Origin of the sequence: Actinoplanes sp. NPDC049681 (assembly GCF_044465265.1) — a bacterium.
Taxonomy (GTDB): Bacteria; Actinomycetota; Actinomycetes; order Mycobacteriales; family Micromonosporaceae; genus Actinoplanes.
Map to the genome: position 1 here is coordinate 57,122 of NZ_JBITLP010000011.1, position 56,699 is coordinate 113,820.

Consider the following 56,699-nt stretch of genomic DNA (forward strand, 5'->3'; position numbering starts at 1 on the left):
TGGGGTTGACGTCCCGGGGCACCCGGGGCGGGTCGTCGGGGACGATGTCGCTGGGAATGTTGCGGAAGACGGGGTGGTCGGCGAAGTCGGACTGCCACGTGTGCGGCACCCGTGCCGACGGCCACGCCGACGCGTCGAAGCCGGCCTGGTGGAAGGCGGCGGGGACGTCGTCGGGCCGGTCGAAGATCTTCAGCCGCCACTCGCCGTCGAGCGAGCGGACGTATGGGCTCGGCCCGCCCTTCGCCGCCTCGGGAAGCGACGCGTACGGCTTCAGGTCGGCATGCGGCGGCTCCTGTCCCTCGCCGGTCAGCTCGGGATCCTCGAGGTAGCGGTACACGTCCTCGACCGTCTGCGGTCCGTCCGGCGCGGCGCTGGCGGGTGTGGGGACCGCCAGGGCGGCGGCGAGCACGAGAGCGGCGGTGACGAGACGGCGCACGGGCACTCCCCGGACTCGACGACATCGGCCGATATCGATACTTTCCCGCCCCGGACGGCCTGTCAATGAAGGGCGCTGATCGCCTCCGCCGCGGCCAGCATCCGGTCGCCGACGGGCTGGAGGCCGATGCCGACGGCGAGCAGGCCGGTCGAGACGCGCTCGGCGACACCCCATTCCCAGATCGCGGTCGCGTCGAGGCCGGTGCGGGCGGCGAGCAGGCGGGCCCGGTCCCACGGGTCGCCCGCCATGAGCTCCTCGGGGTCCTCGCGCATGAGCACGCCCAGGTCGTACTCGGGCTCGGCGAGCAGGCCGTCCGGGTCGACCAGCCGCCAGCCGTCGCCGGCGCGCAGGGCGTTCCACTGGTGGACGTCGCCGTGGACCAGGACCGCCCGGGCGTCGTCGTGGGCCTCGATCCGGCGCTCGGCGCAGGCGACGGCGTGGGCGACCGTACGCTCCCCGCACGGCCGCCCGAGCTCGGCCCAGCGCTGCCGAATGTGCCGGATCAGCCATCGGCCCTTGTCGGCGCCGGTCGGCAGCCCCGCTCCGGCCGCCGGGCGCCACACCCGCCGGGCGAGATCGGTGAGGACCTCCAGCCGCTGCGGGAAGGGAAGCTCCACGTCCGCCATGGACGGTCCGAGGCGTTCGAGCAGCAGCGCACCGCGGGACTCGTCGGCGCGCAACAGCCGTACGCACCCGTCGCCTCCGGCGAGCCGCAGCACCGCGATCTCGTTCGCCGCGTGGTCGCCCGCGCGGGGCACCAGCAGCTTGAGGACCGCCTCCGTGCCGTCTGCCAGGGTCGCCGGTGTTACGTACGCCTCGGTCGCGTCCTCGTACGCGGGCCCGGTCCCGAATCCCCATTCGGCGCCGAGGGAGGCGACCAGTGACGGCAGCGCGGCCAGCCAGTCGTCCGCCTGGGCGGCCCGGGCCTTCGCGGTCACCACGGCGGGTACGTGCACGGCCGCGATCCTGACACAGGTGACCATCGCCGGCCAGGTAATTGCGTTGAGCGGTCCGGGCGCCGGACGCAGGATGGTGGCACCGCCTTCCCTTCTGCCAGAGGACCATCGATGCGCCTGCTCCGCGACTTATGGGCTGTTTCGCCCCGTCGCACCGCCTTCATCGCCGTCCTCATCGTGCTGGGCGCGGCCGGGCAGGCCGGCGCACTCGGCCTCGCCGGCGCGGTGCTGGTCGACCGGTCCGTGCCCGTGTTCGGCGTGCTCGCCGCCGCCCTCGTGGTGGCGGTGCTGAGCGACGTCGTCGTCGGCCTCGCCGCCGCGCGCCTGACCGCCGACTGGGCCGCCGCCGTGCGCCGCGGGCTGTGCAAGGTCGCCTTAGGCCAGGACGTCCCGACGCTGGAGAACACCCCGGTCGGCGAGCTGCTCGACCGCATCGACAGCGACGTCTACCAGGTCGGTTCCGAACTGCGCGGCAGCGGCGTACGGCTGGCCCAGTCGCTGGCCGTCGCGGGCCTGTCGATCGTCACGGCGTTCTTCGCGTGGTGGCCGGCCGGCATCGGCATGGTGCTGGTGTCGATCCTGCTCGTGGCCGTCATGACGAAACCGATCCAGCGCATCTCGCCGGCCCGGATCAGCGAGGAGGAGGCCTGGTCGGACCTCGCCGCCGTGATGGAGGAGGCGGTCCACGGCCAGGATGACGTACGCACCAGCCTCGCCGCCCCGTACGTGCGCCGCCTCTACGCCCAGCGGGCCCGGGAGGTGCTGATGCGCGGGCGCCGGGTGTGGCGGATGTCGTCGCGGATCACCATGGGCGCCGGCGCGATCACCCGTACGCTGATCGCGGTCCTGGTCGTCGGGGGTGCGTGGGCCCTGACCGCCGGGCACATCGACGGCGCCCGGCTGACCGCCGTGTGGTTGCTGGCACTGGGCTTCGGCGGCACCCTCGAGCACGTCACCCGCATGGTGCCCGAGCTGCAGAACGCGCTCGGCGCGTGGAACAGGGTGCAGCTGCTGCGCGCCGTGCCGCAGGAACCGACCGGTGGTCTTCCGCCGGCCGACGGCGACCTCACGGTCCGCCACCTGACGTTCCGCTACGGCGAGGCCGACTCCGCACGCCCGCCCGCGCTGCGCGACGTGAACCTCACGTTCCGCCGGGGGCGGTCGTACGCGCTGATCGGCCGTACCGGCTCGGGCAAGTCGACGCTGGCGAAGGTGCTGACCCGCGCGGTGGACGTACCGCCGGGCACGGTGTCCCTCGCCGGCACCGACATCAACGATCTCGACGTCGAGGACCTGCGCCGGTGGACGGCGATCGTGCCGCAGCGCACGGAGATCCTGGCCGGCACCCTGGCCGAGAACATCGCCCTGTTCGACGAGGCGCTGCTGCCGCAGGCGGCGACGGCGCTCGCCGAGCTGGGCATCGACGCGTGGGCGGAGAGCCTTCCGGACGGCATCGACACCAAGCTCGGCGAGGGCGGCTACGTGCTCTCCGCCGGCCAGGAGCAGCTCGTCGCCTTCGCCCGGATCCTGGTGCGCGACCCGCACGTGGTGATCCTCGACGAGGCCACGGCACGGATGGACCCGGTCACCGAGGCGTGGGTGCAGCGGGCGACCGACCGGCTGCTGCAGGGCCGCATCGGCGTCATCGTGGCGCACCGGCTGTCGTCGGTGCGCCGCTGCGACGAGGTGGTCGTGCTGGCCGACGGCGAGGTGCTCGAGGCCGGCCCGCTCGCCGAGTCGCGCCGCTTCGCCGAGCTGCTGGCCACCTCGAACGTGGTGGCGCCGGCCCGCAGCGGCGGCGGGGTCGCGCTGCTCGAGCGGGAGCCGCAGGAGCCGGTCGCGACCGAGCTGGGCAACAACCTGCCGCTGGCCGACCCGCCGCCGCTGCCGGAACCCCCGCCGGCCCGCACCATGCGGGAGATCTTCCGGCTGACCACGAACGACGCCCGGTACGGCCTGGCCGCGGTCGCGCTGTTCGCCGTGCTCGTCCTGCTCGGCCTCGACGGCGCGATCCTGCCGCTGCTCTGGTCCCAGGTGGTCGACGGCATCGGCGATCCGCTGCGGCCGGCGACGGCGATCGCGGCGGCGCTGATCGTCGCCATTCCGACGCTGTATTACACCGGCGCCTGGTTCCCCGAATGGTGGGTACGCCAGATGCTGCGGATCAGCATGCGGCTGGTGCACGGGCAGATCGGTCCGCGCCGGATCAGCAAGCACACCCCGGCCGAGGTCGTGGCGCAGGGCGGCGACACGGAACGGGTCGTCATGCTCGCCGACAACCTCATCGACACCGGCGTCAGCCTCGTCATGATCCTCGCGATGACGCTGGCCTCGCGGTCGTGGGTGCCCGCGCTGTTCTTCGCCGGCACGATGGTCGTGTCCGGGTTGGCCGCCACGCTGTTCGGGCCGCGGCTGGAACGGGCGGCCCGGCGTACGGTCGCCGCCCGCGCCTCGTTCGCGACCGCCCTGGTCTCGTCGCTGTCCGCGGCCCGCACGGTCAAGCTGGCCGGCGCGACGGTGCCGGTGCTGAGCCACCTGGCGAAGCTCGACGCCGCCCGCAGTGAGCGGCAGCGCCACGAGATCGCGATCCAGGTCTGGGCGCGGTCCACGCCGTCGCTGCTCAGCGGCCTGCTGCCGATCGCGGCCTGGGCGATGTACCTGGCCGGGAACCTGTCGGCGGCGGCCACGCTGATCGCGGTGGCGGTGCTCGGGGCGGCCCGCTGGTTCGCGTGGACCACGGCCTCGCTCGTGTCCCACTTCCCGTCGGCGCGGGTGTGGACGCGGCGGACGGCGGCCATGGCGGGCGTGGCGGCGTACTCGTCCGCGGTGCCCGGTGTGGACATCGCGGCCGGCACGGCGGACGCCCCGCCGGCGGCCCCGCGCGACCCGCTGCGGCGGCTGGAGCTCGCGGGCTTCAGCGCCGTCCACGAGAACGGCACCGTCGGCGCCCAGGACGTCGACCTGACCGTCGAGCGGGGCGAGCTGGTCCTCGTCGTCGGCCCGGTCGGTGCGGGCAAGTCCTCGCTGCTGCGGGCGCTGGCCGGGATCGTGCACCACACCGGCACGCTGGCCTGGAACGGCCGGCCGGTCGACGAGCCGGAGACGTTCCTGCGCCCCAACCAGGTCGGGTACGTCGCCCAGCTGCCCCGGGTGCTGTCCGGAACGGTCGCGGACAACATCGCGCTCGGGCACCAGGTCGACGCCGCGGACGCGGTGACGACCGCCCAGCTCGAGCACGACCTGGCGGCGGCCGGCGGCGGGCTCCAGCTGCTGATCGGCCACAAGGGCACCCGCCTCTCGGGCGGTCAGCTCCAGCGGCTGGCCCTGGCCCGGGCGCTGGCGCCGCGCACCGAGCTGCTCGTCGCGGACGACGTGTCCTCGGCGCTGGACGTCACCACCGAGCTGGACCTGTGGCGGGCGCTGCGCGAGCACGGCGTGACGGTGGTCGGCTCGACGTCGAAGCGGGCGGCGCTGTCCCGCGCCGACCGGGTGGTCGTGCTCATCGGCGGCCGCGCGGTGGCGCAGGGCACCTGGCGCGAGCTCGAGGACAGGTACGGCCACCTCGCGGGCTGAAGGGTGTCAGGGACGGGGAGCGGTCCGGGTCCAGGACCGCTCCCCGCGCCGGCTGGTCGCGGCGACGCAGCGGGGGCAGATGTGCCGGATCTCGTCCTGCGGGGTGACCACGTCGGTGCGGCGGAAGTCGAAACGCACGTGCGGGAACCGCCGCAGCCGGGTCCGGCTGAGCGCCAGGCCGCACACCGTCTGATTCGTGCCGGGCTGCCACGCGTGCACCTCGCCGCCGGGCTGCAGCACCCCCGCGGGATCCGTCCATTCGCTGGACGCCGCCACCGCCGCCGTCACCGTCCGTGCCATACCGGGCCGCGTACCCCTGCCGCCCGGTTTCACACCGGCGCTCAGCGTCCGTCTGCAGCAGGCCGGTGAGCTTCTCCGAGCCGGTGTCGACCTCACGGTCCGGTGCCGAAGGTCGCCGGCGTGAGCCCGGACAGCTCACTCACCTGCACCAGCGCCAGGCGCCACGGGGCGGGTCAGCAGATCGGTCATGCGGTCCACTGTCGCGCCGCACCTGGTCAGCTCGCGGTGAGTCGTCTGTGGGTCGGCTGTACGCTGTCGAGTTCACCCGTGCGGGGCGTCGCCCGCGCGGACCGCCGCCGTTAGGTCTGCGGCAAGGCATTCGGCGAACGACGGGGTGGATCGATGACACGGTGGCTGGCGGCGACGGCCCTCCTGCTCGCACTCGGCGGGTGCAGCGACGACGGTACGGAGCCTGCCCCGGTGCCGGTGCCGGCGACCACGAGCAGCGCGACGCCGGCGACACGGGCCCTCGCGACCGAGAGCACCACGGCCGGCCCGGCCACGACCACGCGGCCCCGCGCGTCGAGGACGACCCCGGCTGCCCGGGAGGCAGCGGGCCCGGACGCCTTCGTCGCGACCGTCCGCGACAAGCTGCCCGAGATCGCCCTCGACCGCCGCGACGAGGAGATCTCCGCGATCGCCGACCGCGCCTGCGCCGACCTGGCGGACGGCGCCGACGCGGACACGATCGTGGCGCGCACCCGGAGCCTGGGCACCGCCGACGCCGAGGCGACGGACCAGGCAACGGCCCGCGAGCTGATCAAGCTCGCGATCGACACGGTCTGCCCCGACCAGGACCGCCGCGTCGACGAGTTCTGACCCCGCCCGGCTACGGTCCGAACGAGTTCACGACCACGGAGGTGGTGTCCACCGCCGGGTCACCGGACTGGTCGTGGGGCACCCCGACCGACACCGTTCCGCTGCACGTGTCGATGCCGTCGGAGACGGTGAAGGCGATCCGGTAGACCCGGCCGTCGCCCTGACCGCTGCGCTCGGCGCGCACCTGGACCTGGTCCCGCCGGCCGGAGATCCAGGCGGCGTCGGGGGCGGTGTCACCGTCGCCGGTGCCGTTGAGGGCTTCGTCCTGCGTGACGCCGGTGATGGTCAGCGTGGTGGCGTCGCCGTCGGGGTCGGTGGCGCCGCTGAGCGTCACCGTGACGAGCTTGTGGTTCGGCGGCCAGATCTCGCCCGGCGAGGCCTTCACCCCGGTGCAGACGGGCGGCCGGTTCTTCTTCTTGTTGGTGAACGAGACCTCGGTCGTGCCGGCGGCCACGCCGACCACCGCGGTGCCCCGGGCCGGGTCACGGCTCACCAGCGAACCGGAGCCGGTCACCTCGATGGCGGTCACCTCGTACGCGGCCGGGACCTGCTCGGTGACGGTCACGTTCCCCACCGGCAGGGTCAGCGGCAGGCTGCACGAGCCGGCCTTCGCCGTCGTCGTCGTGCTGCCGACGGCGAAGGTGAACTCCTGACCGGTGACGACGCCGGGCCCCGCGACCTTGCACACCTTGAGGGTGCCGGTGCTGGGCGGCTCGACCTTGTTGCTGAAGGTGACGATGGTCTGGTTGGCCACGGATCCCGGCACGACCTTGACCTTCGCGGTGCGCCCCGCCGTGTCCCGGGAGATCAGCCGGTCGGCGGGCGAGGCGGTGATGTCCGCGACGACGAAGCCGCTCCGGGCGACCTCGGTGACGACGACGTCCCCCGCGGCGACGGTGAGGGGCTGGCTGCATCCGCCCACGGGGACCGACGTGCTGCCGGTGAGGCCCGAGACGGTGAAGGCGAAGCTCCCGGTGACGCCGGAACCCGATGCGGTCTTGCAGATCTCGAGGACACCGGTCGGGTTGCCGGTGGCGTACGCGCTCGTTGCGGCGGTCAGTCCGGCGACGAAGACGGTCGTGGCGACGATCGTCCTGGCCAGCCGGCGTGATCGCGACATGGCTGTGGACATGGACGGCTCCCTCTTGAAGGGTGACGATGTAAGCCTCTGCACTGCCGCCTGACATCGATATCCATGATTCAATCAACGAGCGGTCGAGCACGGCAATCGCCCGTTCGGTCCCCGACCGCGGAGTGGCGTATGAGCCTGGAAAAAGTGATCTTCGGCTTCTTCGTGCTGCTGGCCGCGACGCTCAACTTCGGGTTCTTCATCGGCGACCTGTCCGACCCCTCGCTGCACAACGTGTACGAGCTGTTCGCCGCGGTCGTGGTCAGTCTCATCGCGACGGTGCTGAAGTTCGGCGACCGCACCCAGATCGGCGCGGTGCATCTGGCCACCAGCCTCGTCGCCGACCTGCAGCTGATCGCGGCCGCGCTGGTGTGGGCGTACGCGAGCGAGATCTCGTCGGCCGGCCTGGACGGGCAGGCGATGGCCAGCGTGGTGTCGCTGTCCGGGGGTGCCCTGCTGGCCAATCTCGTCTCGGTCGTGCTGCTGGTGATCGAGACCGTGTCGTTCCACCGGCGCTGACGGGGAGGCGTCATGGCGACTCGGGCACGGCAGGCGTGGCGTCACCGCTCCGCGGAGACGTCGTCGACGATCTTCTTGATCCTCCGCCGCATGCGGGCGCCACTGATCGTCCTGATCACGATCTTCGCCGTCAGCGTGCTCGGCCTCACGCTCATCCCCGGCCGGGACGCCGCCGGGCAGCCGACGCGGATGGGATTCTTCGACGCGTTCTACTTCATGAGCTACACGGCGACGACCATCGGGTACGGCGAGATCCCGCAACCGTTCACCGGCGCCCAGCGGCTGTGGGTCACGGCCACCATCTACCTGACCGTGGTCGGGTGGGCGTACGCGATCGGCTCGCTGCTCACCCTGCTGCAGGACCGTGCGTTCCGTCAGGCCCTCGCCCGGCAGCGCTTCACGCGTACGGTGAGCCGGCTGCGCGAGCCCTTCCTGCTCATCGTCGGGTACGGGCAGACCGGGCAGCTGCTCGGCCGGAAGCTGGACGCCATCGGGCGGCGGTTCGTCGTGCTGGACGTCTCCGGTGACCGCGTCGACGCGCTGGACGTGGACTCGTACCACGCCGACATCCCCGGGCTGGCCGTGGACGCCGGCGATCCGCGCGCGCTCGGCCTTGCCGGGCTCGAGCATCCGCAGTGCGAGGGGGTGCTGGCCCTGACGGACGACGACGAGGTCAACCTGGTGGTCACCATGACCGCCGCCCTGGTCCGGCCGGACCTCCCAGTCATCGCCAGGACCGTCTCGCCCGCGATCGACCGTCGCATGCGGGCCTTCGGTTCGCCCCGGGTCGTCAACCCGTTCGACCGCTTCGGCGACCATCTCGGGCTCGCCCTGCGCGCGCCGTCCTCGTACCGGCTGATGTCCTGGCTGGAGGACGGTCCCGGAGCCGACCTGCCCGCCCGCGGCCGTCCGCCGGTCGCGGGCCGGTGGGTGGTGTGCGGGTACGGCCGCTTCGGCCGCAAACTCACCGAGGACCTGCGCAGGGAGGGTCTCGACGTGCGGATCATCGACGTGCGGCCGGACGCCGGCCCGGAGGACGCGATCGTCGTGGGCGACGCGTCTGAGCCGGCCGTGCTGGCGCGCGCCGAGCTGGAGCAGGCGGTCGGCTTCGTCGCCGGCACGGACAACGACACCACGAACCTGTCCCTGATCGCGGCCGCCCGCCGGATCAACCCTTCGCTGTTCATCGCCTCACGCCAGAACCGGCCGGCCAGCGCACCGCTGTTCGCGGCGATGGACACCGACCGGCTCCTGGTGCCCACGGAGATGGTGGCCCGCGAGATCTACGCCCAGCTCAGCACCCCCCTCCTCTGGCGTTTCCTGCAGGACGTGCCCGCCCGCGGCGACGACTGGGCGGCAGGGATGATCACCCGGATCACCCGGCAGTGCGGCCGGTGCCTGGGCGACGTCTGGAAGGTCGCCCTGAGCCGGCGCGACGCACCGGCGCTCGAGCCGCACCTGAGAGCGGACGGCGCCACCGTCGGTGCTCTCCTGAGAAGTCCGCGCGACCGTGAGCAGCGCATCGCCGCCGTGCCGCTCCTGCTGCAGAGAGAGGCGGAGGCGATCCTCGGCCCGGGCGACGACGTCGCCCTGGTCCCCGGCGACCAGCTCCTGTTCGCCGGCCGCCCCTCGGCCCGCCGGGACCTGCTCGACACCGTGACGCACCACGCCGTCAGCGAGTACGTCCTGAGAGGCCGGTCGGTTCCTTCGGGCTGGCTGTGGCAACGGGTGACGGGTCGCGTGCCGCACGGCCGGTGAACCGCAGGGCCAGGACCAGCCCCAGGGCCACCAGGACCGCGGCGACGGCGAAGGTCACATGGGTGCCCCGGGCCACCTCGGCCGCCGGCGCGGTCGTCCCGCCTCCCCCGCCGGCCAGGGCGAAGACCGCACCCATCACGGAGGCCCCGGTCATGAGGCCGATGTTGCGGGACAGGTTGAGCGTTCCCGACACCACCCCGCGCTGCGGCGCCGCGACGTTCCGCATCACGGCGGTGTTGTTGGCCGCCTGGAACACCGCGTAGCCGGCCGTGACGACGACCAAGGGCAGGACGTAGCCGAGGACACCGGCGCGCGCCGGCATGACGGCCAGCACCGCGGCACCGCCGGTGATGCCGCCCAGCCCGGCGACGACCATGGTGCCGGCACCGAAGCGGTCGGCGGCCCGGCCCGCCGGTACGCCGGCGAGCGCCGACACGGCCGGCCCCGCGGACATCACCAGGCCGATCAGGGCCGGGCCGAGGTGCAGCGCACCGGACAGGTGGAAGGGGCCCACCACCAGGGTGGTCATCATGACGGTGGCGACCAGGGCGCTCGCGGTCAGGGCCGCGGCGAGTTCCGGGTCGCGCAGCAGCGGCAGCCGCAGCAGCGGGTACGGCACCCGGCTCTCGGCGGTCACGAACAGCGCGAGTGCGATCGCGGCGACGGCGAGCAGGGCGATCGTGGCGGTCCCGGACGATCGCCCACCGCTCGTCATGGCCAGTGCGTACGCGCCCAGCGTGATCGCCAGCAGGGCGGTGCCGATCAGGTCGAACCTCCGCCGGCTCGCGGGCTCCACCGGCGTCGACGTGGGCAGCGCCCGGTAGGTCAGCACAGTGGTCAGGGTTCCGAGCGGAACGACCGCGAGAAAGATCGCGCGCCAGCCGAAGCCGGCGACCAGCAGGCCGCCGAGGGACGGGCCCAGCGCCGTGCCCACCGCCGACATCGTGCCCAGCAGGCCCATGGCGCGGCCCGTACGCGCCGGAGGAACCGTCTCGCCGACGAGGGCCATGGTGAGCGCCATCATGCCCGCGGCGCCGGCGCCCTGGAGTACCCGGGCGGTGATCAGCAGGGCCAGGTCCGGGGCGAGGCCGCACAGCAGCGAGGCGGCGGTGAACAGCGCCGCGCTGCCGACCAGGAGGCGGCGGCGTCCGAGCAGGTCGCCGAGCCCGCCGGCGCCGACGATCAGCGTCGTCACGGCGAGGAGGTAGCCGATCACCACCCACTGCACCTGGGAGAAGGCGGCGCCGAGGGTGGCGGCCATCGCGGGAAGGCCGACGTTGGCGATGCTGGTGCCCAGCGACGGCAGGAGCATGGACAGAGACAGGGCGGTGAGCGCCCACCGCGGGGCCGGTCGTGAGGTCACGCATCGACGGTATGGCGCATCGGGACCGGGCGGAACGCGCAAAGATGTCAACGCACCTGTGCATCCAACGCCATGTCTCGTGCCATCATCGGCGGATGGCTCGCCCCGACCTCAACCTGCTCGTCACGCTGGACGTCCTGCTCGAGGAGGGCAGCGTCACCCGGGCCGGGAAGCGGCTGGCGCTGAGCCCCTCCGCGATGAGCCGCGCGCTCGCCCGGCTGCGGCGCGCCACCGGTGACCCGCTGCTGGTGCGCTCCGGCCGGGGACTGGTGCCCACGCCTCGCGCGGTGGAACTCCGCACCCGGGTGAGCGCCCTCGTGCGCGACGCGGAGCAGGTCCTCCGCCCGGCGGAGCGGCTCGACCTGGCGACATTGGCCCGCGGCTTCTCCGTACGCTGCAGCGACGGCTTCGTGGAGCGGTTCGGCCCCGAGCTGGTGGCCGCGGTCGGGTCGCAGGCACCCGGCGTACGGCTGCACTTTCTGCAGAAGACGAGGCCGGACCCGGAAGCGTTGCGCGACGGTGTCGACCTCGAGACCGGCGTCGCCGACGAGGCCCCACCCCCGGAGGTGCGCAGCCGGCCGTTGTTCACCGACCGGTTCGTCGGCGTCGTCCGCGAGGGGCACCCGCTGAGCACCGGCAAGGTCACGACGGCCCGGTACGCCTCCGCCCGCCACGTCCACGTCTCCCGGCGCGGCCTCGCCGAGGGCCTGGTCGACGAGGCGATCCGCCGGACGGGACGGCGCCGCGACATCGTGACGGTCGTCGACGGCTTCGGTGCCGCCGTGGCCCTCGCGCGGGCGGCCGACCTGGTGGCCACGGTCCCGGAGCGGCACACCGAGAACCTGCGGCAGGGCATGCGCTCCTTCGCACTGCCGTTCCCGGCGCCCGAGGTGACGGTGTCACTGCTGTGGCACCTGCGACTCGACGCCGACCCGGCCCACCGGTGGCTGCGCGACCGCATCGCGGGCGTCTGCCGAGACCCCGGCTGATCCTGGAATCGGCCGAAAGTCGCAGCGGATCCCCAGCAGGTCAGGACCGCGGTCCGATGTCCCGCACAGGCTTTCCGCGGATTCTGGAGTCACCCCAGAAAGATCCCCCCAGGAGGTAGCGATGTCGGCACGAGGAATGCTGAGCGTGGTCGGTACGGCCGTCGGCGGTCTCATCGGCTGGACCGGCGAGGCAGCGCCCGCCGCCGACCCGGCCGCGGTCCGGGACCTGTTCGCACAGCTCGGCATGGTCGTCGGCGAGGGCGACGAGGCGCTGGCCTCGGCCGTCCGCCGGTTCCAGGCCCGGGTCGGCCTCGACACCGACGGCGTGGCCGGACCCCGTACGGTGCACCTGCTCGCCCGCTACGCCAAGGAAGCCCGCGAGCTGCACCGCTTCGAGTACGCCGCCTGACCGCCGCTCACCGCCCGGCCAGCGCCCGCAGCGCCGCCAGGCCGGGCAGGAGGAAATACTCGCCGCCGCGGCAGGTCACGAGCGGTCGCGGGATCGGCACGTGGACCGGCGTCTCGCCCTCGACCAGGATCCGGGCTTGCGGCCCGCCGGGCGCGGTGAACACGTCCTGCTCACCGCCGCGGCCGAAGACGTTGCCGTCGGCCATCCACTCCCGCTGCACGAACTCGAACTGCCGGCGGAGGTCGCCGACCACCGCCAGGAACAACAACCCCCGCTCCCGGCCGTCGTCGGGCGCGCCCTCCGGTAGATACGGCCCGTACGGGATCCCCCGCCGCAGCATCATGTGCCGCCGCGACAGCTCCCGGCCGCCGGGAAGGGTGTCGAGCGGGTTGGCGCGGCGTACGTGCGCGGCCCGCGGGCACCGGTCCAGTGTTCCGCCGTCCCGCTTGCGCCCGACCAGGGCCGCCCCGGCGTCGCCCGCCCCGCCCGCGAAGTGGCCGGCGATCGCGCCCACGGTCTCGCGGAAGGAGCCGACGTCCTGCTCGAGCTTGCGGTAGACCAGGTAGCTGCCGTGGCGCGCGAGCTCCCCGGGCAGGTCCCGCCCGGCGATGTCGCCGTCCACGTCCCGCAGCTTGAGCACGAACTCCCCCGGCGGCAGCAGCTCCTCCGCCGGTCCCTGGTGGTACCCCTCGATCAGCGGGGTCGACAGGCCGTCGGCGAAACCGAAGTGCTCGATGAAGCTCCGGCGGTCGCCGCCCGCGGCCAGCAGGCGCTGCCCGTGATGCTCGCCGACGATCTCGATCCCGCCGGATCTCGTCACGCCCACCCGCAGTTCGCGGACGACCGCTTCGAGGATCTGCGGCGTGGTCGCCGAGACCATGAGCACGGCGTGCACCGTGCCGGGATCGGCGAAGCAGCCGTTCCACGGATCGGTGCCCCGCCCGGGTGAGAGCTCCGGCTCGCGCACGGCCATGCCGGCACGGAACTCCTCCGGGAAGCGGGCCAGTTCGTCGCGCGCCACGCCGAGGGCGGCCAGGCCGGCGTGGCTCAGGCCCAGGTGCAGCGCCCGGTTGGGCCGCTCCTGCCCGTCCGCCGCCGAGGTGATCCGCGGCGCCGTCGCACCCAGCCAGGCACGGGCGGCGCCGGCCACGGTGAACCGCAGGAACAGGTGCGTCGCCGCGAGGTGGTGGCCGTATCCGCGCAGCACCATGCCCTGGATGTCGCCCAGCGGCAGCGGGCTCTCCCCCGCGGCGCGGACCGGTGCGGCGGGCCGGCCGGAGGAGGTCAGCGGCGCGACGCGGCCCCCGTCGCCGGCGGCTGCCAGGGCGGCCAGCCGCCGGCGCAGGCGTACGGCGTCGCGGACCTCGGCGACCGTGGCGTCCGGCGCACCGGCGAAGGTGTAGTCGGCCGGCAGGCTGCGATCGGCGAAGAACCGGACGAAAGCCTCGGCACGCTCGCTGCCCGGATAACCCGTGCAGTGGTCCCAGACCGCATCCGCCTCCGGCCCTAGGGCGCGGATCCCCGCGAAGAACCGTTCCTGCGGCCCGTCCACCGTAGCGGTCAGCAACAGGTACGGGTGCGGGAAGTCGTCCGGCCGCGGCCCCCGCCCGCCGTGCACGAGGAGGTCGAGCAGCCGCGCCTTCCAGCCCCACACCGCCGGGCGACGCTGGGTGACGGGATGCTCCACGACCACCAGGCGGGCGAAGTGGACGCCCGGCACGTGGGCGAACGGCGTACCGGCCTCGCGGAGCGCCTTGCGCAGCTCCGGCGCCCGGCCGTCGGCGACCCGTGCCAGCACGGTCACCGAGCGGGTGCCGCGATCAGGCTGCCGCGTCATCGTCACCCTCCCAGGTGTAGAGGTCGCCCTGGACGTCGTGCAGGAACAGCGGCCACGCCGGATGCGCCGGGGCCGCGCCCGGGTCGAGGTCGCCGAAGCGGGCCCGGTAGGCGTCGCGCACCCGCAGCGCCGCCGTCACCTCGGTCACCGACGACTCCGGGTACGCCGCCCAGTAATGGTCGACCGGCAGGTCGTTGCGCCCGATGTACGCGCGGAACGGGGCCGGCGGCAGCGCGCCCGGGAAGCCGTACGACCAGCCCCAGATCAGGACCATCCGGCGCGGGATGACGATCGAGAAAGCGTCGATGTACTCGTCCCAGGAGCCGTTGAAGTCGCTGCGGAACAGCAGGTACGCGTACCGGGCCCGGCGCCGCTGGAACGGGAACGCGGTGATCACGGTCCAGTGCGCGAAGTGGATGAAGGACATCCGCCGCAGGTCGGCGCTCGGGCCGAGGAGCTTGCGCACGTACAGGATGAGGCGCAGCGGTCCGGCCCACAGGCGCGGCATCGGACTGAGCACGGTCAGCGCCGCGCCCCGGCCCGACCGGGCGGTGACGGTCATGAGTCCCCCGGAAGATCAAGACATCGGCGTCCGCCGATGGCTACGGGCAGCATCGCGCGGCGGCGCCCGGCATACACTCGGCCGATGATGCTCGGACGGACAGCCGAACGTGCATTCATCGACGCCCTTCTGACAGGAGCCCGTGCGGGCCGCAGCGACGCCCTCGTCCTCACGGGCGAGCCCGGTATCGGCAAGACCACCCTGGTCGGCTACGCGATCGAGCGGGCCGAGGGCATGCGGGTCCTGCACGCCCGCGGGTTCGAGGCGGAGTCGGAGATCCCGTTCGCCGGCCTCGCCGACCTGCTGCGCCCGGTGCTGTCCGAGCTGGACACCCTGCCCGGCCCGCAGGCCGCGGCGCTGCGCAGCGCGCTGGCGCTCGGGCCGCCCGTCGCCGGGGACCGGTTCTCGGTGTGCGCGGCCACCGTCGGCATCCTGGCCGCCGCGGCCGAGTCGGCGCCGCTGCTGGTCGTCGTCGACGATCTCCAGTGGCTGGACGCGTCGTCGCGGGAGGCCGTGCTCTTCGCCGGCCGCCGGCTGCAGGCCGACGGGATAGCCCTGCTGCTGGCCACCCGCAACCCCGCGGACGCGGCCGAGCTCCGCTCCGGGCACCTGGCCCTGAGCGGCCTCACCGTGGACGAGGTGGAGACCCTGGCGCGGGCGACGATCCCGGCACCGCCCGCGGGCGCCGCGGCCCGCCTGCACGCCGCCACGGCCGGCAACCCCCTCGGCGTGATCGAGCTCTGCCGCGAATGGACCGACCCGGTCGACGATCCCATCGGTGCGCCGATGGTGCCCAACGGCTCCCGGATCGAGCGGGCGCTGGCGTCCCGGCTGGCGCAGATGCCGGAGCCGACCCGCCGCGCCCTGGTGCTCGCCGCGGCCGCGGGCGGCGGCGACGTCGGCACGCTGCTGGCCGCGGCGCGGGCCTCCGGTCTGGGCCTGCGGGACTTCGCCCCTGCCGAGAAGGCCGACCTGATCTCGATCGACGAGCGCCGGATCGACTTCCGGCATCCGCTGCTGCGCTCGGTGGCCTACCACGGCGCCGCCATGGACGAGCGGTGCGCCGCGCACACCGCGCTCGCCGCCGCCTTCGCCGGGATCCCCGGCGACGCCGCCGCCGACGCCCGGGCCTGGCACCTCGCCGCGGCCACCCTGGAGCCCGACGACGAGGTGGCGGCGGAACTGGAGCAGGCCGCCCAGCGGGCCGACCGCCGCGCCGGGTACGTCGCCGCCGCCCGCGCATTCGCGCACGCCGCCCGGCTCAGCCGCGGGCCCGACCGGCCCCGGCGGCTGCTGCGCGCGGCGCGGTGCTGGCAGCTCGCCGGCCGCAACGACCAGGTGATGCCGCTGCTCGAGGAGGCGCTGCCGCTGACCACCGAACCGGGACGGCGGGCGCTGATCCAGCACATGAGCGCGTACGTACGGATGTGGCGAGGCCGTCCGGACGAGGCGCTGGAGTATCTGACGGCCAGCGCGGAGGCGGTGGAGCACGACGACCCCGGCCGCGCCGCCCTCATGTACGCCGACGCGGTCATCCCCTACTTCATGGTCGGGCGCCTGGACGAGCTGCAGGCGGCGGTCGGGCGCGCGCACCGGCTGGGCGTACGGGTCGGCGGCACGGCTCGGCTGGTCGCCGCGGTCGCGTACGCGGGCGGCCGGGCCCTGGCCGGCGATCGTGCCCGGGCCGTCCGGCTGCTCGAGGACTGCCATCCGGAGCTGCTGCGCGCCGACCCCCTCGTACGCGCCCAGGAGATCTGCCATGCGGCGCTGACGTGGATCTGGCTGGAGGGGTTCGACCGGGCGGGCGAGCTGGTGAACCGGGTGATCGACGCGGCGCGCCCGACCGGCGCCGTCGGGGTGCTGCCGCAGGCCCTCGGCATCCAGTCGGAGCTGAACTACCGGGCCGGAAGGTGGCACGACGCCCGCGTCAGCGCCGCGGAGAGCCTGCGGCTGGCGAGCGAGACCCGCTCCGCCAACCTGTACGGGCTCTTCTTCGCCGGCCGCCTCGACGCCGTGCAGGGCCGCGCGGACGACTGCCGCCGCCGGGCGGCCCGTACCGACGAGGTGGCGCAGCGGCTCGGCATCGACTGCATGGCCCTGTACACCGGCCACGAGCTGGGGTTGCTCGCCCTGAGCGAGGGCAACGCCGCCGAGGCCATCGAGCGCCTGGAGGCGGTCCGGGCGCTGCCGGTCGTACGCCAGATCCACGAGCCGGGCGTGGTGCAATGGGTCTTCGACCTGGCGGAGGAGTACGTCCGGGCCGGCCGTACCGGAGAAGCCCGGGACCTGCTGGACGGCCCGGAGGCCGCGGGCGACGGATCCTGGGCCCGGGCGGCGGCGCTGCGATGCCGGGCCCTGCTCGCGGAGCCCGACGACATGCGGGCCGCGTTCGAGGCGGCGCTGGCGGCCGAGGCGTGCGCGCTGATGCCGTTCGAGCGGGCCCGCACCCAGCTCTGCTTCGGCGAGCGGCTGCGCCGTGCCCGGCAGCGCGCCCAGGCCCGGGAGCAGCTGGAGGAGGCGCTCGGCGTCTTCGACCGGCTCGGCGCCCGGCCCTGGTCGGACCGGGCCCGCACGGAGCTGCGGGCCACCGGCACGACCGTCGCCCGCTCGGCCGCCACCCTGCCCGGCCTCACCCCGCAGGAGCTGCAGGTGGCGCTGGTCGTCGGCCGCGGCGCCACGAACCACGAGGCGGCGACCACGCTCTTCCTGAGCCAGAAGACGATCGAGTACCACCTCAGCAACATCTACCGGAAGACCAACATCCGCTCCCGCACGGAACTGGCCGGTCTCGCCGCGGCCGGGGTGGCCTAGATCAATGCCACGCGTACGGTCCCAGGCCGCTGTCCTCCAGCTCGGTCCGTAGCTTGCGCAGCGAACGCATGCGGGTCGGCCCGATGCTGCCGATCGGCATGTCGTGGTTGCGGGCGAACTCGGCGTAGCCCGGCGCGTTGGTGGCGCTGAGCGTGACCAGCAGCGTACGGGCCGGCGCCGGCAGCTTGTCCACGTGCCGCCAGAGCAGGTCGTTCATGCTGCGGTCCACGGCGGCCCGCTCCGGCTGCGGCTCCCGCTCGTCCGGCCGGTCCGGCTGCTGGTCCAGGCCGACGATCTCCCGCCGGCCCTGGCGCAGCAGCTGCAGGCACTCGCGGCGGGCGACGGTCGCGAGCCAGCCGGCGAGCCGTTCCGGTTCCCGCAGGTCGCCCAGGTGCTCGACCATCCGCAGCCAGGTGTTCTGCACGGCGTCCTCGGCGTCGGCCTCCGGCAGCCGGAAGGTCCGCACGGTCCACCACACCAGGGCCTCGAACCGCTCGATGAGCCGGCCGCACGCCGACCGGTCGCCGGCCTGCGCGGCGACGATCAGCTGCCGGATGTCCTCGGAGTCGTCGATCACCATCGTCGCGCCCTTCGCCAAGCCGTGTCACCGACCGGTCCGACGCTATTGATTCCGGCATCCCCTTCGGATCAGGGCGCGACCCTAATGCTGCGCGGCCCCACCCTGGGATGCGTACCCCGGGATGCTGCCGGCGATCCGATCACACCAGGGTGGGCCGGGCCACCGTAGGGTGTCCGTCCACACTGTTCGCGCACCACCCGGAGGGACAGTACGTGCGTATCGGCCTCAACCTGCCGCATTACGGCTCGCTCACCAGCCCGGAGGCGGTCACCGGCGTGAGCCGCGCGGCCGAAGCCCTGGGCTACGACAGCCTCTGGACGGGTGACCGCATTCTGGCCCCGCTGCGCCCCAGCGACCGCTACCCCGGCGGGGACGGCACCATGCCGGCGGAGATGGCGACCTACCTCGATCCGCTGACGGCCCTCACCTTCGCCGCGGCCGGCACCTCACGCATCCGGCTGGGCACCAGCACCCTGAACGCACCGTGGTACCCGCCGGTCCTGCTCGCCCGTACCCTCACCAGCCTCGACGTGCTGAGCAAGGGCCGGCTCGAGGTCGGCCTGGGCCTGGGCTGGCTGCGCGACGAGTACACCGCCACCGGGGTGCCGTGGCCGGGCCGGGGCGCCCGCCTCGACGAGACGCTGGACGTCCTGGAGGCGATCTGGGATGCGGAGGTCGTCGCGCACGAGGGACCGCGCTTCCGCGTACCGCCGAGCCGCATCATGCCCAAGCCCGTGCAGCGACCGCGGCCGCCGATCCTGCTGGCGGGCCTGACGCCGCAGGCGACGACCCGGATCGCGCGCCGCGCCGACGGCTGGCTCGCGGTCGGGTTGCCCCTGCCGTACCTGAGCGCACTCCGGCAGAAGATCACGACCGAGGCCGAGAGGTACGGCCGCGACCCGGCCGGCCTGCGGATGGTGCAGCGCCTCAACCCGCGGCTGACCGACTCCCCGGTCGACCCGGCACGGGTGCCGGCGACGGGCACGCTGCGGCAGATCGCCGAGTACGCCAAGGCCGCCGGAGCCGACGAGGTCTTCATCGACCTGACCCTCACGGTGACGACCGAGGATCAGATGCTCGACCTGGCCGGCCGCTTCCGCGACCTGGTGCGCGCCGGCTGACGCGCCCTAGCGGCGCGGCGGGCCGAACTGGTGGGCCTGGGCGCGGGAGGCCCGCAGCCGCATGATCCCGGCACCGGCCGAGACACCCGTGATCACGACCAGCGCGGCGATGACGATCTGGTGGCCGAGCTCGACCCGGTCGTCGGCCTGGGCGGCGGCCGGGCTCAGCCACGACTGGTGCTCGGCCGGGGGCGCCGCCGCGGCCGCCGGGCTCTGCGCGTCCAGGGGCACCGCCACCGCGCCGGGCTCCGCCGAACGGGACGCCTTCGGCGCCGGCTTCTTCGCCGGTGCCGCCGCCACGGCCGCTGCCTTCACGACCAGGTCGGAGCACGAGTAGTAGGTGTCCGGCGTGCTCGACGTCTGCCAGACCGTGTACAGCACGTGCCGCCCCGACCGGTCCTTGGGCAGCTTCACGCTCATCCGGTACGCGCCGCCGCGCAGCGGGGGGTCCTTGATCTCGGCGAGCGGCTCGCCGAGATCCGCCCAGGTCAGCGCCTTCGTGGGGGTGTAGCCCTTGCGGGTCAGGTAGAGGCGGAAGGAGCCCTGGTGCGGGATCGTTCCGGCGTACGAGACGTCGAGCGTGGTGCCGGCGGTGACCTTGGTGGAGGGCCAGTCCGTGCGCGGCAGGTCGAGGCCGCGGTATTCGGGCAGGCCGCCGCTGCACAGGTTGCCGTCGGGGATGAACTGGCGGTCCTTGCCGCCCACGTCCGGCACGCGGAGGTTGTCGAAGCTGCCGAACGGCCGGTTGTTCGCCGCCAGCGCCGCCCGGCAGGCCGTGACGCCCGTCCGCTCGCCGCCGGCCGCGCAGGCCGCCGTACGGCTGATCGGCGACGTCGGGGCACCGTGGGCGAGCGCGGGCACGGCCGGGAGCAGGGTCGCGGCCGCGGCTATCCCACCGGCGACGGCGAGCGCTGCAGGACGGCGTACGGACCTCATGTGACCTCCTCGGCGGCACACGTGCGGGCGGAGCGAGCCCACGACGGACAGTACGGAGATCAGCCGCGGATCGTTCACCACGACGGGTGGCGCTGCCCGAAAAGCCCCGCCGCTGTGGTTGCATGGCCTTGCACGCAATCGACACAGGAGGACACATGGAAAAGCCCGACGTCGGCCCCATCACCGGTGAGCCGCCGGCCGAGCTCGTCGTGGAGGACCTCGTCGTCGGCGACGGCGACGAGGCGAAGCCCGGCCACCAGGTCAGCGTCCACTACGTGGGCGTGGCGTTCTCCTCGGGCAAGGAGTTCGACGCCTCGTACAACCGCGGCCAGCCCTTCGAGTTCGGCCTCGGCGACGGTCAGGTCATCGGCGGCTGGGACCAGGGCGTGGCCGGCATGAAGGTGGGCGGCCGCCGCAAGCTGACCATCCCCCCGCACCTGGGCTACGGCGCGCGCGGCGCCGGCGGCGTGATCAAGCCGAACGAGACCCTCATCTTTGTGGTGGATCTGCTCGGCGTGCGCTGAGCCACGGCCGGCAGGCCGGGCGGGCCGGGACGGGGGTGCCCTGTCCCGGCCCGCTGCCGTCCGGGTCCCCCTCCGGGCGGGGGGTGTGCGGCGCGGGGTCGAACGGCTCGCCGATCGGGGTCATCGCGCCGCCTTCAGGTCCGCGCACCCGGTCTCGTCGGGCAGCAGCGGGCGCAGGGTCACGGTCCAGCCGTTGCCGCCGGACACCCACGGCGTCGTCGCGTGCGCGTCCTTCGCCGCCTTCAGCACGGCGTCGCGCTGCTCGCCGGTCACGGTGACGCAGCTGAGCTTCTGCGGCTCGGCCAGCGGCTCGCCGGGCAGCGCCGGGCCCGGCCACTGCACGGCCTGCGGCCGGCCCGGCAGATCGTCGCCGGGTTCCACGTACGGCCGCACGACGGCCGCCAGGATCTCGGGCCGGTACGGCTGGGCGCCCGGGCCGGAGGTGAGCTCGTCCGTCCGGTCGAGGAAGCCGGTGAGCTTCGTCCGGGCCTGCTTCTGGGCGGCGGTGAGCCGCGGGTCGTCGGGGCGCGCCTCGCGCAGTGCATTCGCCGAGGCGGTCTGCTCGCCCGCACCGGTGACGACCGTGACCTCGGTGGTCGTGGCGTCGGCCACGCCCGGCTGCCCGAAGTCGGTGCCGGGCCGTACTCCGGCGGCCACGGCCTGCCGCGTCAGCTCGGTCACCTGCTCCGGCGAGAGCATCCGCACCAGCACGTTGGGCAGCGCCGGGCCGGGGTAGATCGCCGTCGTCGGCCCGCTGAAGATCACCCGGCCGTCGGCGTACACGCTGAGCTCGGGCAGGCGCCCGGCGAGCGCGTCGGGTCCCACGAACCCCCCGGTGTGCTTCACCCGCAGGACGAGGCCGCCCGCGCCGCCGGTGGGCGGGCCGGACGACGGGGTGCCGGCGACGCCCTCACCGTCGGCGATCGGCTGGGCGCAGGCGCCGAGCAGGACCAGGGTGGCGGCGGCAGCGACCGCCCGCAGGCCGCGAAATGTCGTCATAACCCGTCCGACGTACCCCCCGCCGCTGCGGTTCCCACCCGGCGACGGAAAAATCGGTGGCCGGTCCCGCGTCCGGGGCCGGCCACCTTGCGGGCGGGGCGGAGGTTACTTGACCGAGCCCAGCGACAGCCCCTGGACAAGCTTGTCCTGGGCGGCGAAGCCGGCCACGAGCACCGGCAGCGACACCACGAAGGCCGCGGCGCACAACTGGGCGAGGAACAGCCCCTGACTGGTCACGAAGCTGGTCAGGAACACCGGGGCGGTCTCCGCGACGGTGGCGGTCAGGACCCGGGCGAACAGCAGCTCGTTCCAGCTGAAGATGAAGCAGATCAGCGCGGTCGCGGCGATGCCCGGCATGACCACCGGCGCGATCACCGAGCGCAGGGTCTTGGACAGCGACGCGCCGTCCATGGCGGCGGCCTCGAGCATCTCGACCGGCACCTCGGACAGGAACGAGCGCATCATCCAGACCGCGATCGGCAGGTTCATCGAGGTGTAGAAGACGATGAGCAGCCAGATGTTGTCGAGCAGGCCGGTCTTCTGGGCGAACAGGTAGAGCGGCAGCAGCCCGGCGACGACCGGGAGCATCTTGGTGGAGAGGAAGAAGAACAGGACGTCGGTCCACTTCTTGACCGGCTTGATGGACAGCGCGTACGCCGCCGGGAACGACAGCAGCAGCACCAGCGCGGTCGACACGAGGCTCGCGGTGAGGGAGTTGAGCAGCGGGGGCCACGGGCTGGCGCCGCCGGAGAAGAACTCGCGGTAGCCCTCGAGGGTGAGCGGCGCGAAGACGGCCGGCGGGTTGGTGGCGGCGTCGGCCTCGCTGTGGAAGGAGGTCAGCACCATCCACACCACGGGCAGCACGAACAGGATGCCGACCACCCACGCGAGCAGGCTCAGCCAGATGCCGGCGCGCTCCTTGCGCTTCTTGACCGGTTCCCCGCGATCGTCGCGGGTCGCGGGCACCGGTGCGGTATCCGTAACACTCATTGCTGGCCTCCGCTCCGCGGATCGGCGCTCGTCCGCCGTCGTGGTCCCCGTCGTGGCCTCACCGCTCCGCTCATCGGCCTGCGTCCTCTCTGAACAGCGACGAGACAGTACGCAGCGCGAACGTCGCGATGACGATCGTGCCGATCACGACGATCACGGCGGCCGCGGAGGCCCGGCCGTAGTCGTGCGCCTGGTAGAAGATCTGATAGATCGTGTACGGCAGGTTCGCCGTACCGAGGCCGCCGGACGTGATGGTGAAGACGGCGTCGAAGTTCTGCACGATGTAGATCGACCCGAGCAGCGCACCCAGCTCCAGGTACTGGCGCAGATGCGGCAGCGTCATGCTGCGGAAGATCTGCCAGTTGCTGGCCCCGTCGATGCGGGCCGCCTCGATGACGTCGAGCGGGCGCCCCTGCAGGCCGGCGAGCAGGATCAGCATCATGAACGGCGTCCACTGCCAGACCAGGGCGAAGATCACCGACCAGAGCGGCATGTTGCTGATCCAGTCGGGCTGCGGTGGGTTGTCCGAGCCGAACAGGCCCCAGATCCAGGTGAGCGCGCCGTTGAAGAGGCCGTACTCGGGGTTGTAGAGGGCGTGCTTCCAGAGCAGCGCCGCCGCGACGGGCACGACCAGGAAGGGCGCGATCATCATCGTGCGCACCGCGCCGCGGCCACGGAACTTGCGGTCGAGCAGCAGCGCGATGCCCAGGCCCAGCAGCAGGCTGATCAGGACGACACCGGCGGTGAGCAGGATCGTCGTCCAGACCGCGTCGCGCATGTTGACGTCGGTGAAGACCCGCCGGAAGTTGTCCACGCCGGCGAACCCGACCTCGTCCGGGTAGTACGCGTTCCAGTCCATGAACGAGATGACGAGCGTCGCCACGAACGGCAGCTGGGTCACCACGATCATGAAGATGAGGGCGGGCAGCAGCGGCGCCCGGCGCGCCCAGCCGGCGGCCCGGCGCGCGGCGCCGCCGGCGGGCGGAGGAGCGGCGCCGGCCCGGCCTTTCTTGGTCTGCTCGGCCACGGATGTCATGGGGGTCTCCTCTCCTCAGCCGTTCTCGCGCGACCGGTAGCGTTCCGCGACGTCGTCGGCGAGGCGCTGCCCGCGCCGGAGGGCGTCGTCGACGCTCATCTGGCCGGCGATGGCCGAGCTGACGTACTGCGAGACCTGGGTGCCGAGGTCCGTGAACTCGGGGATGTCGACGAACTGGATGCCGATGGCGGGGCGTGGCTGCACCCCGGGGTTGCGCGGGTCGGCGCTGGAGATCGCCTGCTTCGTCGGCTCGGCGAAGGCGGACGCCTCCTTCAGGTAGTCGGCGTTCTCGTACGTCGACGCGCGCTTGCCCGCGGGCACCCGCGACCAGCCGAGCCGGCTGCCGACCAGTTCCTCGTACTGCCGGCTGGACGCCCACGAGATGAACTTCCAGGCGTTGTCCTTCTTGGTGCTGGCCTGCTGGATGCTCCAGGACCAGGCGTAGAGCCAGCCGGAACTCGGCGTCTTGACGACCGGGGCGGCGACGTAGCCCATCTTGCCCTTGACCGGCGAGTCGGCTGCCTCCAGCGAGCCGGCCGCGCTGGTGGCGTCGTACCACATGGCCACGTTGCCCTGCACGAGGTTGTTGAGGCACTCGGTGAAGCCGGCCTGCGGGGCGCCGGTCTCACCGTGTGCCCGTACCAGGTCCACGTAGAACTGGGTGGCCTGCTTGAACTCGGGGGCGTCGACGCGTGCTTTCCAGTCGGCGTCGAACCACGTACCCCCGAAGGTGTTCACGACGGTCGTGAGCGGGGCGAAGATCTGGCCCCAGCCGGGCTGGCCGCGCAGGCAGATGCCGGCCATGCCGGGCTGCTTGCCGTCGACCCGGGCGGCGATGTCCGCGACCTGCTGCCAGGTCGGCTTCGCGGGCATCGTGATGCCCTGCGCGTCGAGGACGTCCTTGCGGTACATGAGGAACGACGACTCGCCGTAGAACGGTTCGCCGTAGAGCCGGCCGTCGTCGGCGGTCAGCGACTTGGTCATCGGCGGCAGGATGTCGTTCTGGTCGAACGCGGTGTCGGCCTTGACGAAGTCGTCCAGCGGGGCGATCCACTTGCTCTTCGCGTAGATCGGGATCTCGAAGTTGCTCAGCGAGGCGACGTCGTACTGCCCGGCCTGGCTGGAGAACTCCTGGCTGATCTTGTCCCGGACGTCGTTCTCCGGCAGCACGGTGAAGTTGACCGAGATCCCGGTCTGCTTCGTGAAGGTGTCGGCGGTCAGCCGCTGCAGATCGATCATCTGGGGGTTGTTCACCATCAGCACATCGATGCTGTTCGCCCCGCCGGAACCACCGCCCCCGCCGCCCCACCCCGCGCACCCGGCCAGCGACACCGCGAGCAGGGCGGCCGCGGTTCCGGACAACACCACACGGATGCGGGCACGAGACATGAGGCCTCCCCGGCGAGGCGGACATCGAAACCGGCATCTGTGACACCGGTAACACTCCGGACTCAGTAGATGCCTGTGATCGACAGGATGTCAACCGCTCGTCACGCACCGCTGCATAAATGGCTGTCTCTTTATGCGCGACCGTCCTCAAGCGATCACACGGACCGCCCTGCCCCGCACCTCGACCACGTCGCCGGGGAACAGCTGCCGGCCGCGCCGGGTGTCCACCTCGCCGTTGACCGTCACGTCGCCGACGGCGATCAGCACCTTCGCCTCCCCACCGGTGTCGATGAGATCGGCGAGCTTGAGGAACTGTCCGAGTCTGATCATGTCGCCGCCGATGGGCACCTCACGCATGCGACCATCATCCGCCATCGCCGCCCAAGAATTTCCGCGAGGCGTTGAACCATTCGCCCGCCGGAGCCGAACTACGGGACGTGACTCGACTCGAGAAGCACCGCCGGGCGGGCATCCTGGCTGCCACCGTCGCCGCCGGTGTGCTCGGCCTCGCGGCCCCGGCCGCGGCCGACGTGACGGTCAGCCCGCCCTCCGTGCCCCAGGGCAGCGGGCAGGACCTCGGGTTCCGGTTGACGAACACGGCGAAGAGTCCGATCACCCGGCTCAAGCTGATCCTGCCGGCCGACACGCCGGTCGCCGAGGTCTCTCCGCTGTCGGTGCCGGACTGGGCCCCGCTGATCGAGAACCGCAGGCTGGAGACGCCGCTGCCGACCATCCACGGCGGGACCCCGGTGACCGAGACCACCGGGTCGATCACCTGGATCGCGATGCCGGGCAAGGCACTGCCGCCGGGCAAGTCGACCGATCTGACCGTCGCGATCGGCCCGATGCCGAGCACGGGCACGACGATGACCTTCACGGTCCAGCCGACGTACGCCGACCCGGCCAAGGGCGCACCGATGCCGCCGGTCGCGCTCGCGCTGACCCCGGGCGACGGGAGCGCCGCCGCCGGTCATGCCGGCCACGGCGGCACCACCACCGACACGGACGCGGACGCGGCCACTTTTGCCGCCCTGGCGCAGGCGGCCGATGACGGGCCCGGCTTCTGGACCATCGCCGGCTGGGTCGTCGCGGCGCTGGCGGCGGCGGCCGGGGTCATTGCGGTCCTGCGCTCGCGCCGCCGCCCGGCTCCGGCCGACGAGGGTACGCCGGCCGAGGAGGACAAGGAGCTGGTCGCGGCCGGGACGCCGCGAGTCACCGCATGGAGCTACAAGGACGGCCCGGAGGAGTAGCAGAGGGATGTCTCGCGCAGGTGGGCGCGGGCGTGTCGTGATGAAGCGCGTGGGGCGCGGACCACGACTTGCGGGTGGGGTCTCGGGCAAGACCCACGACCTGCGTCAGGCGGGGCGGAAGGGTTCGGCCTTCCGCCCCGCCAGCACACCTAGACCGAGACGGTGCGGGGGGACTTGAGGGCCTCGATGATCTCGCGCTGGGCGCGCTCGGCGTCCTCGTGGGAGACCTGGCAGGTGCCCGCCGCCTGGTGACCGCCGCCGCCGTAGCGCAGCATGATCTCGCCGATGTCGACCGGCGAGGTGCGGTCGAGGATCGACTTGCCGCAGGCGAACACCGTGTTCTGCTTCTTGAAACCCCAGATGACGTGCATCGACACGCGCGCCTCGGGAAAGAGCGCGTACACCATGAAGCGGTTGCCGGCGAAGATGGTGTCCTCGTTGCGCAGGTCCACGATCACGACGTCGCCCTCGACGCGGCTGACCCGCTGGAGCTGTTCGACGAACATGGCGGACGAGTCGCGGTACATGTCGACCCGCTCGGCCACGTCGGGCATCTTGAGGATCTCCTCGATCCCCATCTGGATGCACGCGTCGATGAGCGTACGCATGAGGTCGAAGTTGGCGACCCGGAACTCCCGGAACCGGCCAAGGCCGGTCCGGCTGTCCATGATGAAGTTCAGCAGCGTCCAGCCGGTGGGATTCAGGATGTCGTCGATCGTGTAGTCGGCCGAGTCGGCCTGGTCGACGGCGCGCATGAGGTCGTCGGGCACCTCGGGGAAGCGCTCGGCGCCGCCGTAGTACTCGAAGATGACCCGGGCCGCGGACGGCGCGTTCTCGTTGATGATGTGATTCGGCAGATTGCCGGTGTTACGCAGCGTCTCCGAGTGGTGATGGTCGAAGACCAGATGAGCCTTGGGATGGTACGGCAGATTGGTAAGAATGTCACGCTCAGTGATGTCGGCCGTCCCGTCCTGGACGTCCTTGGGGTGCACGAACTTAATGTCGTCGATGTCGATGACATTCATGAATTTCAGCAGGACGGCGCACACGAGTCCGTCCATGTCGCTACGGGTCACGAGCCGGTACTTCACGAGCTTCTCCCTCTGCCGGGCGGCGGCTTACTTCCCAGTTTGCCACTTTTGAGGCTATGGCCCCGGGTGCATCCGCGTACCGGTTTGATCCGACGGGTGCTCGCGCTGCGTAAAGTTCTGGCGGAAGCTAACGAACGCGGTCGGAGGAAGACCAAGACGATGGACACCGTTCCCCAGCTCGCCCAGGACCGCAACGCCCCGCCCGCCACGCTGGTGATCTTCGGCGCGTCCGGCGACCTGACCCGCCGCAAGCTGTTGCCGGCGGTCGAGAGCCTGGCCCGGCACAGCCGGTTACCCGCCGAGTTCGCCCTCGTCGGCGTGGCCCGTACGCCGATGGACGACCACCAGTTCGCCGAGAGTGCCCTCGGCGGCCGCAGCCTGGCGGACAAGCCGCAACTCCAGGGCGGAATCAGGTACGTATCGGGCGGCTACGACGACCCGGGCACGTACAAGCGGCTCAGCGAGGTGCTCGACGAGCTCGACGCCACCCGCGGCACGGCCGGCAACCGGATCTTCTACCTCTCCACCCCGGCCGAGGCGTTCGAGCCGGTCATCAACGGCCTCGCCGGCGCAGGGCTCAACCACGCCCACGAGGGCTCCTTCTCCCGGCTGGTCATCGAGAAGCCGTACGGGAAGGACCTGGAAACCGCCCGCGAGCTGGACGGCATCGTGCACGCCGCCTTCGACGAGCCGCAGGTCTTCCGTATCGACCACTACCTGGGCAAGGACACCGTCCAGAACGTGCTGGCGCTGCGCTTCGCCAACGCGATCTTCCAGCCCATCTGGAACCGCTCCTGGGTCGACCACGTGCAGATCACCGTGGCCGAGACGCTGGGCGTGGGCACCCGCGGCGGTTTCTACGAGCACGCCGGCGCGATGCGCGACATCGTGCAGAACCACGTGCTGCAGGTCCTGGCGCTCGCGCTGATGGAGCCGCCCGCCTCGTTCGACGCCGAAGGGCTGCGCAACGAGAAGGTCAAGCTGCTCCAGGCCATCCGGCTGCCCACCGACCGCGACATCGCCGACGTCGCCGTGCGCGGCCAGTACACCCGCGGCGGCACCCGCGACGACCTGATGGCCGGCTACCGCGACGAGGTCGGCGTCGACCCGCTGTCGCGCACCGAGACGTACGCGGCCATGCGGCTCAACGTCGACAACTGGCGGTGGGCGGGGGTGCCGTTCTACGTGCGAACCGGAAAGCGGCTGCCCGCCCGGGTCACCGAGGTAGCGCTGCAGTTCCAGCGCCCGCCGCACCTGCCGATCCCCACGAACCAGCTCACCGAGCTGGAGGCGGACGCGCTGATCCTGCGGATCCAGCCCAACGAGGGCATCTCGCTGCGCTTCGGCGCCAAGGTCCCGGGCCACTCGTTCCGGGTGCGCACGGCCAGCATGGATTTCTCGTACGAGCAGACGTTCCGCGAGGAGTCCCCGGAGGCGTACGAACGGCTCCTGCTCGACGCCCTGCTCGGGGACCCCACGCTGTTCATCCGCACCGACGAGGTCGAGCAGTGCTGGCGCATCGTCGACCCGATCATCGAGCACTGGGCCAACGACCCGTCCCCGATCCCGACCTACGAGGCGGCCTCCTGGGGCCCCACGGACGCCGACCGCCTCATCGGCCGCAGCGGCCGCAAGTGGCGCAACGAGGTCTAGCGCGTCACCGCTTCGCACGGGCCCTGGCGACCGCCAGGGCCCGTTCCGCGTGTTCCGCCATGTTGAGCTCGCTGTGGATGACCTCGAGCACCGTACGGTCCGTGTCGATGACGAACGTCATGCGCTTCATGCTGAGTGGGCCGAGGGGCACCCGGCGCTTCACGCCGTACGCCTTCGCCACCGCCCCGTCGGCGTCGGAGAGCAGCGGATAGTCGAACCCGTGCAGGTCGGCGAACTGCTTCTGCCGGTCGACCGCGTCGCGGCTGATCCCGACGCGCTGCACGCCCGCCTCCCGGAACTCCGCGGCCAGATCCCGGAAGGTGCACGCCTCGGCCGTGCACCCGCTGGTCATGGCCGCCGGATAGAAGAAGAGCACCACCGGGCCGGCGGCGAGCAGGTCGCCCAGCGGGCGCACCTGCCCGTGCTGATCGGGCAGGGCGAACTCGGGGGCGTAATCACCGGTGTCGATCGTCACGCGGTCAACGGTACGCGACTGAATTCGCCCATGCGGTACCGCTCGCCTAGGGTGGAGACACCACCTTCCGCGCCCCTACTACCCACGGCTGACCCCTGCCCGCCCCCGACGAAAGCGACACCCCCATGCAGGTCTCGGTCGCGCACCACCCACCGAACACGGCAGTGCTGACGCTGCGCGGTTCCCTCGACATCGACACCGCGCCGGCCCTGAAGGCCAATCTGAGCCGCCTCGTGGAACGCCCCAGCCCGCGCGTCGTGGTCGACCTCGCCGGCCTCGACTTCTGCGACTCCATGGGCGTGGGCGTCCTGGTGACGGCCCACGGCCGCGCCATGGAACGCGGCGGCTGGGTCCGCCTGGCGGCACCGTCGGGCTTCCTGCGCCGACTGCTCGACACCCTCGGCCTCACCGACTACCTGTCGCTGCACACCGACGTGGAGACCGCGCTGAAGGAATGAGAGAAGGGGCGCCCCGGCCGGGACGCCCCTTCGTGCCTACGTCGTCAGCTGGTCACGCCGAAGACGATGCGGCCCAGCGTGTCCTCCGTGCCCTTGAAGCCCTCGGCCGGGATGAACTGGCTGTCGCCGAAGTCGACGTCCACGTCGTCCGCCGTGCCGCCCACGCCGTCCGGGCCGACGCCGAAGAGGACGTCGAAGTTGGTGCCCCCCGCGTCCATGAGGTTGGGCGTCGCGTCGGCGTTGTCGGTGTGCCAGTTGCCGAAGAAGTGGCCCGCCTCGTGCGAGGTCACGTTGCCGACCGCCTGGCCGACGAAGGCGACCCGGTTGCTCGCGTCGGTCAGGTACGTGTTCAGCGAGGCCGGGCCGCCGGCCGGGTCACTGAGCACGTCCTGCAGCACCAGTGCGGTCTCCTCGGTCTCGAAGTTGCCGGGGTCGATGCTCTGCGAGATGCCGATGGTGCTCACGCCCGACTCGGCGATGGTGCCGCCGACGATGATGCGGCTGACGTTCTTCTGGCCCCACGGGTCCGGGTCGTCCTTGCTGTTGAGGATCTTCAGCTTGAACCGGTTGTTGAGGCCGCTGGCGATGAGGTCCTGCTTGATGTTCTCGGTGACGGTCGCGACGACGGCGTCGATGACCGCTCCCTCCTGGGCGCGTGGGATGCCCCACTTGGCGAGGAAGGCCGAGAACGGGCTCAGCGTCACGTTGCCGGTGCCGCCGAAGACGCCGGTGTTGACCCGGGCGCCGTCGAAGTCCAGGAACAGCGTCTGGGTGGGCTTGTTGCCCTGGAGCGGCGGACGGTACGCCTCGACCGTGATGTCGTAGCTGCCCTTGCCCTCGGACACGCCGATGTAGTGCCAGCCCGCCTTGGTGGCGACGTAGTCGGTCGCGGCGTTGCCACCGCCGGGAAGCTTGCTGTCCATCGGGTAGATGAACGTGGCGTCCTGGCCGGAGCCGTGCACCTCGCGCGGGTCGGTGTCGTAGACCGTCAGGTACGACGGTGCGCCCTTCACCGACGCGCCGAGCACGTCGCCGGGCTTGAGCTGCACGGCGAAGAAGTCCTTGTCGGACGACGCCGCCGAGATGGTCACCGTGTACGGGCCCTCGCTGGCCCCGCCGTCACCGCTGGCCGGGTCGAAGGGGTCCGCCGGCAGCCCGCTGTACGCCGCGACGACCGCGTAGAAGGTGCCCGAGGCGGGGACGCTGTAGGTGAGCAGGCTGTCGAAGCCGTCGGCGTCGTCGTTGGACGCGACGATCGTGCCGTCGGGGGTGTAAAGCGCCACCAGCGTGTCCAGTGCGCCCGTCGGGGTGTCGGTGTCCACCGTGATGGTCTGCCCGGCGGTGGCGGACAGCTTGTAGAAGTCGAAGTCGTTCGTACCGGTGCCGGCGGAGCCGTGCGGGCCGTCGCCGATCTGGGCGGAGGTGACGATCGCCGACCGGCCGCTGCCGATGCCGGTCTCCCCGGCGAGCGGGATGGAGCCGTCGTCCTCCGGTGTGGCCTCGCGGCTCACCGGGGTCACCGACTCCGGGTCGAGCGAGCCGAGGATGCGGATCGCCGGGTTCTGCTTGGCCCCGGTGCCGAAGCCCGGGATGAGCTGCGCGGACGCCGGGTTCTCGTTGGAGCCGAACGTACCGTCGGGTTCGTCCTCGTCGACGACGACGGCGGCTGCGGTCTTCGCCGCGGCCGAGGACGCACGCTGAGCCTTGAGCCGCGCCGCGGCCTTGCCGGCGGCCTGCCTGCTCAGGTACGACGCCCAGCCGCTGTAGTCGGCCTTCGACGGGTCCGGCAGCAGCGAGAGGTACGGGTTGGGCCCGGCCGGCTTGGTGCCCGGGGCGGCCTTCGGCGCGACCGGGATACCGGCGGCCAGCGCGGCGCGGTCGGCGGGGCTCAGCCCCGGGTCGGACGGTTTCGGAGCGGCTTGCGCGACGCCCGGCAGGAGCGTGGCGAGCCCGAGCGCGACCGCTCCGACGGTCGCGATGCTTCGTCGCATCTGGAATCCCCCTTCAGCGCCTCCGGGCCAACGCCACGGACGGCTACTGGGACGCTACTGAAGAGGGTGATCGATATCCAGGGATGTCTATGATCGGTAACACCTGTGGCGATGAGGCTGCCCGTTGGTCTCTCCCCACCGGACGATCAGGGCGAGACCGCCTCGAGGGCCGCCACCGCGGCACCGCGCGCTCCCGCCATGTCGAGGTCCGGCACCAGCGCGAAGCTCGACGCCGCCTGCTGCTCGCGGCGCAGCTGAGTGTGCTCGCGCACGGTGTTGAGGAACCACTGCCGGAACGGGGGCGCCGCCTCCACCACTCCCCCGCCCAGGAAGTACGCGGCCGGGTCGGTGAAGTTGGCGGCGATCGTGAAGAGCTTGCCGATGGCCCGGGCCTGCTGCCCGAAGACCGCGAGGGCCAGCGGGTCCTCCTTCTCGCCGTACCCGCGGAGCATCTTGGCCGCCTTGCCGACGGGCTCCGCGGCGAGCGGGTGGTCCGGGAACTTGGTGAGCCAGTACGGCAGCAGGTTCTTGGTGATGCCCGTCAGCGAGGCGATGCTCTCCACGTCGCCCTCGAAGCCGCAGTTGCAGACGGGGATCGGCTGGTCCGGCTCGAGGACGCCCTGCAGCGGGATCTGGACGTGGCCGAGCTCGCCGGCCATGCCCGCGGCGCCGCTGATCACCTTGCCGGCCTCGACGACGCCGCCGCCGAGGCCGGTGCCGACGATCGCTGCCACCGACGACCTGGTCATCGCGTCGGCGCCGAAGTGCCGGTGGTGGGCGTACAGGGCGGCGGCATTGGCGTCGTTGTTGTAGATCACGGGGAGGCCGATGCGGGCCTCGAGGGCGCCGCGGATGTCGAAGCCGTGCCAGGAGACCTGGGAGAAGTTGGTCGAGCCCTTGGAGGAGATGACGCCGTCCGCGCTGGCCGGACCGGGGGTGTCGAGGCCGACCGCGCGGACCAGGCTCAGCGGCGTGCTGGTCATGGTGAGGATGCCGGTGAAGGCCTCGGCGAGCGACTCGACCGCCGACTCGGGGCCCTCCTGCACCCGGCTCGGGTTCTCGACGAGCCGATCGACGAGGAACTGTCCCGTCGCGTCCAGCACGGTCGCGTTGTTGCAGGTGCCGCCGTTGTCCAGACCCACCACGACCCAGGAGGCGGGGGTCCGTACCGCATCGCTCTGATCCACACCTCGGAGCGTAGTTCTCCCCGGCGCCGGAGGCGACGGGTGCGAGCGATTCCGGAACCGCGGGGCTAGGCGGACGCCAGCAGGCCCAGCATGTGGAGCTTCTCGGCGATCACCTCGGAGGTGAACGGCTTGATGACGTACTCGTGGGCGCCGGCGGCCAGGGCACGCACGATCTGGCTCTGCTCGCTCTCGGTGGTGACCATCATGAGCGTGATGTCGCGCCATTCCTGGCGGGCCCGGACGGCGCCGATGAACTCGAGGCCGTTGAGCTCCGGCATGTTCCAGTCGACCATGACGAGCTCCGGCATGCGGTCCATGCCGTCGAGGGCCTGCAGCGCCGTGCGGCCGTTGTCGGCCTCCACCGCCTCGCAGCCGATCGACTCGACGATCCGGCGCAGGATGGCGCGCATCGCGCGGGAATCGTCCACCACCATCACCAGCATGCTGTCTCCCTCGATGTGACCGGCACCACTGCGGCGCTGTGCCTGGTCTATCGGCGGGCACGCCGGGACATGAGGACCTTCGGGCGTTGCATTCACGGAGTGACCCCAGCGGATGATGCATTCTGCGGCTCAGCCGAACCAGGTGATCGCCTGTCCGTGGCCGCGGGTCCAGGCCAGCGGCCGGCCGTCGAGGGCCAGCACGTTGTGGTGGCCGCCGTCCGGCGGCTCCGGCAGCCCCTCGTGGCCGATCACGTGCGGGGACTCGTTGGAGATCCAGTGACCGGGGAGGGCGGTGACGGCCCGGGCGAACGCCTCCCGCCGGTCTCCGGGGACGAGGTACATCACCGAGGAGTGGAAGACGACGAGCGTCGCGCCGGGCGGGGCCTGGGCGGCGAGCCGGGGCAGGTCGTCCAGTACGTCGCCGCGGACGAGCAGGGGCGGCTCGGCGGCCGCGATGGCGGCCGCGGCCCTCAGCCGGGCGCGGCGGTGCGCGTGCTCGGGCCAGATCAGGGCGTCGAGCCAGGCCACGTCGGCCGGGTGGGTCACGTCGAGCGGGTTGATGTCCAGCCCGGCCCGCCACACGACCTCCGGGCGGCGGTCCGGCAGCGGGGCTCCTTCCGCGGCGCAGTGGAGCACCGGCTCTCCGGTGCCGACGACGTGGTCGCCGTACCGGTAGGCGTAGCGGTCGGGGTAGAGGCACAGCCCCGCCGAGGCCCCCACCTCCAGCAGGGCGAGCGGCTGGGGCAGCGCGGCGAGAACGGGGAGCAGCACGGCGCAGCGGCCCGGCTCGTTGGTCTGCGTGATCCGGGAGCCCATCTCGGCGGCGATCGCCGGCCAGTGCGCCAGGACGTGGTCGCGGAAGGCGGCCGGGTCGTCCACCGGGCCGCCGAGCAGCCGGACGACGCCGAACAGCAGGTTGGGCTGGCGCTTGGCCTCGGGAAGCTCGCCGAGCCGCGCCAGCAGCTCGTCGTCGCGGGATACCGCCGAGGCCAGCCTTTCGTACGTGGCGGAGACGCCGCGCGCTTCCCGGGTGGCGAAGTCGAGGTAATGCTGAGCGATCGTCATACCGACAAGCGAAGGGGGTGGCGTTCTGCCACCCCCTTCGACCCCTCTCACCCGTGACGGGTGTCTCTCACCGGCTCGCGCCGGAACGCCTCTTGGTCCACACGTCGAAGGCCACCGCGGCCAGCAGCACCGCGCCCTTGACCAGCATCACCTGCTCGCTCGGGGCGCCGATCAGGCTCATGCCGTTGTTGATGACACCCATGATCAGGCCGCCGGTGATCGCGCCGACCACCTTGCCGACGCCGCCCTGCACGGCCGCGCCGCCGATGAAGGCCGCCGCGATCGCGTCCAGCTCGAACGCGTTGCCCGCGGTCGGGTTGGCCTGGTTGAGCCGGCCGGCGAAGATGATGCCGGCGACGGCCGCGAGCACGCCCATGTTGACGAAGAGCCAGAAGACGACGCTCTTGACCTTGACACCGGACAGCGTGGCCGCCTGCAGGTTGCCGCCGACGGCGTAGATCTGGCGGCCGAAGACCGCCCGGTTGGTCAGCACCGAGTAGCCGATCACCAGCGCGGCCAGCAGCACCAGCACCCAGGGCAGGTTGCGGAACCGGGCGAGCTGCACGATCACGAACATGAGGATCACCGAGGCAATCGCGATCTTCGCGATGAACAGCGGCAGCGGCTCGACGGCCTGCAGGTAGTGCTGGCGTGCCGCGCGGGTGCGCCATTGGGTGTAGACGATGGCGGCGACCGCGACCAGGCCGATCAGGAGGCTGAACAGGTCGGCGCCGCCGAGCGGGCCGAGGCCGACGTTGCCGAGATAGCCGTCGGTGAAGCCGTTGGCGAGCGTACGGACCTCGTCCGGGAACGGGCCGATGCCCCGGTTGCCGAGGATCAGCAGCGTCACGGCCCGGAACAGCAGCATGCCCGCCAGCGTCACGATGAACGCCGGGATGCCGAAGTACGCGATCCAGTAGCCCTGCCAGGCGCCGATGAGGCCGCCGAAGACGAGCGTGATCAGCAGCGCGAGCGGCCAGGGCACGTCCCAGTTGACCATCATGACGGCCGCGAACGCGCCGCTCGCGGCCACCACCGAGCCGACCGAGAGGTCGATGTGCCCGGCGATGATCACCATGATCATGCCGATGGCCAGGATGAGGATGTACGAGTTCTGCACCACGATGTTGCTGATGTTCTGCGGCGCGAGCATGTCGCCGCCGGTCAGCACCGTGAACAGCAGCACGATGAGCGCGAACGCGATGTAGATGCCGCTCTGCCGCAGGTTGAAGTTGAACCTCCGCGGCGCGTTGCCCGGCTCGGAGGCCGAGGGCGTGCCGAGCGCGAGGTCGGCGTTGGTGGGTGCCACGCTGGTCACCGCGCGACCTCCTGTCCGTGGGTCATCAAGGTCATCAGACCCTCCTGGGTGGCCTCGGCGCGGGGCACCTCACCGGTGATCCGCCCCTCGGCGAGGGTGTAGATACGGTCGCAGAGCCCGAGCAGCTCGGGCAGCTCGCTCGAGATCACCAGCACGCCCTTGCCGGCGTCGGCGAGGCGGTTGATGATCGTGTAGATCTCGTACTTGGCGCCGACGTCGATGCCGCGGGTGGGCTCGTCCAGGATCAGCACGTCCGGATCGGTGAAGATCCACTTCGACAGGACGACCTTCTGCTGGTTGCCGCCGGAGAGCTTGCCGGTGATGCTCGAGACGCTGGGCGCCTTGATGTTCAGCGACTGCCGGTACTCGTCGGCGACCTTGAACTCCTCGTTGTCGTCGACCCAGCCGCCCTTGGCCAGCTTGCGCAGCGCCGCCGCCGACACGTTGCGCTTGATGTCCTCGATCAGGTTCAGGCCGTAGCGCTTACGGTCCTCGGTGGCGTACGCGATCCCGTGCCGGATGGCGTCGCGCACCGAGCGCAGGTGGATCTCCTTGCCGTCCTTGAACAGCCGGCCGGAGATGTTCGTCCCGTAGGACCGGCCGAACACGCTCATCGCGAGCTCGGTGCGGCCGGCGCCCATCAGCCCGGCGAGGCCGACGATCTCGCCGCGGCGCACCGACAGGTTCGCGCCCGCCACGACCACCCGGCCGTGCTGGGTGGGGCTGTGCACCGTCCAGTCCTCGATGCGCAGCACCTCCTCGCCGACGTGCGACTCGTGCGGCGGGAACCGGTGGTCGAGGTCGCGCCCCACCATGCCGGAGATGATCTTGTCCTCGGTCACCTCGTCCTCGACGACGCTCATCGTTCTGATGGTGCGGCCGTCGCGCAGGATCGTGATCCGGTCGGCGATGGCCATCACCTCGTTGAGCTTGTGCGAGATGATCACGCAGGTGATGCCCTCGTCCCGCAGACCGCGCAGCAGGTCGAGCAGATGCTCGGAGTCCTCGTCGTTGAGCGCGGCGGTGGGCTCGTCGAGGATGAGCAGCCGCACCCGCTTGGAGATCGCCTTGGCGATCTCGACCAGCTGCTGTTTGCCGACGCCGAGGTCGAGCACCTGGGTGGTGGGGTTCTCCCGCAGGCCGACCCGGCGCAGCAGCTCCGCGGCCGCGGCGTTGGTCCGGTTCCAGTCGATGAAGCCCCGGCTGGCCTGCTCGTTGCCGAGGAAGATGTTCTCGGCGATCGACAGGTTCGGGGCGAGCGCCAGCTCCTGGTGGATGATGACGATGCCGCGGCTCTCGCTGTCGCGGATGCCGGAGAACCGGCACGGCTCGCCGGCGAAGATGATCTCTCCGTCGTACGAGCCGTGCGGGTACACGCCCGACAGCACCTTCATCAGCGTGGACTTGCCGGCGCCGTTCTCCCCGCAGATCGCGTGGATCTCTCCCTGGCGCACGTCCAGCGTGACGTCCTGCAGGGCCTTGACGCCGGGGAACGTCTTGGTGATGCCCTGCATGTGAAGGATGGTGTCGGGGCCGGTCACTTCAGGTCGGCCTCGGTGTAGTAACCGGAGTCGACGAGCACCTTCTTGTAGTTGCTCTTGTCGACGATCACCGAGTCGAGCAGCATCGACGGGACGACCTTGTTGCCGTTGTCGTAGTCCTTGGTGTTGTTCGTCTTCGGGGTCTGGCCCTTCAGCACCGCGTCGGCCATCTCGACGGTGGTCTTGGCCAGCGCCCGGGTGTCCTTGTAGATCGTGCTGTACTGCTCACCCGCGATGATCGACTTCACCGACGCCTGCTCGGCGTCCTGGCCGGTGACGATCGGGTACGGCTGCCCGGCGGTCCCGTAACCGTTGCTCTTGAGCGCCGACAGGATGCCGATCGAGAGGCCGTCGTACGGCGACAGCACGCCGTCCACCTTCGCGCCGCTGCGGTAGGTGGAGGTCAGCAGGTTCTCCATCCGGTCCTGGGCGACCGAGGGCTGCCAGCGCAGCGTCGCGACCGTCTTGAAGTCGGTCTGGCCGCTCTTGACGACCAGGGTCTTGTTGTCCAGGTACGGCTTGAGCACGCTCATCGCGCCGTTGAAGAAGAACGTGGCGTTGTTGTCGTCCGGCGAACCGGCGAACAGCTCGATGTTCAGCGGGCCCTTCGCGGAGCCCTTCGAGCCGTCGGCGTTGAGCACCTTGAGCCCGGTCAGCAGCGACGTCGCCTGCTGCACGCCGACCTTGAAGTTGTCGAAGGTGGCGTAGTAGTCGACGTTGGGACTGTTGCGGATCAGCCGGTCGTACGCGATGACCGGGATGTTGGCGGCCTTCGCGTTCTCGAGCTGGGTGGTGATCGCGGTGCCGTCGATCGAGGCGATGATCAGCAGCTTGGCGCCCTTGGTGATCTGGTTGTCCAGCTGCTGCGTCTGGGTGGGGATGTTGTCCTCGGCGTACTGCAGGTCGACCTTGTAGCCGAGCGCCTCGAGCTGCTTCTTGACGTTGTCGCCGTCGCTGATCCAGCGCTCGGAGGACCGGGTCGGCATGGTGACGCCGACGAGCGCGCCCTTGCTGTCGGCGCCGGCGCCCTTCTGGTCGACCGTCTTCTCGCTGGAACCGCAGGCGGCCATCGCCGCCGCGAGCGTCATGGCCGTGGCCACGGACGCAAGCCGGGTGAACTTCATGGTTTCTCCTTGGGGGTGGCGGCGATGGTCGAACGAGTGGGACGACTTTCTCGCACGTACGATCAGAAGTGAACAGGTCCGGACATGTTCGTTACCGGGGCGTTACCTTGGGCCTCACCTCGGGAATTGCCGGTAGTAGGCCTGGTTCCAGCGCACGCGGTCGGCGAAGTCGTGCGCGGTCGTGTGCTGGTCGATCACGAGCAGCTCCGTGTGCAGCATGTGCGCGAGATCGCGCAGCGCCTCGACGCCCACGGCCTGGGTCAGCACGGTGTGGTGCGGACCGCCCGCGGTCAGCCACGACTCGGCCGACGTCGACAGCGACGGCTCCGGCTTCCACACCGCCCGCGCGACCGGCAGCTTCGGCAGCGGCTCGTCCGGCGGCGTCACCTCGATCGCGTTCGCGACGAGCCGGAAGCGGTCACCCAGGTCGGCCATGCCGATCACCACGCCGGGGCCCGGCGCGGCGTCGAAGACGAGGCGTACGGGATCCTCGCGGTTGCCGATGCCCAGCGGATGGATCTCGCACGACGGCCGGCCGGCGGCGATGGAGGGACAGACCTCGAGCATGTGCGCTCCGAGGATCTTCGGCTCGCCAGGCCCGAAGTGGTACGTGTAGTCCTCCATGAACGAGGTGCCGCGACCGGTGCCCGTACCCATGGCCTTCACGGCCGCGAGCAGCGCGGAGGTCTTCCAGTCCCCCTCGCCGCCGAAGCCGTAGCCGTCGGCCATCAGCCGCTGCACCGCCAGCCCGGGAAGCTGGCGCAGGCCGCCCAGGTCCTCGAAGTTCGTGGTGAAGGCGCCGAACCCGCCGTCGCCGAGGAACTGCCGCAGGCCGGCCTCGATGCGGGCGGCGTAGCGCAGCGACTCGTGCCGGTCACCGCCGCGCGCCAGCTCCGGCGCGAGCGAGTACGCCTCCGCGTACTCGGCGACCAGCTCGTCCACCGCCTTGTCCTCGACCGCGTCCACCACCGCGACCAGGTCGTTCACCCCGTACGTGTTGACCGAGACGCCGAACCGCAGCTCGGCCTCGACCTTGTCGCCCTCGGTGACCGCGACGTCGCGCATGTTGTCGCCGAAGCGCGCCAGCCGCAGGCTGCGCAGGTGCGTGACCCCGGCTGCGGCCCGCGCCCAGCCGTCGATGCGCGCGATGACCGACGGGTCGGCGGCGTGCCCGGCGATGGTCTTGCGAGCCACGCCCAGCCGGGTCTGGATGTACCCGAACTCCCGGTCGCCGTGCGCGGCCTGGTTGAGGTTCATGAAGTCCATGTCGATGGACTCCCACGGCAGCGCCCGGTTCAGCTGCGTGTGCAGGTGCAGCATCGGCTTGCGCAGCGCGTCCAGGCCGGTGATCCACATCTTGGCCGGCGAGAACGTGTGCATCCAGGCGATCACGCCCAGGCAGGCCGGGTCGGCGTTGGCCTCGAGCATGACCGTACGGATGGCGGCGCTGTCGGTGAGCACCGGCTTGCCGACGATCTGGACGCTCAGCCCGCCCGCGGCGAGCAGGTCCTGGATCTGCTGCGACTGCGCGGCGACCTGCTCGAGGGTCTCCGGCCCGTACAGGTGCTGGCTTCCGGTGAGGAACCAGATCTGCGGCTTCACGTGACGGGCTCCTGTCCGTAGACGTTCTGGTAGCGGGCGTAGAGGGAATCGATGTCGGCCTGGCCGATCGGCAGCGGCTCGCCGATCTGCCGGGAGATGTGCACCGTGCGGGCCACGTCCTCGCACATGACGGCGGCCTTGACGGCGGCGCCGGCGTCGCGGCCGATGGTGAAGACGCCGTGGTTGCGCATGAGCACGGCCGGCGACCGGTGTCCGCGGAGCGTCTCGACGATGCCGCGGCCGATCGAGTCGTCGCCGATCAGCGCGAACGGCCCGACCGGGATCTCGCCGCCGAACTCGTCGGCGATCATCGTCAGCACGCACGGGATCGCCTCGCCGCGGGCGGACCAGGCCGTCGCGTACGTCGAGTGCGTGTGCACAACGCCGCCGACCGTGGGCATGTGCCGGTAGACGTACGCGTGGGCCGCGGTGTCGCTGGACGGGCTGAGGTCCCCCTCGACCAGCGTGCCGTCGAAGTCGGTGACCACCATGTTCTCCGGGGTGATCTCGTCGTAGCGGACCCCGGACGGCTTGATGACCAGCAGGTCCTCGCCGGGCACCCGGGCCGACACGTTCCCCGCCGTCCACACCACGAGCTCGTTGCGGGGCAGCTCGGCGTGCAGCCGCGCGACCTGCCGGCGGATCTCCTTGATCCGGCTGGTGACGATCACGAGGCCACCGCCCGGCGCCGGATGGCCCGCAGCTTGCGCATGACCTTGTTCTCGCCGCGGCCGAAATAGTCGTGCAGGCGGGTGTACTCCTCGAACAGCTCGTCGTAGACGGCGCTCGCGGCCGGGTCCGGGCGCCACACCGCCTCCTGCTTGCGGCCCATCGCCGCGGCGGCGGCCCGCACGTCCGGGTACGCCCCCGCCGCAGCGGCCGCGTGGATCGCCGAGCCCAGCGCCGGCCCCTGGTCGGAGCCGATCACCGACAGGGGACGCCGCAGCACGTCCGCGTAGATCTGCATCACCAGGGCGTTCTTCATCAGGCCGCCGGCGACCACGAACTCACGGACGGGAACCCCGGCCCGGTCGAACGCGTCCACGATGGTCCGGGTGCCGAACGCGGTGGCCTCGATGACCGCGCGGTAGACGTCCTCGGGGCGGGTCGCCAGCGTCTCCCCCACCACCAGGCCGGACAGTTCGTGATCGACGAGCACCGACCGGTTGCCGTTGTGCCAGTCGAGCACCAGCAGGCCGTGCTCGCCCGGCCGCTGCGCCGCCGCGAGCTCGGTCAGCCGCTCGTGCGTGTACGTCGGCGGCACGTAGTGGGCGAAGATGTCGCCCACGCCGCTCTGCCCCGCCTCGTATCCCCACAGCCCGGCGACGATCCCGCCGTCCACCACGCCGCACATGCCGGGCACGAGGGCGGCCTCCTCACCGTTCATGACGTGGCAGGTCGAGGTGCCCATGATGGCCACCATCTGCCCCGGCTCGAGGGCCTGCGCGGCGGCCGAGGTGACGTGCGCGTCGACGTTGCCGACGGCGACGGCGATGCCCTCCGGCAGCCCGGTCCACTCGGCCGCCTGCGCGCTGAGCGTGCCGGCCGCCTCCCCGAGCAGGCCGATCGGCTGGTCCAGCTTGGCGGCGACGAAGGTGGCGAACGCGGGGTTCAGCTCGCCCAGGAACTCCGGCGACGGGTAGTGACCGTCCTGCCGGATGCCCTTGTAACCGGCGGTGCAGGCGTTGCGCACGTAGGAGCCGGTGAGCTGCCACACGATCCAGTCGGCGGCCTCGACCCAGCGGTCCATGGCGGCGTACACCTCGGGGTCCTCCTCGAGGACCTGCAGGGCCTTGGCGAACTCCCACTCGGAGGAGATCAGCCCGCCGTAGCGGGCCAGCCACGGCTCGCCCCGCTTGGCGGCGAGCTGGTTGATCCGGTCGGCCTGCTGCTGGGCGGCGTGGTGCTTCCAGAGCTTCACGTACGCGTGCGGCCGGTCGGCGAACCGCGGCATCTCGTTCAGCGGCGTGCCGTCCGCCGTGGTCGGCACCATCGTGCAGGCGGTGAAGTCGGTCCCGATGCCGATGACCTGCGCCGGATCGATCCCGGCGGCGGCGATCGCGGCGGGCACGGCGGTGGTGAGCACCTCGACGTAGTCGGCGGGCACCTGCAGGGCCCAGTCGTGGGCGAGCGCGGTGCCGCCGGGCAGCGCGCCGGTGAGCACGGCGTGCGGGTACTCGTGGACGGCGGAACCGAGCTCGGCGCCGTCGGCGACGCGGACGACGACGGCCCGTCCGGAGAGCGTGCCGTAGTCGACGCCGATCACGTAGGACATGTCGAGGAACCTCCGCGGCGGGGGGGAATCAGGGCGGCGTGGGATCGAGTGTGAACGCTAACATTTCCGGGTGTCAACGGGTCACGGCAAACAGTCCGAAATGTGCCGTCAGGCGGGAGCGACGCTGGCCCGGTCCACCAGGGCGGGGGCGATGACGACCCGCTCGGGGCCGACGGTCTCCCCGGCGATCTGGGCGAGCAGCAGGTCCAGCCCGGCATGGGCGACGGCCCCGAACGCGGGACGGATCGTGGTCAGCGGGGGGATGTAGAAGGCGGCCTCAGGGACGTCGTCGAAGCCGACGACGCTGATGTCCTGCGGCACGCGGCGGCCGCGTTCGCTGAACGCCCGGAGCAGACCCAGCGCCTGGTGATCGTTCGCGGCGAACACCGCGGTGACCTCGGGCATGCGGGCCAGCATCCGTCCGGCGTCGTAGCCGGAGGCGGCCGACCAGTCGCCCGGCACGAGGGGCGGCACCTCGGCGCCGGCCGCCTCCAGCGCGGCCCGCCAGCCCGCGATGCGGCCCGCGGCGTCGTACCAGTCCGGTGGGCCGGAGACGTGCCAGACCGTAGGGTGACCCGCTCCGAGCAGGCGATTCGTGGCCAGCGCCGCCCCGGCCGCCTGGTCGACCGTGACCAACGCGTGCGGCCGGGCCGGATCGCCGTCGACCGTGACGAGCGGTACGCCGGCCGGCATGTCCTCGAGCGCGTCGTCGGCGGAGGCCACCGGCGCGATCACCACCAGCCCGGCCACGCGCTGGTCGAGGTGGCGCTCCACCGCCCCGGCGATCGACTCGCGGTCGAGGCGGCCGACGCTGCCCACGCTCACCGCGAACCCGGCCTCGGCCGCGGCCTGCTCGAAGGCGGCCAGCAGCGACGCGGGGCCGTACAGCGTGCTGTTCTGCGCGACCACGCCGATGAGCTGGGACCGGCCGGTGACGAGCGCGCGGGCCGCCCGGTTGGGGCGGTAACCCAGCTCGGCGATGGCCGCTCGCACCCGCAGCCGGGTCTGCTCGCGGACGTTCGGGTGATCGTTCAGCACCCGGGACACCGTCTGATGCGAGACACCGGCCAGCCTCGCCACGTCGGTCATGGCGGGGCTGCGCGTCGGCCTGACGTCCATCACCCGCCATTGTTAGCGATCACAAGATCCAGGTCAATCGGCCGCGTCCCCGGCTCACCCGGCGGAGGCCGTCATCCATCCGGGCGGCCGGCGCACCGCACGGCGCTGACCTGCGTAGGCTCAGCGGTGATGGACGCAAGACCCGCACACCCGCCGCCCGGCGGCCACGTCGTGATCGACGGCGCCTCCGACGACGGGTTCACCTCGCTGCGCCGGCCCGCCCGGCCCCGTGCCGAACGGTACGAGCTGGGCCGGTCCCTCCGGGACCGCTCGCCCCGCTCCGACCTCGCCGCCTGGGCCCCTGCGCCCGACCGAGCCGACCCGATCGACCAGCTCGTCGACGCCCACCAGGGACGCCTCGACTGGCTGATCCCCGTGCGGGTGGGCCGGATGCTGGCCTCGCCGTACGCATTCCTGCGCGGCTCGGCGAACATCATGGCCGACGACTTCGCCCGGCTCCCGCACACCGGCATCACGCCGGTGATCTGCGGCGACGCCCACCTCGGCAACTTCGGCTTCTACGCCTCGCCGGAGCGCGAACTGGTCTTCGACCTCAACGACTTCGACGAGGCGCACCCCGGCGCCTGGGAGTGGGACCTGCGCCGCCTGGTCACCAGCGTGTACGTGGCGGGGCGGCAGAACGGCTTCCGCGAGCACGACTGCGGCGACGCCGTACGGCACTGCGTCGAGGAGTACCGGGAACAGATCGCGCACCTCGCCGAGCAGCCGCTGCTGGCCCGGTCGTTCGACACCGTCGACGTCGACGACCTGCGGAAGGCGGCCAGCAAGGCGAGTTTCAAGGAGGAGATCGAGCGCGCCGCGCGCCGCGCCCGCCGCCGGACCAGCGACCGTGCCCTGCCGCGCTTCACCGAGCAGCGGGACGGCACCGTCAAACTGGTGCAGGAGCCGCCGCTGATCACCCGGCCCAGCGACGCCGACTTCGAGTACCTGTCGGCGGCCCTGGACGGCTACCTCAACACGCTGCCGCCGCACTGGGCGCGGATCCTCGCCGGCTACCGGATCGTCGACATCGCGCACAAGGTCGTGGGGGTCGGGTCGGTGGGGCTGCGGGCGTACGTGGCGCTGTGCGAGGGCAGCAGCCCTGACGACGTGGTGTTCCTGCAGCTCAAGCAGGCCCGGCGGTCGGTGGTGGCGAAGCACCAGCACGGAGCCCGGGCCTGGCACCGGCACCAGGGTCAGCGGGTGGTGGAGTACCAGCAGGCGCTCCAGACGGTCAGCGACCCGCTGCTGGGCTGGGCGACGGTCGGCGACGTGCAGTACTACGTCCGGCAGTTCCGCGACATGAAGGGCGCGATCGTGGTCGAGGACATCAATGCGGCGGCGCTCGCCGACTACGCCGGGATCTGCGGCTTCCTGCTGGCGAAGAGCCACGCCCGCACCAGCGGGGCGTCGATGATCGCCGGGTACATCGGGAGCAGCGACAAACTCGACGAGATGCTGTGCAAGTTCGCCCGGGCGTACGCCGACCAGGTCGAGCAGGACCACGACCGCCTCGTCGCGGCCGTACGGGCGGGCGTCCTGCCCGCGGAGAAGCCGTGAGCGGGGTGGTGAGGCTGGACTCCCCCGCGGTCCACGAGTTCTGGCGGGAACGGCACCTCTGCACCCTGACCACGCTGCGGGCCGACGGCTCCCCGCACGTGGTGCCGGTCGGCGCGACGCTCGACGCGGACGCGCGCCTGCTGCGGGTCACCGCGTCGCGGACCTCGGCGAAGGTCCGCCACGTGCTGGCCGGGGCGCAGCGGGTGGCGGTGTGCCAGGTGGACGGTGCCCGATGGTGCACCGTCGAGGGCATGGCCGTGGTCCGCGACGACCCCGAGTCCGTCGCCGAGGCCGTACGCCGGTACGCCGAGCGCTACCGGCAGCCCCGGCCCAATCCCCTGCGGGTGGTGCTCGAGGTGACGATCACGCGGATGCTCGGGTCCGCGGCGCTCACTGGAAGCTGACCAGCTCCGGGACGTCGACGAACTTCAGCAGGTCGGCCGCCCCGTACCGTTTGACGTCCTCGTCGTAGAAGAGCTTGTAACCGAGGTGGAACTGCTTCGGGCGGCGCAGCCGGTCCCAGGTCGCGTTCTTCTCCGACCGGGTGCCGAAGCCGTCGACGTGCTGGACCATCGCCAGGCCCGGCCGCTTCTGGATCTTGCCGATGTCCGGCAGCATGGACGCGCGGAACTGGTGCAGCACGAACAGCTTCTCCGGCAGGTGGTGCCGCTCCACCAGCCCGGCCACGTAGTCGGACACGCGGTTGACCTCGCCGGAGCCGACCCGCCCGATGGTCCGGCCGGGAACCTTGCCCGGCGGCATCCGCCACTCCGGGTCGAGAGCGAGGCCGACGTGCGGCTGCACGAGGAACCGCTCGAGCTGCCGCGCCTGGGGCAGGAAGTCGCCCCGGCCCGGCTGCAGATCCAGGATGACCAGCACCTTGTGGCGCTTCGCCTGGTCGACGTACCGCTGGATGCTCGCCATCGGGATCATCCGGCTGTAGTCGCCGTCCTTGCCGGGACCCGCCTGAGCCACGCTGGCGATCAGCTCGTAGGCCGGCTGGACCTTGCGGCCGCCGGCGAACGGTTTCGCGGCCGCGCGCAGCTTCGGCAGCATCTTGTCGGCGCTCCCCTCGCCCAGCACGCCGAGGGCGGCGTTCCCGGCCGTGCCGTAGTAGGCGACGACCCGGTACGCCGGGAAGATCTTCGTGCCGCCCAGCGGCAGCTCCTGAGGCGTCTCGGGAGCGGGCGGGGAGGCCGGCGCGGACGCGGGGGCCGCCGAGCCGGACGGCGACGGCCGCACCTTCTCCGGAGTCCGGCTGTCGGTGCCGCAGCCCGCGAGGACGGCGACGGTCAGGACGGTGACGGCACGGCGCACCAGCACATCGACTCCCTTGTCCGCGAGGTGTCACCCTACTGCGCACCGTCGGTGACGGCATCGCTCGAATGAGGCCGTACCCGGTCCCGGATGGGTACGGGGGCTCATCCGCGCAGGCAGCCCCGGGCGGCAGGGTCTTCCGCATGACGTCCGCAACGCTCTCCGCCGCCCGGCTCGCCGCCCGCACCCCGGCAGGCAGGGACCGATACGTCGACCTGCTGCGGGTGATCTCACTCGGCGTCGTGATCGCCGGGCACTGGCTCATGGCCGTACCCGAGGACCGCGGTGACCGGATCACCAACGTCCTGGCCGTCGTGCCCGTGCTGCAGCCGCTGACCTGGCTCCTGCAGGTCATGCCGCTGTTCTTCCTGGTCGGCGGCTTCGCGCACGCCACCGCGCTGGCATCGCTCGAACGGCGTGGCGGTGGCTACGCCGACTTCGCCCGGTCGCGGGTCCTGCGTCTGCTGCGCCCGGCCTCGGTGTTCCTCGGCGTGTGGCTCGCGGTCGCGCTCGCCGCCGCGATGGCCGGGCAGGACCACGGGATCGTGCGGGTGGCGCTGCGGACGGTCGTCCAGCCACTGTGGTTCCTCGGCGTCTACCTGGCGCTGATCGCCCTCGCTCCGGTCATGCTGCGGCTGCACCGCAGATTCGGCGGGTGGGTCCCGGTCGCGCTGCTCGCCGCGGCCGCCGTCGTGGACGGACTGCGCTTCCACGGGTACGCCGGCCCGGCCGTCCTCAACCTCCTGCTGGTGTGGGGCGCGGTGCACCAGCTGGGCTACCTGTACGCGGACGGCACCCTCCAGCGGTACGGCGCCCGGCTGGCGGCGGGCGGCCTGACCGGGCTGCTGCTCCTGACGACCGTGGGGCCGTACCCGGTGTCGATGGTCGGCGTGCCGGGTCAGCAGGTCTCCAACATGTCCCCGCCGACCGTGGCGCTGGCAGCCCACGCCCTGTGGCTGGTCGGACTAGCGATGCTGCTGCGCGGCCCGGCCACCCGGTGGCTCGCCCGGGCCCGGGTCTGGCGGGCCGTCGTCGCGGCGAACGGCCTGGCGATGACCGCGTTCCTGTGGCACCTGAGCGCCGCGTTCGTGCTGCTGGCGACGTTCCGTCCGGGCATCGGCGGGGCGGCCGGCACGACGTCGTGGTGGCTGACCCGGCCACTCTGGCTGGCGGCCGCCGCGGCCGTCACGGCGGCGTTCGTGGCGGCGTTCCGGCGCTTCGACTCGCCGCGTCCGGCGACGGTGGTGCCCGGTGCCCGGGTGACGCCCGCAGTGGCCGGGACGATGGCGTGCACGGTGGGGGTGCTCGGCGTCTCCGCCGTGGGATTCGGCGGCCTGCTGGAGGGGCGTACGGCGCTGATGGTCGGCGTTCCCGTGACGGCGCCGGTCGCGCTGGGGCTGATGGTGCTGGGTGCGGCGCTGCTGCTCCGGCCTTCCCGCTCCGGGCGCGAGTAGCGTCAGGGGGGTGAGCGCAGAGGTGGAGCTGCTGGAGGGCGCGCCGGTCGCGCTCGGCGGGCTCCGGGGCATGGAGGTCGTGCGTACCCTGCCGAGCAAGCAGCGGCGGATGGTGGGCGCGTGGTGCTTCCTCGACGCGTACGGGCCGCACGACGTGACCCGGTCGGCGGGCATGCGGGTCGGGCCCCATCCGCACACCGGACTGCAGACCGTCAGCTGGCTCGTCCGGGGCGAGATCCTGCACCGCGACAGCCTGGGCAGCCGGCAGGAGATCCGGCCCGGACAGCTCAACCTGATGACGGCTGGGCGGGGGATCTCCCATTCCGAGGAGACGCCTGCGGTGCACAGTGCGGTGCTTCACGGCGTACAGCTGTGGGTGGCCCTGCCCGGCAGCGACCGGGACGTGGCGCCGGCCTTCACCCACCACGCGGACCTGCCGGTCCTGACCGACGGAGGCCTGACCGCGACGGTCCTCATGGGCGAGCTGGCCGGAGCGGCGTCCCCGGCGCGGTGCTACACGCCGATGGTCGGCGCGGAGATCACCGTGGCCGCGGGCTCGGTCGCACGCCTGCCGCTACGGCCGGAATTCGAGTACGCGGTCCTTCTGCTGAACGGCGCGGCGACCGTGGCGGACGTGCCGGTCGCACCAGGGCCGCTGCTGTATCTGGGTGACGGGCGGTCGTCGCTGTCGCTGACGGCAGGGCCCCCGAGCCGGCTCATGCTGCTGGGCGGGGAGCCGTTCGAGGAGCGGATCGTCATGTGGTGGAACTTCGTCGGCCGCGATCACGAGGAGATCGTGGCGGCCCGGCAGGGGTGGGCGGCCGGCGGACGGTTCGGGGAGGTGCGCGGATACGACGGGCCGTCGATCCCGGCGCCGCCGATGCCGATCAGCCGGCTGGTGCCGCGGGGGCGCGTGCGCTGAGCGCCCGTTCCCGGGTCCGGCGCCTGGTATCGCACAAAGCCGGCTTGACGGTCCTCGCGGCGCGGCGGATCGTCGGAGATGCATCGTTGTCACGCGGGCCCGAGGAGCGTCATGAGCCTGCTCGACGTGGGAAAACTCGTCATCGTCACCCTGACGCCGACCCTGGTGGGCACGGCCGTCATCTGTGCGCCCCGGGTGTGGGCGCGGATCGCCAGGGCGTGGCCCGACCGCGCCGACCGCGAGCCGCGGCCGCTGGGACCGCCGATCGAACAGCTCGCCGCCGACCTGCGCCGCCTGCTGCGCCTGCACGACGAGCTGACGCGCACGGCGCACGCGGCGATGCTCGCGCACCGGGTGTGGGCCGTGGAAGCGGCGATCGGGGTGCGGGCCGTGGAAGCCGCTCGGGCCCTCGACGTGCCGCACCGGACCCCGGCCAAGCCGGGCGATCTGACGCGTGCGGAGTTGGTCGCGCTGCTGCACGGGCTGGCCGAGGCGGGACTGGTGCTGCCGGCGGCGATCCGGCATTTCACTCGGAACGGCCGGCTCTGACCGGTGACCCTGTCGTGTATCCGTCACTTCTTCGAGGGCTCGCCTTTTCCTCCACGGTGCCACCCGGACGGTCATGATCCGCCCCTGTCCCGCGCGGGGTCACGGAAGGTAGCCGTACCGGTGAAGGGCGATTTTCTCCAGCTGCTGAGAAGGCCATTAAGAATGGCTTAAATTCCCACCGTTTCCTACTCGCCGGAAACATTAACCCGCTCAGGGAGCGCCGGGCAGTGTCCGTCACTCTCCGTCAAAATTGACGGACCTTGGGTACGACGCCCCGCGTGAAGTGAACCGCTGGGCGCTCGAGCCCGTACTGTCCGTCGAGGGTTGGAACCCGGCGGGCCGCGGCGCCGGACGGCCCGTGGGCGCAAGGGGCGTCCATGGGTCGGGTGACGCGCCTCCGCGGGCGGTAGCGCGGCGCGCAAATCCGTGGTTAACCTTCCAACTCGACCGCGCGGAAGGTGGTGACGGGGCGCGCGGCAGGGCGTACGTGGCGGCGAGGGGCAGGGGGACGCATGCGGCATCGGGCCGGCTCGGCGCACCCCGCACGACGGCCGGGGGCCGGGGTGACCCGATGAGCTACGAGGACGACGAGTACTGGGACGCCGAGTACGACGACGAGCGGCCCGCCCCGTACGCGGACGCCACGGCCACAGCGCGCGACCCGTACGCGGAGGCAGCCGTTCTCTCGCGCTGGGGCCCGGACACCCGCCGGCCACCGGAACCCCGTAAACCACCGCGGGCGCAATACATCGAAGAAGACGACTTCGACGATTCGCCGCGCATTTCTCGTACGCCGGAAAGAGGCGCACCCCGCTCACCGGAACCGGCCGTCGACGAACTGGCCGAACGCAGGCAGCGCCGCCAGGCCGGCAACCAGCGGCCCCCGAAGCGCGACGAACAGATCAAGCAGGCGTTCGACGGCGAGCGGCCCAGCTGGCTCGACGACCCGGACTTCGAGGCGGCCGACCTCGACCTCGCGCCGGTCTCCCCCGGCGTCGAAGGCTGGCAGATGCGCAGCCTGGACTTCGACGAACTCGAGTACGACGACCGCGACTTCGACGCCTCCGACTGGGAGGCGCAGCGCCGCTACGTGGCGGCCCAGCGCGCCCGCCGCATCGAGACGTCCTCGTTCTGGGACACGGACCAGGAGGAAGAACCGGTCCGCCCCCGCCGCGGCCGCCGCAAGACCACCGAGGCCCCCGTCAGCGGACGCGCCCGGGTCACCCCGCCCGAGGACGACCAGGACCCCTACCAGCCCCCACGCGACGGGCGGCGCCGCGACGGCATCCCGAGCGACGGCCAGCTGCCGGGCCGCGGCGCGGCGGCCCGGTTCGCCGAGACCGAATGGCCGGACAACGTCGAGCGGCGTGACGAGGCGGCACGCCTCGGTGAGACCGAACGGCCGGACGACGTCGAGCGGCGTGGTGCCGGACGGCGCCGGTTCGGGCGCTCCCGTCCCCAGAACCCCGCGGCCCTCCAGCGGAACGCCAACGAGCCCGCCGCCTTCCTCGACCACTCCGCCGCAGATCAGGCCGCCCTGGGACGGGCATCGGTCAGGCCCGCCGACCCGGCCGCGTTCGTGCGCGACGAGGACGCGGCCGCCCGGGGTACGGCGGAGCGTCCGCGTACCGAGATCTGGTCCGACCTGCCCGACCCGCAGGACCCGTACCGCCCGCAGCAGGACGTCCCTGCCGCAGCGCAGCCGGCCGACGGGGAGCAGGAGGCCGACGGCCCCCGGATCATCAGCCGCGCCACTCCCCCGGCCCCGCCGAAGATAATCAGCAAGGCGACCCCGCCGGCGGCTCCGAAGGTCATCAAGAAGGCCGACCCGCCGGCTCAGCCCCGGGTCATCGCGGCTCCGCCGCAGGTCACGCCGCCCCGCGTGGTCTCGCCGGCCCCGACGCTGCCGGCCACCGCACCGTCGGGTACGCCGGTCAGCCCGGCGGCCTACCAGCCCGGCAGCCATCGCGCCGACGTGCCCGTCAGCCCGGCGGGGCAGGGGCGTGCCACCGTCGTTCCTGCCGCCTACGCCGCACCGCCCGGGGTTCCGCCCGCCGGGGTCAGGCCGCCGGACGTCATCGATGGCAATGGGTACGCCGCGCCGGCCGTCATGCCTGGTCAAGGTGGTTTCGCACCTGCGGCTCTCCCGTCGGCGCCGGGGCCGGTCCCGCCGGCAGCGCTCCCGCCGCAGGATGCGCCGGCGGCGGGCTTCGATGCTGCCGGTGCTGCGGTTGCGCCTCCCGCGCCCGGCCGGGCCGTCCCTCCGATGCCGGACCAGGGGAACCCGGCTCCCGGTCAAGCTGCCGGTCCTGCCGCTTTCGAACCGGCTCCCCAGCGGATGCCCGCACCGCCGCCCGTCTCCCCGGGGGCACCCCCGCCCGTACGCCGGCCGGCCGCCGCCGCACCGCCGCGACCTCCCGGGGGCGAACGGCCACCGTTCGAGGCGCCGCGGGCGCCCGCCGCTTTCAGTCCGTGGGCGGATCAGCAGGCCGGCGGCCCGGCCGCCGAGGCACCGGGACTCGAGCGGCAGGCGGAGGACGCGACGACGGCGGAACGGCCGATCGTGGGCGGCCCGCGCACCGCGATGATTCTGTCGACGGGCGAGCCCACCCCGGTACCTCCGTCCGAGCGCCCGCCGTCGCGCATCGCACCGGTCAGCGCCGCCCCCGGCCACGACCGCCCGGTCAGCGGGATGCCCGGCCACGACCGCCCGGTCAGCGCCGCCCCCGGCCAGGACCGGCCGGTCAGCGCCATGCCCGGCCAAGGGCGGCCGGGTGGACCTCTTCCGGATGCTTCCGCTTCGGGGCGGGCGACCGCCGACCCGCGCCTGCTGGGCGCGGCGACGAACGAGCTGCCGACCGTCACGCCGGGTCTCGCGGGACAGTCGGCCGGCGATCCAGCACGCCAAGCGGAGGCAGCACGCCAGGCCCGAGCCGAGGCGATGCGTCGCGCGGAAGCAGCCCGCCAGGCCGAAGCAGCACGCCAAGCCCAGGCAGAAGCGCTGCGCCAGGCGGAAGCGGCACGCCAAGCGGAAGCGCTGCGCCAGGCGGAAGCGGCACGCCAAGCCGAAGCGGCACGCCAAGCCCAAGCAGAAGCGCTGCGCCAGGCGGAAGCGGCACGCCAAGCGGAAGCAGCGCGCCAGGTGGAGGCGGCACGGCAAGCAGAGGCAGCACGGCAAGCAGAGGCAGCACGCCAGGCCGCAGCGGTCCGCCAGGCCGAGGCCGACCGTCAGGCGGAAGCAGCGCGCCAGGCCGAGGCCGACCGCCAGGCAGAAGCGGCCCGGCAGGCCGAAGCAGCACGCCGCGCCCAGGCCGCGCGAGAGGCGGAGGCCCAGGCGGCCCACCTCGCCGAGGTGGCCCGCCAGACCCGGTCGGCCCGCGAGGCGGAAGCCACCCGCCAGGCCGAGGCGGACCGTCAGGCCGAGCGGGAAAGGGACGCCACCGCGGCCCGCCGCGTCGAAGAGGCCCTGCGCCTCGCCGAAGCCACCCGCCGGGCGGAGGCCGACCGCCAGGTGGAAGCGGCCCGCCAGGTGGAAGCCACGAAGGCCCTGCAGGACAACACCCCGGCCCACCCCGTCTCCGCCGAGCCGCCCGTGCACCGCCCCGGCCCGAACCCCGCGGCGAACGCCCAGCCCATCGGGCGGCTGCTCACCTTCGGCCCGGACGGTCCCCGCAAGTACATGGACTCCGACCTCGGCCCGACCTGGTTCGGCCCGAAGTCCACGCCGAACGCCGACGGACAGCCCTCCGCCACGCCCGCTGCAGCCGGCCCTGCGCAGACCGAGCCGGCCCAGACCGAGCCCGCGCAGGCCGACGCCACCAAGGTCGAGCCCACCGAGGGCGAGGCCGAAGGTAAGACCACGCACGCCACCGAGCCGGAGCGCATCCCCGGCGAACCGGCGACCGAGAGCACCGCGGCGGCACAGCCGGAAGCCACCCAGACAGCGCCGACAAGCCCGGACACCGGCTCGCCGGGCGTGTCGATCGACCTCGACATCACGGGCCTCGTGTCCGGCCTCGCCGGAGCAACCACCACCGAGGACGCGACCGCGCAGCCCGCCCGGCAAGCAGAACCCGCCGCCCCACCGGCCAAGGACCGGAAGGACGAGCCGCTTGCCCCCGAGGACCTCGCCGCGATCCGCTGGCGGCTCGACGGGGCCACGCTGAAGGAGGTCGTCGACGATCGCGAGGCCCTCCGCGAGCTCGGCGAGCGGCTCGACAAGCCCCTCACCGACGAGCAGGACAACGTCGTCCGGGCCGGGTTGCTGAGCGTACGGGCGGAGGTCTACCGCCTGCTCGGCGAGCTCGGGATGGCCGCTGCCGCCAGCCGGCTCGCGCTGGCTCATGCCGAGTCCGCCGGGGATGTGCAGGCGACCGTGATCGCTCAGGCCGAGCTGGCGCACGTGCTGCGGCTGCGGGGCGATCATCAGGAGGCGGACCGGTTGTTCGAGCAGGCCGCCAGCGCCGATGCTCCGGATGCGTTGCGCAGCGTCGTGCATGAGAACGCCGGGCGGAGCGCGTTCGACCAGGGGCGGCACATGGAGGCGCTCGATCATTTCGCGCGGGCCGTGCGGTTGGGGGCGCCCGACGATCAGGAGTTGGTGCAGCGGATCGACGTGGCGCTGGAGGCCGTCTACATCCATGTGTTGCGGGACGGGTGGGGGCCTTATCCGCGGCTGCGCCGAGAGATTCTCGGGGTGGTCAGCGGCGGGGATCCGGCAGAAGGTTCCTGATTTCGCCGTACGCGGTCCGCGGCCACCGAGATGCGGCCCGGCCGGAGGCCTTGGCGTCGTAGAGCGCGGCGTCGGAGGCCGCGACCAGGTCCTCGGCCGTGGCGGCGTCGCCGGGCAGCGCGGCCACGCCGATACTGAGGCTGAGCGGTCCGCCGCGCATGTCCGTGGTCGCCGCGACGGCGCGGGCCAGCGCCTCCGCGACCACGGCGGCCGGCGTGCCGCCCATGCGCAGGAGCATGACGAACTCGTCGCCGCCGAGGCGGGCCGCGATGCCGCTGTCGCCGGTGACCGTACGCATGGCCGTCGCCACCGCTTGCAGGGCGCGGTCGCCTTCGAGGTGCCCGTACGTGTCGTTGATGGTCTTGAAATGGTCGAGGTCGACGGTGACCAGGGCGAGGCTTCGGCCGGCGGAGCGGGCCGCAGCGACCTCGTGGCGCAGCGCCTCGGTGAAGCTCCGCCGGTTCGCCAGGCCGGTGAGGGCGTCGGCGTTGGCCTGCTGCTCGAGGACCGTGCGCAGCCTGTCGGCACGGGCGCGGAGGCTGCCCACCACGACCGCTGTCATGGTGGCGGCGAGGACCATCGCGAACCAGTCGGCGACCGCCCCGCCGGGTCGGAGGAGCGTGAAGACGGTCGCCGCGTTGCCGCCGAAGATCAGGACGAGGTTGAGGTGGATGAGGCGGCGGCCGAGGAAGTTGGCGGCGTACAGGACCGGCCAGAGGTAGAACAGCTGCGATCCGGTGCTGGGGTCGCGGGTGGCCAGGTTGAGCACGGTGATCAGCAGCGTGGCCAGGGCCGGCGCGATCAGCCAGAAGGCGCGGGGCATGGCCTGGGGCCGGCGCCAGCTCACCGCGCCGATGCCGGTCACGAGGATGGTGGCCAGGACCACGCCGGTGATGACGGACCGGGAGACGCCCGGGGTCAGGAGGCCGGTGATGAACAGGTACGGGGCTCCGGCGAGGGCCAGGTAGGCGACCGCGCGGGACGCCCCGTGCCGGTCGCGCAGCTCGTAGCCGGGGCGATCCGTCCTGAACGACACGCCCCCAGATCGGCCGCCCCGCCCGGTACTTGAGAGTTCAAGCCTCCTCGCGGTGCGCCAGAGTGGCGCCGAGGCTCGCGACGCTGACCAGGATCAGGGCCGTGACCTCGCGGACGCCCAGATGCTGGTGCAGCACGACCAGGCCGGCGAGCGCGGCGGCCGCCGGTTCGAGGCTCATGAGGATGCCGAAGACCCGGGTCGGCATGCGGCGCAGGGCGTTGATCTCCAGCCCGTAGGAGAGGACCGAGGAGAGCAGCGCGACCGTGGCGGCACCGATCAGCAGATGTGGGCGGTTCAGGACCTCGGCGGCGCCCGGTGCGCCGAACGGCAGGACGATCAGCGCCGCCACGGCGAGCGCGACGGCCAGTCCGCCCGTACCCGGGACGAGGGTGCCCAGGTGGGCACTGGCCAGGATGTAGGCCGCCCAGCAGAGCCCGGCCGCGAAGGCCAGGAGCAGCCCGAGCGGCGGCGCGGCGACCCCGGCGCCGAGCCCGAGCAGCGCGACGCCCCCGCCGGCAAGCAGCGCCCAGAGCAGGTCGGCCACGCGCCGGGTCTGCGCGAGCGTGAGCAGCAGCGGGCCGAGGAACTCGACCGTGACGCCGACGCCGAGCGGCACCGTGCGCAGGGCCAGGTAGAAGAGCAGGTTCATCCCGGCCATCGCGAGCCCCAGGAGGGCGGCGGCCCGCCAGGCGCCGGCGCTCCACGTCCGGACCTTCGGCCGGAACGCCACGCCCAGGACCAGCGCGGCGACGGCCAGCCGGAGCAGGGTCACGCCCGCCGCGCCGAGATCGTCGAAGAGGGTACGGGCGACCGCGCTGCCGACCTGCACCGACGCGATGGCGGTCAGCACGAGCAGCGGTGCCGGCACGGCCCGGCGCTGCCGCCGCCCGACGGCGGTCATTCGGTGCGCAGCGCGACGACCGGGTCGAGCCGCCCGGCGCGCTGGGCGGGTACGACGCCGAACACGATGCCGACGGCCGCCGAGACGCCGAACGCCAGGGCGAGCGACCACCAGGTGATCGCCGCGGGCACCGGCGACAGGCGGTCGACGAGCAGGGCCGCGCCGATGCCGAGCGCCATGCCGAGGACGCCTCCGATGGTGGTGATCAGGACGGCCTCCAGCAGGAACTGCAGGCCGATGTCGCGGGGGCGGGCGCCGACCGCCTTGCGCAGGCCGATCTCCCGGGTCCGTTCGCGGACCGAGACCAGCATGATGTTGGAGACGCCGACGCCGCCGACGAGCAGGCTGATCCCCGCGATAGCGGCCAGGACGCCGGTGAGCACGCCGAGGATGTCGCCGAGCACGCCGAGGATCTGCTCCTGGGTGACGGCGCTGAAATCGGTGTCGGGGTGCCGCTCGCTCAGCGTCGCTACGACGCGGGCGCCCAGGTCGTCGATCCGCTCGCGGTCGGGTGCCCGGATGGCGAGACCGTCGATGCGGTCGGTGCCGAGCAGCCGCTGGGCGGCGGTGACGGGTACGTGCACCTCGCCGTCACGGTCC

General features: G+C 72.5%; 49 protein-coding genes (2 of these 49 running past the window's edge). 18 read left to right on the top strand and 31 right to left on the bottom strand.

Annotated elements, in window-relative coordinates; genetic code table 11:
• Positions 1-436, bottom strand: the 5' portion of a protein-coding gene (locus tag ACIBO8_RS34430; protein ID WP_396119646.1) for a glycoside hydrolase family 2 TIM barrel-domain containing protein. Its footprint begins 4,064 nt before the window's first position; only the first 436 of its 4,500 coding nucleotides appear in the window; it begins with the start codon at positions 434-436; its stop codon lies off the left edge, out of view.
• Positions 437-498: 62 nt separating this feature from the next.
• Positions 499-1,392, bottom strand: a complete 894-nt coding sequence (locus ACIBO8_RS34435; RefSeq protein ID WP_396119647.1) for an aminoglycoside phosphotransferase family protein — start codon at positions 1,390-1,392, stop codon at positions 499-501.
• Positions 1,393-1,503: 111 nt separating this feature from the next.
• Between ACIBO8_RS34435 and ACIBO8_RS34440 the strand changes: the two genes are divergently transcribed.
• Positions 1,504-4,965, top strand: coding sequence for an ATP-binding cassette domain-containing protein (locus tag ACIBO8_RS34440; RefSeq protein ID WP_396119648.1), 3,462 nt, complete (start codon positions 1,504-1,506; stop codon positions 4,963-4,965).
• A 6-nt stretch (positions 4,966-4,971) separates the two neighbouring features.
• On the opposite strand, the gene ACIBO8_RS34445 is transcribed toward ACIBO8_RS34440, so the two are convergent.
• The gene (locus ACIBO8_RS34445) at positions 4,972-5,265 is read right to left on the bottom strand and encodes a hypothetical protein (protein WP_396119650.1); all 294 of its coding nucleotides are present in this window, start codon (positions 5,263-5,265) and stop codon (positions 4,972-4,974) included.
• Between the two features lie 342 nt (positions 5,266-5,607).
• On the opposite strand from ACIBO8_RS34445, the gene ACIBO8_RS34450 reads away from it, so the two are divergent.
• Complete coding sequence (locus tag ACIBO8_RS34450) at positions 5,608-6,084, top strand: DUF732 domain-containing protein (protein ID WP_396119651.1); 477 nt, start codon at positions 5,608-5,610, stop codon at positions 6,082-6,084.
• Between the two features lie 10 nt (positions 6,085-6,094).
• Here ACIBO8_RS34450 and ACIBO8_RS34455 read toward each other — a convergent pair whose 3' ends face one another.
• Positions 6,095-7,216, bottom strand: a complete 1,122-nt coding sequence (locus ACIBO8_RS34455; RefSeq protein ID WP_396119652.1) for a hypothetical protein — start codon at positions 7,214-7,216, stop codon at positions 6,095-6,097.
• 129 nt (positions 7,217-7,345) lie between these two features.
• Here ACIBO8_RS34455 and ACIBO8_RS34460 point away from each other — a divergent pair, with 129 nt between their 5' ends.
• Positions 7,346-7,732: a DUF6394 family protein gene (locus ACIBO8_RS34460; protein ID WP_396119653.1), complete on the top strand. Its 387-nt coding sequence runs from the start codon at positions 7,346-7,348 to the stop codon at positions 7,730-7,732.
• A gap of 12 nt (positions 7,733-7,744) precedes the next feature.
• Entirely contained in the window at positions 7,745-9,490 is a 1,746-nt protein-coding gene (locus ACIBO8_RS34465) for a potassium channel family protein (RefSeq protein ID WP_396119654.1), read from the top strand.
• Here ACIBO8_RS34465 and ACIBO8_RS34470 read toward each other — a convergent pair.
• Positions 9,405-10,853, bottom strand: coding sequence for an MFS transporter (locus tag ACIBO8_RS34470; RefSeq protein WP_396119655.1), 1,449 nt, complete (start codon positions 10,851-10,853; stop codon positions 9,405-9,407). The two genes, ACIBO8_RS34465 and ACIBO8_RS34470, sit on opposite strands and share 86 nt — an antisense overlap.
• Before the next feature lie 95 nt (positions 10,854-10,948).
• Between ACIBO8_RS34470 and ACIBO8_RS34475 the strand changes: the two genes are divergently transcribed.
• A complete protein-coding gene (locus tag ACIBO8_RS34475) occupies positions 10,949-11,842 on the top strand; it encodes a LysR family transcriptional regulator (RefSeq protein WP_396119656.1) in 894 nt (297 codons plus the stop codon).
• A gap of 121 nt (positions 11,843-11,963) precedes the next feature.
• Positions 11,964-12,251 carry a peptidoglycan-binding protein gene (locus ACIBO8_RS34480; RefSeq protein ID WP_396119657.1) on the top strand — a complete coding sequence of 96 codons (288 nt, stop codon included), beginning with the start codon at positions 11,964-11,966 and terminating at the stop codon, positions 12,249-12,251.
• A gap of 7 nt (positions 12,252-12,258) precedes the next feature.
• Here the strand turns inward: ACIBO8_RS34480 and ACIBO8_RS34485 are convergent, their stop codons facing one another.
• The gene (locus ACIBO8_RS34485) at positions 12,259-14,088 is read right to left on the bottom strand and encodes a Dyp-type peroxidase (RefSeq protein ID WP_396119658.1); all 1,830 of its coding nucleotides are present in this window, start codon (positions 14,086-14,088) and stop codon (positions 12,259-12,261) included.
• The gene (locus ACIBO8_RS34490) at positions 14,072-14,650 is read right to left on the bottom strand and encodes a hypothetical protein (protein WP_396119659.1); all 579 of its coding nucleotides are present in this window, start codon (positions 14,648-14,650) and stop codon (positions 14,072-14,074) included. Before ACIBO8_RS34490 ends, ACIBO8_RS34485 begins: the two co-directional genes overlap by 17 nt.
• An 84-nt stretch (positions 14,651-14,734) precedes the next feature.
• On the opposite strand from ACIBO8_RS34490, the gene ACIBO8_RS34495 reads away from it, so the two are divergent.
• Complete coding sequence (locus ACIBO8_RS34495; RefSeq protein WP_396119660.1) at positions 14,735-17,461, top strand: AAA family ATPase; 2,727 nt, start codon at positions 14,735-14,737, stop codon at positions 17,459-17,461.
• A gap of 1 nt (position 17,462) precedes the next feature.
• Here ACIBO8_RS34495 and ACIBO8_RS34500 read toward each other — a convergent pair whose 3' ends face one another.
• Positions 17,463-18,041: an RNA polymerase sigma factor gene (locus ACIBO8_RS34500; RefSeq protein ID WP_396119661.1), complete on the bottom strand. Its 579-nt coding sequence runs from the start codon at positions 18,039-18,041 to the stop codon at positions 17,463-17,465.
• A gap of 212 nt (positions 18,042-18,253) precedes the next feature.
• On the opposite strand from ACIBO8_RS34500, the gene ACIBO8_RS34505 reads away from it, so the two are divergent.
• Entirely contained in the window at positions 18,254-19,162 is a 909-nt protein-coding gene (locus tag ACIBO8_RS34505; RefSeq protein WP_396119662.1) for a TIGR03619 family F420-dependent LLM class oxidoreductase, read from the top strand.
• A gap of 6 nt (positions 19,163-19,168) precedes the next feature.
• On the opposite strand, the gene ACIBO8_RS34510 is transcribed toward ACIBO8_RS34505, so the two are convergent.
• On the bottom strand, positions 19,169-20,098 hold the full coding sequence (locus tag ACIBO8_RS34510; RefSeq protein ID WP_396119663.1) for a lytic polysaccharide monooxygenase: 930 nt from the start codon (positions 20,096-20,098) through the stop codon (positions 19,169-19,171).
• A gap of 155 nt (positions 20,099-20,253) precedes the next feature.
• Here ACIBO8_RS34510 and ACIBO8_RS34515 point away from each other — a divergent pair, with 155 nt between their 5' ends.
• On the top strand, positions 20,254-20,622 hold the full coding sequence (locus ACIBO8_RS34515; RefSeq protein WP_396119664.1) for an FKBP-type peptidyl-prolyl cis-trans isomerase: 369 nt from the start codon (positions 20,254-20,256) through the stop codon (positions 20,620-20,622).
• A gap of 120 nt (positions 20,623-20,742) precedes the next feature.
• Here the strand turns inward: ACIBO8_RS34515 and ACIBO8_RS34520 are convergent, their stop codons facing one another.
• The 5 genes from ACIBO8_RS34520 to ACIBO8_RS34540 form a co-directional block, all read right to left on the bottom strand.
• A complete protein-coding gene (locus ACIBO8_RS34520; protein WP_396119665.1) occupies positions 20,743-21,621 on the bottom strand; it encodes a hypothetical protein in 879 nt (292 codons plus the stop codon).
• A gap of 105 nt (positions 21,622-21,726) precedes the next feature.
• On the bottom strand, positions 21,727-22,611 hold the full coding sequence (locus ACIBO8_RS34525; RefSeq protein WP_396119666.1) for a carbohydrate ABC transporter permease: 885 nt from the start codon (positions 22,609-22,611) through the stop codon (positions 21,727-21,729).
• Positions 22,612-22,681: 70 nt separating this feature from the next.
• A complete protein-coding gene (locus ACIBO8_RS34530; protein ID WP_396119667.1) occupies positions 22,682-23,647 on the bottom strand; it encodes a carbohydrate ABC transporter permease in 966 nt (321 codons plus the stop codon).
• Positions 23,648-23,662: 15 nt separating this feature from the next.
• Complete coding sequence (locus ACIBO8_RS34535; protein WP_396119669.1) at positions 23,663-25,036, bottom strand: ABC transporter substrate-binding protein; 1,374 nt, start codon at positions 25,034-25,036, stop codon at positions 23,663-23,665.
• A gap of 147 nt (positions 25,037-25,183) precedes the next feature.
• Positions 25,184-25,393, bottom strand: coding sequence for an RNA-binding S4 domain-containing protein (locus tag ACIBO8_RS34540; protein ID WP_396119670.1), 210 nt, complete (start codon positions 25,391-25,393; stop codon positions 25,184-25,186).
• A gap of 80 nt (positions 25,394-25,473) precedes the next feature.
• Between ACIBO8_RS34540 and ACIBO8_RS34545 the strand changes: the two genes are divergently transcribed.
• Positions 25,474-26,286: a DUF1775 domain-containing protein gene (locus ACIBO8_RS34545; protein WP_396119672.1), complete on the top strand. Its 813-nt coding sequence runs from the start codon at positions 25,474-25,476 to the stop codon at positions 26,284-26,286.
• A gap of 149 nt (positions 26,287-26,435) precedes the next feature.
• Here ACIBO8_RS34545 and ACIBO8_RS34550 read toward each other — a convergent pair whose 3' ends face one another.
• Positions 26,436-27,377: an exopolyphosphatase gene (locus ACIBO8_RS34550; RefSeq protein WP_396119673.1), complete on the bottom strand. Its 942-nt coding sequence runs from the start codon at positions 27,375-27,377 to the stop codon at positions 26,436-26,438.
• A 159-nt stretch (positions 27,378-27,536) separates the two neighbouring features.
• Between ACIBO8_RS34550 and zwf the strand changes: the two genes are divergently transcribed.
• A complete protein-coding gene (gene zwf / locus ACIBO8_RS34555; RefSeq protein WP_396119674.1) occupies positions 27,537-29,030 on the top strand; it encodes a glucose-6-phosphate dehydrogenase in 1,494 nt (497 codons plus the stop codon).
• A 4-nt stretch (positions 29,031-29,034) separates the two neighbouring features.
• Here zwf and ACIBO8_RS34560 read toward each other — a convergent pair whose 3' ends face one another.
• Positions 29,035-29,505 (bottom strand): peroxiredoxin, encoded by a 471-nt coding sequence (locus ACIBO8_RS34560; RefSeq protein ID WP_396119675.1) that lies wholly within the window; start codon positions 29,503-29,505, stop codon positions 29,035-29,037.
• A gap of 125 nt (positions 29,506-29,630) precedes the next feature.
• Here ACIBO8_RS34560 and ACIBO8_RS34565 point away from each other — a divergent pair, with 125 nt between their 5' ends.
• On the top strand, positions 29,631-29,963 hold the full coding sequence (locus tag ACIBO8_RS34565; RefSeq protein ID WP_396119676.1) for an STAS domain-containing protein: 333 nt from the start codon (positions 29,631-29,633) through the stop codon (positions 29,961-29,963).
• Between the two features lie 44 nt (positions 29,964-30,007).
• On the opposite strand, the gene ACIBO8_RS34570 is transcribed toward ACIBO8_RS34565, so the two are convergent.
• From ACIBO8_RS34570 to ACIBO8_RS34620, 11 genes are all read right to left on the bottom strand, one after another.
• On the bottom strand, positions 30,008-31,954 hold the full coding sequence (locus tag ACIBO8_RS34570) for a PPC domain-containing protein (RefSeq protein ID WP_396119677.1): 1,947 nt from the start codon (positions 31,952-31,954) through the stop codon (positions 30,008-30,010).
• 146 nt (positions 31,955-32,100) lie between these two features.
• Positions 32,101-33,141, bottom strand: coding sequence for an ROK family protein (locus ACIBO8_RS34575; RefSeq protein WP_396119678.1), 1,041 nt, complete (start codon positions 33,139-33,141; stop codon positions 32,101-32,103).
• A 65-nt stretch (positions 33,142-33,206) separates the two neighbouring features.
• Positions 33,207-33,584: a response regulator gene (locus tag ACIBO8_RS34580; RefSeq protein WP_396119679.1), complete on the bottom strand. Its 378-nt coding sequence runs from the start codon at positions 33,582-33,584 to the stop codon at positions 33,207-33,209.
• 129 nt (positions 33,585-33,713) lie between these two features.
• A complete protein-coding gene (locus ACIBO8_RS34585) occupies positions 33,714-34,649 on the bottom strand; it encodes a DUF2332 domain-containing protein (protein WP_396119680.1) in 936 nt (311 codons plus the stop codon).
• Positions 34,650-34,716: 67 nt separating this feature from the next.
• The gene (gene mmsB, locus ACIBO8_RS34590; RefSeq protein WP_396119681.1) at positions 34,717-35,967 is read right to left on the bottom strand and encodes a multiple monosaccharide ABC transporter permease; all 1,251 of its coding nucleotides are present in this window, start codon (positions 35,965-35,967) and stop codon (positions 34,717-34,719) included.
• Positions 35,964-37,481 (bottom strand): multiple monosaccharide ABC transporter ATP-binding protein, encoded by a 1,518-nt coding sequence (gene mmsA / locus ACIBO8_RS34595; protein ID WP_396119682.1) that lies wholly within the window; start codon positions 37,479-37,481, stop codon positions 35,964-35,966. The genes mmsB and mmsA overlap by 4 nt, the downstream gene beginning before the upstream one ends.
• Before the next feature lie 23 nt (positions 37,482-37,504).
• Complete coding sequence (gene chvE, locus ACIBO8_RS34600; RefSeq protein WP_396119683.1) at positions 37,505-38,632, bottom strand: multiple monosaccharide ABC transporter substrate-binding protein; 1,128 nt, start codon at positions 38,630-38,632, stop codon at positions 37,505-37,507.
• 114 nt (positions 38,633-38,746) lie between these two features.
• Positions 38,747-40,234, bottom strand: a complete 1,488-nt coding sequence (gene araA, locus ACIBO8_RS34605) for an L-arabinose isomerase (protein ID WP_396119684.1) — start codon at positions 40,232-40,234, stop codon at positions 38,747-38,749.
• Positions 40,231-40,905, bottom strand: coding sequence for an L-ribulose-5-phosphate 4-epimerase (locus ACIBO8_RS34610; RefSeq protein WP_396119685.1), 675 nt, complete (start codon positions 40,903-40,905; stop codon positions 40,231-40,233). The genes araA and ACIBO8_RS34610 overlap by 4 nt, the downstream gene beginning before the upstream one ends.
• Complete coding sequence (gene araB, locus ACIBO8_RS34615; protein WP_396119686.1) at positions 40,902-42,509, bottom strand: ribulokinase; 1,608 nt, start codon at positions 42,507-42,509, stop codon at positions 40,902-40,904. The genes ACIBO8_RS34610 and araB overlap by 4 nt, the downstream gene beginning before the upstream one ends.
• Positions 42,510-42,617: 108 nt before the next feature.
• On the bottom strand, positions 42,618-43,628 hold the full coding sequence (locus tag ACIBO8_RS34620; RefSeq protein WP_396119688.1) for a LacI family DNA-binding transcriptional regulator: 1,011 nt from the start codon (positions 43,626-43,628) through the stop codon (positions 42,618-42,620).
• A 129-nt stretch (positions 43,629-43,757) separates the two neighbouring features.
• Between ACIBO8_RS34620 and ACIBO8_RS34625 the strand changes: the two genes are divergently transcribed.
• Positions 43,758-45,188, top strand: a complete 1,431-nt coding sequence (locus ACIBO8_RS34625) for a DUF2252 domain-containing protein (RefSeq protein WP_396119689.1) — start codon at positions 43,758-43,760, stop codon at positions 45,186-45,188.
• Positions 45,185-45,592, top strand: a complete 408-nt coding sequence (locus tag ACIBO8_RS34630) for a pyridoxamine 5'-phosphate oxidase family protein (RefSeq protein ID WP_396119690.1) — start codon at positions 45,185-45,187, stop codon at positions 45,590-45,592. Before ACIBO8_RS34625 ends, ACIBO8_RS34630 begins: the two co-directional genes overlap by 4 nt.
• Here ACIBO8_RS34630 and ACIBO8_RS34635 read toward each other — a convergent pair.
• Complete coding sequence (locus ACIBO8_RS34635; RefSeq protein WP_396119691.1) at positions 45,579-46,511, bottom strand: hypothetical protein; 933 nt, start codon at positions 46,509-46,511, stop codon at positions 45,579-45,581. The genes ACIBO8_RS34630 and ACIBO8_RS34635 overlap by 14 nt on opposite strands.
• A gap of 137 nt (positions 46,512-46,648) precedes the next feature.
• Between ACIBO8_RS34635 and ACIBO8_RS34640 the strand changes: the two genes are divergently transcribed.
• The 4 genes from ACIBO8_RS34640 (at position 46,649) to ACIBO8_RS34655 (ending at position 54,162) form a co-directional block, all read left to right on the top strand.
• A complete protein-coding gene (locus ACIBO8_RS34640) occupies positions 46,649-47,959 on the top strand; it encodes an acyltransferase (protein ID WP_396119692.1) in 1,311 nt (436 codons plus the stop codon).
• Between the two features lie 10 nt (positions 47,960-47,969).
• Positions 47,970-48,881 (top strand): pirin family protein, encoded by a 912-nt coding sequence (locus tag ACIBO8_RS34645; protein WP_396119693.1) that lies wholly within the window; start codon positions 47,970-47,972, stop codon positions 48,879-48,881.
• Between the two features lie 111 nt (positions 48,882-48,992).
• Positions 48,993-49,430: a hypothetical protein gene (locus ACIBO8_RS34650; protein WP_396119696.1), complete on the top strand. Its 438-nt coding sequence runs from the start codon at positions 48,993-48,995 to the stop codon at positions 49,428-49,430.
• Positions 49,431-50,001: 571 nt separating this feature from the next.
• Positions 50,002-54,162: a hypothetical protein gene (locus tag ACIBO8_RS34655; RefSeq protein WP_396119697.1), complete on the top strand. Its 4,161-nt coding sequence runs from the start codon at positions 50,002-50,004 to the stop codon at positions 54,160-54,162.
• Here the strand turns inward: ACIBO8_RS34655 and ACIBO8_RS34660 are convergent.
• The 3 genes in view from ACIBO8_RS34660 to ACIBO8_RS34670 are tightly spaced (at most 37 nt apart) and all read right to left on the bottom strand, a layout consistent with a single transcriptional unit that may run on beyond the window.
• Positions 54,131-55,198: a diguanylate cyclase domain-containing protein gene (locus ACIBO8_RS34660; RefSeq protein WP_396119698.1), complete on the bottom strand. Its 1,068-nt coding sequence runs from the start codon at positions 55,196-55,198 to the stop codon at positions 54,131-54,133. The genes ACIBO8_RS34655 and ACIBO8_RS34660 overlap by 32 nt on opposite strands.
• 37 nt (positions 55,199-55,235) lie before the next feature.
• On the bottom strand, positions 55,236-56,099 hold the full coding sequence (locus ACIBO8_RS34665) for an EamA family transporter (RefSeq protein WP_396119699.1): 864 nt from the start codon (positions 56,097-56,099) through the stop codon (positions 55,236-55,238).
• Positions 56,096-56,699 carry the 3' portion of an ABC transporter permease gene (locus tag ACIBO8_RS34670; protein WP_396119701.1) on the bottom strand. 581 nt of this gene lie beyond the right edge of the window, so 604 of the gene's 1,185 nt are visible here — the last part of the coding sequence; its start codon lies beyond the right edge, outside the window; its stop codon occupies positions 56,096-56,098. Before ACIBO8_RS34670 ends, ACIBO8_RS34665 begins: the two co-directional genes overlap by 4 nt.

Excerpts from the sequence above, each read along its gene's own strand:
- ACIBO8_RS34440 (WP_396119648.1), top strand. The coding sequence starts at position 1,504 with ATGCGCCTGCTCCGCGACTTATGGGCTGTTTCGCCCCGTCGCACCGCC.
- ACIBO8_RS34445 (WP_396119650.1), bottom strand. The coding sequence starts at position 5,265 with ATGGCACGGACGGTGACGGCGGCGGTGGCGGCGTCCAGCGAATGGACG.
- ACIBO8_RS34450 (WP_396119651.1), top strand. The coding sequence starts at position 5,608 with ATGACACGGTGGCTGGCGGCGACGGCCCTCCTGCTCGCACTCGGCGGG.
- ACIBO8_RS34455 (WP_396119652.1), bottom strand. The coding sequence starts at position 7,216 with ATGTCCACAGCCATGTCGCGATCACGCCGGCTGGCCAGGACGATCGTC.
- ACIBO8_RS34460 (WP_396119653.1), top strand. The coding sequence starts at position 7,346 with ATGAGCCTGGAAAAAGTGATCTTCGGCTTCTTCGTGCTGCTGGCCGCG.
- ACIBO8_RS34465 (WP_396119654.1), top strand. The coding sequence starts at position 7,745 with ATGGCGACTCGGGCACGGCAGGCGTGGCGTCACCGCTCCGCGGAGACG.
- ACIBO8_RS34475 (WP_396119656.1), top strand. The coding sequence starts at position 10,949 with ATGGCTCGCCCCGACCTCAACCTGCTCGTCACGCTGGACGTCCTGCTC.
- ACIBO8_RS34480 (WP_396119657.1), top strand. The coding sequence starts at position 11,964 with ATGTCGGCACGAGGAATGCTGAGCGTGGTCGGTACGGCCGTCGGCGGT.
- ACIBO8_RS34485 (WP_396119658.1), bottom strand. The coding sequence starts at position 14,088 with ATGACGCGGCAGCCTGATCGCGGCACCCGCTCGGTGACCGTGCTGGCA.
- ACIBO8_RS34490 (WP_396119659.1), bottom strand. The coding sequence starts at position 14,650 with ATGACCGTCACCGCCCGGTCGGGCCGGGGCGCGGCGCTGACCGTGCTC.
- ACIBO8_RS34495 (WP_396119660.1), top strand. The coding sequence starts at position 14,735 with ATGATGCTCGGACGGACAGCCGAACGTGCATTCATCGACGCCCTTCTG.
- ACIBO8_RS34500 (WP_396119661.1), bottom strand. The coding sequence starts at position 18,041 with ATGGTGATCGACGACTCCGAGGACATCCGGCAGCTGATCGTCGCCGCG.
- ACIBO8_RS34510 (WP_396119663.1), bottom strand. The coding sequence starts at position 20,098 with ATGAGGTCCGTACGCCGTCCTGCAGCGCTCGCCGTCGCCGGTGGGATA.
- ACIBO8_RS34515 (WP_396119664.1), top strand. The coding sequence starts at position 20,254 with ATGGAAAAGCCCGACGTCGGCCCCATCACCGGTGAGCCGCCGGCCGAG.
- ACIBO8_RS34520 (WP_396119665.1), bottom strand. The coding sequence starts at position 21,621 with ATGACGACATTTCGCGGCCTGCGGGCGGTCGCTGCCGCCGCCACCCTG.
- ACIBO8_RS34525 (WP_396119666.1), bottom strand. The coding sequence starts at position 22,611 with ATGAGTGTTACGGATACCGCACCGGTGCCCGCGACCCGCGACGATCGC.
- ACIBO8_RS34530 (WP_396119667.1), bottom strand. The coding sequence starts at position 23,647 with ATGACATCCGTGGCCGAGCAGACCAAGAAAGGCCGGGCCGGCGCCGCT.
- ACIBO8_RS34535 (WP_396119669.1), bottom strand. The coding sequence starts at position 25,036 with ATGTCTCGTGCCCGCATCCGTGTGGTGTTGTCCGGAACCGCGGCCGCC.
- ACIBO8_RS34540 (WP_396119670.1), bottom strand. The coding sequence starts at position 25,393 with ATGCGTGAGGTGCCCATCGGCGGCGACATGATCAGACTCGGACAGTTC.
- zwf (WP_396119674.1), top strand. The coding sequence starts at position 27,537 with ATGGACACCGTTCCCCAGCTCGCCCAGGACCGCAACGCCCCGCCCGCC.
- ACIBO8_RS34565 (WP_396119676.1), top strand. The coding sequence starts at position 29,631 with ATGCAGGTCTCGGTCGCGCACCACCCACCGAACACGGCAGTGCTGACG.
- ACIBO8_RS34570 (WP_396119677.1), bottom strand. The coding sequence starts at position 31,954 with ATGCGACGAAGCATCGCGACCGTCGGAGCGGTCGCGCTCGGGCTCGCC.
- ACIBO8_RS34580 (WP_396119679.1), bottom strand. The coding sequence starts at position 33,584 with ATGCTGGTGATGGTGGTGGACGATTCCCGCGCGATGCGCGCCATCCTG.
- ACIBO8_RS34585 (WP_396119680.1), bottom strand. The coding sequence starts at position 34,649 with ATGACGATCGCTCAGCATTACCTCGACTTCGCCACCCGGGAAGCGCGC.
- mmsA (WP_396119682.1), bottom strand. The coding sequence starts at position 37,481 with ATGCAGGGCATCACCAAGACGTTCCCCGGCGTCAAGGCCCTGCAGGAC.
- chvE (WP_396119683.1), bottom strand. The coding sequence starts at position 38,632 with ATGAAGTTCACCCGGCTTGCGTCCGTGGCCACGGCCATGACGCTCGCG.
- araB (WP_396119686.1), bottom strand. The coding sequence starts at position 42,509 with ATGTCCTACGTGATCGGCGTCGACTACGGCACGCTCTCCGGACGGGCC.
- ACIBO8_RS34620 (WP_396119688.1), bottom strand. The coding sequence starts at position 43,628 with ATGGACGTCAGGCCGACGCGCAGCCCCGCCATGACCGACGTGGCGAGG.
- ACIBO8_RS34625 (WP_396119689.1), top strand. The coding sequence starts at position 43,758 with ATGGACGCAAGACCCGCACACCCGCCGCCCGGCGGCCACGTCGTGATC.
- ACIBO8_RS34640 (WP_396119692.1), top strand. The coding sequence starts at position 46,649 with ATGACGTCCGCAACGCTCTCCGCCGCCCGGCTCGCCGCCCGCACCCCG.
- ACIBO8_RS34650 (WP_396119696.1), top strand. The coding sequence starts at position 48,993 with ATGAGCCTGCTCGACGTGGGAAAACTCGTCATCGTCACCCTGACGCCG.
- ACIBO8_RS34655 (WP_396119697.1), top strand. The coding sequence starts at position 50,002 with ATGAGCTACGAGGACGACGAGTACTGGGACGCCGAGTACGACGACGAG.
- ACIBO8_RS34665 (WP_396119699.1), bottom strand. The coding sequence starts at position 56,099 with ATGACCGCCGTCGGGCGGCGGCAGCGCCGGGCCGTGCCGGCACCGCTG.